Source organism: Pseudarthrobacter sp. alpha12b, from assembly GCF_054130495.1.
The window spans coordinates 2,055,205-2,110,800 of the sequence record NZ_CP196746.1; the positions used below are offsets into that span (position 1 = coordinate 2,055,205).

Consider the following 55,596-nt stretch of genomic DNA (forward strand, 5'->3'; position numbering starts at 1 on the left):
ACGCGCACACCTCTGCAGCGGATGCCCTGGCTACGCTCCGCGTGCTGGACGCCATGGCGGGCAAGTTTCCCAAGCTGATGATGCCGGCCAGCCAGCTGCACCAACTACAGGTGGACTGGGCGGTCAGCCAGGCTGCGGACTTCCAGGGGTATCTCCGGAAGACCAAGCCGGCCGCCGTGATCGAGGGAGACTGGCCGGTCCTGCCGCCCCAGGACGCCACCGCCGACGGCTTCTAGGGCGCTCCTGCGCATACTACTGCGAGGCATGTCACAGTCACGGCGCTTAACAAACCCACCGGTCATGGGATGGGCTTCGTTCGACCAGGCACCCTCCTGACCCGGCAGCCGGGCGCCCCAACCGCTTCAGAACGAAATCATATTCGACATATACGTATCGCCGTTCCGTCTTCTTCACTTCACCGCCTGGATTCGCCCAAGTGAGACAATAAAGTTTTGCGGCCACCCCTGCCCCGGACAGCTTGACCAGTGCCGGGCGGATGCCAGGCGCCACAGCGCTGCCTTGCGGCCCGGTCGACTTACGACTCAGATGAAAGTGACAACCTGATGAAAATCAAAGCGATGAAGTGGCTCACAACCGCTCCCGTGGCGCTTGCCCTCGCTGTCTCCCTCGCAGCCTGCGGCGGCGGGTCTTCCCAGCCCAGCGGCACCCCCACCGATGCCTTGAAGGGCAGCGACCAGCAGACGCTGGACAAGTACACCACTGCCAACGTCACCCCGATCGACAAGATCGACAAGAGTAAGCTCGGCCTCGTCACTGAGGGCACGCTGCGCGTGGGGACGTTGTCAGACGCACCGCCGAACATTTTCGTTGATTCGTCCGGCAAGTTCACCGGCTACGACAATGAGCTTCTGCGGGCGATGGCCGACAAGCTTGGCCTCAAGGTCGAGTTTGCCTCCACCAAGTTCCAGGCACTTCTCAGCCAGGTCAAGAACAAGCAGTTCGACGTCGGATCCTCCTCGATCTCCACCACGGACGCCCGCCGTGAAACTGTCGCATTCACCAATGGATACGACTTCGGTTACATGGCCCTCGTGACCAAAGAAAACGCCAAAGTCCAGACGTTCGCTGAGCTGAAGGGCGGCCTGCGCATCGGCGTCGTCAGCGGCAGCGTCCAGGAAGACTACGTCAAGAACACCCTGAACCTTGAGCCTGTTTCCTTCCCTGACTACAACACCGTTTTCGCCAGCCTGAAGAGTGGGCAGGTGGACGCGTGGGTGGCCCCGTCCCAGCAGGCCACCGGCCAGGTCAAGCCCGGCGACGGCACGAAAATCGCCGAGAAGAAGCTCAACACCCAGAACTTCACCGCCTACGCCGTTGCCAAGGACAACCCTGCCCTGCTGGAAGCGCTGAACTCTGCCCTTGATGCCATCGTTGCCGATGGCACCTGGACCAAGCTGACTGCCCAGTGGTACACGGACCGCCCGACCGCTGCCGAGCAGACCCCTGAGGGTTGGAAGCCGGGCAGCAAGGCCGTCAAGGTCCCCGCGAACTAGAACCGGCCACCCAGAAAAGATAGCGAAGCCATATGGATTTCCTGACACGACTCGGAGAGACCTTCCTTGACTGGAAGCAGATTGCCGAGGTTCTGCCAAGCATGTTCGCGGTGGGCCTGCCCAATACGCTGGTGCTGGCGATCACCTCGGGATTGATCGGGGCCTTCGTCGGCCTGATTCTGGCCCTCATGGGAATCTCACGGAATCCTGTGGCAAGGTGGGCCGCCCGGGTGTACACCGACGTGTTTCGTGGACTCCCGGCGGTCCTCACTATTCTTGTGATCGGCCTGGGATTCGGACCAATCTTCCGTGAAGTCACGGGCAGCAACAGCCCCTACCCCATGGGCATTGCGGCTCTGTCGCTCATGGCTGCCGCGTACACGGGTGAGATCTTCCGTTCCGGCATTCAGAGCGTGGACAAGGGGCAGCTTGAGGCTTCGCGCGCGCTGGGATTCGGCTACGGTCCCTCGATGCGTCTCGTAGTGGTGCCACAAGGTATCCGCAGGGTACTTCCCGCCCTCATGAACCAGTTCATTGCCCTGATCAAGGATTCCTCGTTGGTCTTCACCTTGGGCTTGCTGGCAACGGAACGCGAGCTGTTCCAGATCGGCCAGGATGCCGCCGCCCGCAGCGGTAACCTTTCCCCGTACGTGGCAGCAGCGATTTTCTACCTGGCCATGACCATTCCGCTCACTCACCTGGTCAACTACATCGATGCGCGGCTTCGCACCGGCCGGCCCGAAAAGAAAGAACCGGACGAGGCCGCGGCCGTCGTTGGAAAGGGAGCCCAGGCATGAGCGAATTCGCATCGGGAACACTGAGCGCCAAGAATATCCACCTCTCCTTCGGCAGCAACCACGTCCTGCGGGGCATTGACCTGCACGTTCCGCAAGGCACCACGGCGTCCGTCATTGGTCCGTCGGGTTCGGGAAAGTCCACCCTGCTCCGGGTCATGAACCGGCTGATCGAACCTGATCAGGGGGACATCCTGCTGGACGGCCGTTCGGTCCTGAAGGACAATCCTGACGAGCTCCGCCGCCGGATCGGCATGGTGTTCCAACAGTTCAACCTGTTCCCGCACAAGACGGTGGAGGAAAACGTCGCGCTGGCCCTGCGGAAGCTGCGCAAGCTCTCCAAGGAGGAGGCGCGCAGAGAGGCGCTGGAACAGTTGGATCTGGTGGGCCTGAAGCACAAAGCCAATTCCCGCCCGGCCAACCTTTCCGGCGGCCAGCAGCAGCGCGTGGCCATTGCCCGTGCGCTGGCCATGAAGCCGGAGGTGATGTTCTTCGACGAGGCCACCTCTGCCCTGGACCCCGAACTGGTCAAGGGCGTTCTGTCCCTTATGGCGGACCTGGCAAAGGGCGGCATGACCATGGTGGTGGTGACCCATGAGATGGGCTTCTCGCGCAACGTGTCGGACACCGTGACCTTCATGGACGCCGGCGTGGTGGTCGAGTCCGGACCTCCGGAACAGATCTTCACGGCGCCCCGCACCGACCGGCTCAAGGGTTTCCTCTCGGACGTCCTCTAACGCCTGAAGCAGAAAGAGATCCCCGGCTGCGGTCTGCAGCCGGGGATCTCTTTCTTAACGGACGACGGCGGTGCTAGCCCTGCGCGGCGGCAGCGGCCTTGGCTGCGGCCGGAAGTGCGTCGTAGATCCGGTTCATGGCGTCGTCATCGTGCGCGGCCGACAGGAACCAGGCCTCGAAGACCGACGGCGGCAGGTAGACCCCGGATTCCAGCATGGAGTGGAAGAACGGCGCGTAGCGGAATGCTTCCTGTGCCTGCGCGTCTGCGTAATTGTGGACCCCGTGGGCAGAGGTTCCGAAAGCCACGGAGAAGAGGTTTCCGGCGAACTGGATGGAGTGGTCCACGCCGGCGGCGTCCAGGGCACGGGAGACCGCGGAGGACAGTTCCAGGGACCGGACGTCGATGAAGGAATAGACGTCGCGGGTGGCGTGGGTCAGGGTGGCGACGCCGGCCGCCATGGCCACCGGGTTACCGGACAGCGTGCCGGCCTGGTACACCGGGCCGGTGGGTGCCAGGTAGTCCATGACGTCGGCACGCCCGCCGAGTGCCGCCGTCGGCATTCCCCCGCCGATCACCTTTCCGAAGGTGAGCAGGTCCGGGGTCCACGGATCCTGGGCATCCGGCGCACCGCCGGTCAGCCCCCAGTAGCCGGAATAGCCCGTGCGGAAGCCGGTCAGGACCTCATCGACAATGAGCAGCGCGCCATGCTCGCGGGTGATCTTCGAGAGCCCAAGGTTGAATCCTTCGGCAGGGGTGACCACGCCCATGTTGGCAGGCGCGGCCTCGGTGATCACGGCAGCGATGTTCGGGCCGTGCACGGCGAAGGCTTCCTTGACGGCGGCGAGGTCGTTATAGGGCAGCACCAGCGTCTCCGCGGCGGTTGCTTCGGTGACACCGGCGGACCCTGGCAGCGCGAGGGTTGCCAGGCCTGAGCCTGCCGCGGCCAGGAGTCCGTCGAGGTGGCCGTGGTAGCAGCCGGCGAACTTGATGATGAGGTTGCGGCCGGTGAACCCACGGGCCAGCCGGACCGCCGTCATGGTGGCCTCGGTGCCGGTGGAGACCATCCGGAGCCGTTCGACGGCGGGGACGCGCTCCTTCACGATTTCGGCCAGGTTCGCTTCGTCCGGCGTGGAAGCGCCAAAGGAGAGGCCGCGGTCGACGGCGGCATGGACGGCATCCAGCACGGCCGGGTGGGCGTGGCCCAGCAGGGCCGGACCCCAGGAGCAGACCAGGTCCACATATTCCTTGCCGTCGGCATCGGTCAAGTACGGTCCCTTGGCGGAGACCATGAAGCGCGGCGTCCCGCCGACGGAGCCGAAGGCCCGCACCGGCGAGTTGACGCCGCCGGGCATCAGCTGGCGGGCGCGGTCGAAGAGTGCCTCGTTGCGAGGATTGCTGGAAGTCATGGTTTCTATTCTCTCAGTTAGCCGGACGCCCAGTGGGCCGGACGCACAATTCGACGGGGACACAGTCAGCCGGCCAGCAGCTCCGCCACCCGGGGCGCCACCGCCGTGCCCATCAGTTCGATCGAGCGCATCATGGCGGCGTGCGGCAGCGGACCGTTGCTGTATTTCAGGTCGAAGCGGTCAACACCCAGGTTCCGCTTGAGCCGGACGATTTTCTGGGCCACCGTTTCCGGCGACCCGACGTACAGGGCCCCTTCCGTGGAACACAGCGCCTCGAACTCCCCCCGCCCGGCCGGACCCCAACCGCGCTCGGCCCCAAGCCTGTTCCGGAGCTGCAGCCAGTGCGGGAACAGCTCTTCCCGGGCTTGCTCATCCGTGTCGGCAACATGGCCGGGCGAGTGCGTGGCCATCTGCTGCATGGGGTGGCCGTACTTACCCATCGCCTCACGGTAGAGGTCGGCCAGGGGCCGGAAGCCCCGCGGCTGGCCGCCGATGATCGCAAAGATGATCGGGTACCCGTACTGGGCGCAGCGGAGGACGGATTCCGGCGTTCCACCAACGCCAATCCACGTGGGCAGCAGGTGGTGTTCAAGGGGTGGGTAGACGCTCAGCCCGTGCACGGCCGGCCTGGTGCGGCCCTCCCAGTGCACGGGCTTTTGTGCCCGGACCTTGTCGAACAGCTCGAGCTTCTCCTCGAACAGGACCTCGTAGTCCGCCAGGTCCAGCCCGAACAGCGGGAAGGACTCGATGAACGATCCGCGGCCCAGCATCACTTCCGCGCGGCCGTTGGAGATGGCATCCACCGTGGCAAAGCGCTGGAACACCCTGATGGGATCGTCCGAGCTCAGGACGGTCACGGCGGATCCCAGCCGGATGCGGGACGTGCGCGCCGCGGCGGCAGCCAGGAAGACTTCCGGTGCGGAGACGGCGTAGTCCTTGCGGTGGTGCTCCCCCACGCCAAAGGCATGGAGGCCGACGGCGTCCGCCAGTTCCGCCTGTTCCAGCAGCTGGCGGAGCACGTGGGCGTGCGGTTGCGGGCTGCCATCCGGATTCGCCCCGATGTCACCGAAGGTGTTCAGGCCAAGGAGGATGCGGTCCTCCCCCACAGGTGCGGTTGGAGAGGCGGAAGGATCGGTCACCGGGTTTCCTTCAGCCAGCCGGCCAGTTCGGCGGCCCAGTAGGTGAGGACCGTGTGCGCCCCGGCCCGGCGGATGCCCAGTACGGACTCAGTGATGGCGGCGCGGCGGTCGATCCAGCCGTTGGCGGCGGCGGCCTCGATCATCGCGTATTCGCCGGAGATCTGGTATGCGGAGACGGGCACGGGGCTCATCGCGGCAACGTCTGCCACGATGTCCAGGTAGCTCATGGCCGGCTTGACCATGATGATGTCGGCGCCCTCGGCCAGGTCCAGTTCCACTTCGCGCAGCGCCTCGGTGCGGTTGCCCGCGTCCATCTGGTAGGTCCGCCGGTCGCCCTTGAGTTGGGAGTCCACCGCTTCGCGGAAGGGACCGTAAAACGCAGAGGCGTACTTCGCGGAGTAGGCAATGACGGACGTGTTGACGTGGCCGGCCTCGTCCAGTGCCGAGCGGATGGCGGCGATCTGGCCGTCCATCATCCCGGACGGGCCCAGCATGTGTGCGCCGGCCTCAGCCTGTGCCACGGCCATCCTGGCGTAGATCTCCACGGTGCGGTCGTTGTCCACGTACCCGTCGTCGTCGAGCACTCCGCAGTGGCCGTGGTCGGTGAATTCGTCCAGGCAGACGTCGCTCATGATCACCAGGTCATCGCCCACTTCCGCGCGGACGTCCCGGATGGCTTTGTTCAGCACACCCTCGGGGTCCAGCGAGGCGGTGCCCTCGGCGTCGCGGGTTTCCGGGATGCCGAAGAGCATGATGCCGCCCAGGCCCAGCTCAACGGCCTCCGCGGCGGCCCGCTTCAGGGTGTCGGTGGTGTGCTGGAGCACGCCCGGCATGGAGGTGATGGGGTTGGGTTCGGTGAGTCCCTCCCGGATGAAGGCGGGAAGGATGAGTTCGGCCGGGGCAAGGCGGGTTTCGGCGGTCATCCGGCGCATGGCGGGGGTGGTGCGCAGGCGGCGGGGGCGTTGGGTGGGGAAAGTCATGGGTCCTGTCCTTCGCGTTGTCTTGAAGCTTGATGGAGGAAAACGTGCCGGCTGAGTCAGGGCGGGTTGAGGGCCTTCGCCACAGCTGCCACCAACCCGTCCGGTGTGGGCTCGGCCGCCACCGCAGCGACCTCAAGGCCCAAGGCAGCGGCCTGGTCCGCCGTCGAACGGCCAATGACCACCAGCCGGCAGCCGCCAAGCGGACCAAGGGAGGAGATCCGGCGCACTGCACTCGGCGAGGCGGCGATCACGGCGGCGATGCGCCCTTCGGCGATCTCGGCGGCGGCGGTTTCAGGCGTCAGGAGGGAGTACGACGGCGGCGGCTGGCTTGCGTCGCCGTCTTCCGCCTGCACGGCGAGCCGTCGTTCCGCTGCCGCCGGGTAGTCGACAGTGCGGTAGGCAGTAACGGCAGTAACAGTGCCGCCTGCCGTTGCCAGTCCCTCCCCCAGCGTGGCCGCCGCGATGTCCGCCTGCGGCAGCAGGATCCTGCCGCCTCCGGACCAGCCTGCGAGCAGGCCGGTGGCCGACTGCTCGCCGGAAGGCGTAAGGGCAACGTCCAGTCCGCCCGCCTCCAGCAGCCTGCGCGTTGCGGGACCGATGGCCGCGATCCGCGTCCCCGAAGGAACCAGCCGGTCCAGGGCAAGGCCCCGTTCGGCGGCCTTTTCCATCAGGACGTGCACGGTGGTGGCACTGCTGACCACCAGCCAGTCGAAGGCTCCGGCCGCCAGCGCGTCGCAGGCGACATCGAGCGCGTGCTGGTCCGGGGCCCGTTCGAAGTCGATGAGCGGAAGCAGTACCGGCAGGGCGCCTGCTCCTTCCAAAGCCTCCACCAGGGCGCCCGAACGCTCCGGGCTGCGGGTGACCAGGACCCGGGCCCCGCCGAGCGGCGTGTCGGATCCGGATCTGCTGGAGGGCTGCGTCATCGCCAGGTCAGGACGCCTGCAGGTCTGCGATGTCGGCGGCTCCGGCGGCAAGCAGGGCCTCAGCCAGGTCGATGCCCAGCAGGGTGGCTCCTACTTCCGTCAGCCCATCGGTGGCGCGCTTGTCCCGGACGGTGGCGGTGCCATCCACGGCGCACACCACGGCTTCCAGGTGCAGCATGCTGCCCTTCCGGTAGGCGTAGGCGCCCACCGGAGCTGCGCAGCCTGCTTCGAGGCGGGCCAACAGGGCACGTTCGGCCGTGACGGCGAGGCGGGTGTCGGGGTCGTCGAGTGCTGCCAGGGCCTGGGCCAGGACCTCCCGGGAGCCTTCGGCAGACCCGGGTTTTGGCGGTGCGTCAGCCGTCCGGCATTCGATGGCCAGCGATCCCTGGCCGGCGGCGGGAAGCATTACGTCGGTTTCCAGGTATTCGGTAACGGCGTCCAGTCTGCCGATCCGCTCCAAGCCCGCGGCGGCCAGCACCACGGCATCCAGGTCGCAGGACTTTCCGGGCACCACCTGGTCCGTGGAGTTTCCGGGCAACCCGGGAACGCGGCCCAGGCGGGTGTCCACGTTGCCGCGGATGTCCACGATGTCCAGGTCCGGGCGCGCTGCCCGCAGCTGTGCCGCGCGCCGGGGCGAGCCGGTGCCAATGCGGGCTGCGGCAGGCAGGTCGGCCAGCTTCAGTCCGTCCCGGGCGCACAGGACGTCGCGGACGTCCACGCGGCGCGGCGTGGCGGCAAGGCTTAGCCCTACCGCTGCCCCTGTGGGCAGGTCCTTGAGCGAGTGGACGGCTACATCGCACTCACTGCGCAGCAGCGCGTCGCGCAGGGCTGCGACAAAGACGCCCGTGCCGCCCATTTGGGACAGCGAGCCGGTGAGGACGTCGCCGTCGGTCCGGATGTGCACCAGCTCCACCGGGAAACCCCCGACGGCGGCCAGCTGGTCCGCGGTCTGCTGGGTCTGGGTGAGCGCGAGTTTGCTGGCACGGGTGCCAATGCGGACTGTCACAGCTGCGCCGTTTCCGCGTCAGCACCGGACGGATACGGGTCATGGCCGGTGCCCACGGTGGTGTCGGCCCCTGCAATGGTGGGCTTTTCACCGCGGAAGTTGGCGCAGCATCCCGGCCGGCAGACGTCGTACCAGGGACCAAGGTCCGTCAGGGCGGGGCGGTTGCTGATGTTGTTGGCCACCGTCCGCTCGCAGATGAGGTCCACAAGGCCGTCAACGAACTTCTTGTGCGTACCGGGGGTGGGGACGCGGGTGGCGGCCAGGCCCAGGTTGGCGCAGGTTTCCATCGCTTCGGTGTCCAGGTCCCAGACAACTTCCATGTGGTCGCTGACAAAGCCAAGCGGAACGATGACGATGCCCTTCACACCCTGCCCGGCCAGTTCCTCGATGGCGTCGTTGATGTCCGGCTCCAGCCACGGCACGTGCGGGGCGCCTGAACGGGACTGGTACACCAGGGACCACTCCGCGGTCAGCCCGGATTCGGCCTTGACCCGGTCGATGACGGCGGCGGCGTTGGCGAGGTGCTGGGCCACGTAGGCGGAGCCTTCCTCGAACTCGCGGGGCTCACCCTCGGACCGGCCCGCGGCCTCGGCGTCCCGCATGGGGATGGAGTGCGTGGCAAACAGGATGTGCACGGGGGCGTCCGGCGTGCCGGCTTCGGCGAGCTTGGCGCGGACGTCGGCGAGGCCGGCCGCGGTTCCCTCAACGAACGGCTCGACGAAACCGGGGTGGTCGAAGTACTGGCGGACCTTGTCCACTTCGAGTTTGCCGTCCAGGCCGGTCTCCGTCAGCGCCATGCCAATGTCCTCACGGTACTGGCGGCAGCTGGAGTAACAGGAGTAGGCACTCGTGGTGAGCATCAGCACCCGGCGGTGCCCGGCGTCGTACGCCTCCTGCAGGGTCTGCGGGATGTACGGTGCCCAGTTGCGGTTGCCCCACAGCACGGGCAGTTCGATGCCGCGGGCAGCGAGTTCGGCCTCCAGCGCCGCCTTGAGCTCGCGGTTCTGCTGGTTGATGGGGCTGACGCCGCCATTGGCGCGGTAGTGGTGCGAGACTTCCTCGAGCCGCTCGTCCGGGATCCCCCGGCCGCGGGTGACGTTGCGGAGGAACGGGATGACGTCCTCCTGCCCTTCCGGTCCGCCGAAGGAGGCCAGCAGGACGGCGTCATAGTTCTTGGGGGCCATGCGTCCGGCTTCAGTTACCGGGTTGGCGGCCGTCGCGGCCTGCTGTTCCGAGTTCATGCGAGCACCTCTGCAACTTCATCGGCGGTGATCCGGCGTCCGGTATAGAACGGGACTTCCTCACGGACGTGGTTGCGCGCCTCCGTGGCGCGCAGGTGGCGCATAAGGTCTACCAGGTCAACCAGCTCGGGTGCCTCCAGGCCGAGGATCCACTCCCAGTCCCCCAGGGCGAAGGAGGAGACAGTGTTGGAGATGACCTGGGGGAAATCCCGGCCCAGCAGGCCGTGGTCGCGAAGCATCTTGCCACGCTCGGCCTCCGGAAGGATGTACCACTCGTAGGAGCGCACGAACGGATACACGCACAGCCACTCCGCCGGAGCGACGCCTCGGGAGTACGCGGGTGTGTGGTTCTTGGCGAACTCTGCCTCGCGGTGGACACCCATGGCGGACCAGACGATCTCGGTGCCGGCGAACAGGCTGCTGCGGCGGATGTCGCGGATGGCCTGCTGCAGCGCTTCCGGCTTGGCTCCGTGGAGCCACACCATGACGTCGGCGTCGGCTCGCATGGCCGAGACGTCGTAGCTGCCCCGGTGCGTGACGCCGGCCGCAGCGAGCCGCTCCAGCAGCGCTTCGAAGTCGGCGGCGGCATTCGCACTGCGGACCACTGACTCTGACCGTTTGAATACCGTCCAGAGGGTAAAGAACTGCTCGGCTGATTCTTCGGTTTTAGTGACAGATTCGGCAGAAGTGTGGCTCATGGTTACAAGTTTGCCCCTTCGCTGCCCCCAAGGCGAAACCGAAGAGTTCTACAACTCGTAGAAGTGAGCAAAGTCACGTTCTCCAGTGCAGCAGGCCACTCCGCAGCGCTCCTTAGAGGCGGCGCATGCGCAGGAACACCAGCCCCGCGGCGGCACCTACGCCAACCAGGCCGGCGCCCAGCCACACCATGGCATCGGGCACGTCCGGAAGAGGTCCGATGGACGAGACTGCGCGGCCCGGACCTGCAGGCGGGCCGGCAGCCTGCGGCGTGCGGGCGGGCTGGGACCGGGTCTGATCACCCTGCGCCGCGGGGATCCCCGCCGCTGGGAATGAGGAAGCCTGCGCGGCACCGTTTGCTGCGGCGTGGCTGGCATCATTGCCGGCGGCACCCGCGCCTCCAAACGCGCCCGTACGGGGGGATCCTCCTGCCGTACCGGAAGCTCCCGCCGCGGCCGGAGCGCCGGTAGCGGGATCAGCCCCTCCCGGCGCTGCTTCCGTTGCCGCCCCAACGGCCGGAGTAACCATAACTGCGGACGGGGCCGTGGCGCCCGCCTCGGGAGAGGTGCCCGCCGCCGGGGCCGCGCCTGGCGCGGATGCCGTGGTGGGTCCGGATGCTGTTGTAGCCCGTGGCTGGGTCGGCGCAGGGGAAGATGCGGTGCCGGTTGGTGACGCGGGCGTTGCGGTCTGCCCGCCCGGCAGGAGGGGCGTGCCGGAGACGGTGGGCAGCGGGAGATCGGGAAGGGGCAGCGCTGATATCGAAGCTTCCGCGGCGGCTGATGCGGCCGCCGTCGGCGTGGTTGTGGGCAGGGAGGCCTTCACCGCCGGAAGCAGGGCGCCCGGCACGGCAAGGACAGACGGGGTCTTTGCCAGGGTGGCGCCGGCGGCAGGGTCCGTGGCGGCCCCTCCGTCTTCTCCATGCGAACCGCGCTGGAACTGGGGGGCATCCTGGCGGGCGGCGATATCACGCGCAGCAGCAGTTGCGTCCGCGGATACCTGTGCCGCGGGGTCTTGGGGAGGAGGTGCCGCGTCGTCAGCCAAGGACGCCTGGACGCCGGTGGAAAGAACCAGTACCGCTCCGACGGCCGCTGCTGCGGTACCGCGCCGGATTCCCCCATGGATACCGGTCCGGGACATTGAAAGCTCGGACCTGTGTTGAACCATAGTCATCGACCCTAACCAGAACGATTGACCGTTTGGAAACCGGGAGGGAGGCCGGGGCGGCCGCTGCGCTGGGGCCGCGGAGCCTCTTCGGCCGTCTGACCAGCAGCGATGCTCAGGCGGCAGTCAGTTGGCCCATTTGCTCACGCGTGTCGGACACCACAGCGGCCAACCCGTTTCCGGCTACCCATCCGCCCACGACGGCCAGGCCGCCCGCTGCACTGCAGGCCTGCCGGATCCCCGCTGCCCGTGCCCGGTGCCCGACGGCGGCGAAGGGCAGGGCGCCGCGCCACCGAACCACATCCCAGCCCCGCACGTCCTCCTCCGTGATCCGGATGCCCAACAGGGCGGAAGCGTCCCGCAGGGCGGCTGTGAACAGCTCATCACCGGTTTCAGGGCCGGCACCATGCTGGGCCGAAGCACCATCCACCCGGCCATAGGAAAGGCGCACCACATGGCGCCCCGGACCGGCAGCAGCTGTCAGCCAATCCCACTTGCCCGTGGCATGCGTCAGCGCCTTTGCCTCGATGTCCGGCGTTTGGGGGGCCACCAGAATTCCCGTACCTCGCGGACGCCGGTCCAGGTCCGGTTTGTCCAGGACCAGCGTGACCAGCTTGACGTCGGGCCCGGAGGCCGGTTTCTTTCCTGCGACCGCGGGTACCGCATGTTCCAGCAGTTCGACGGCGGCCGGGCCCTCCACCGCCATGACCAGCACTGTGGCGTCGTAGGCCGTTCCGGTGGCCTCGACGCGCCAGCCTTCCGGGGTGCGGGAAACCGAGGTGACGGCAGCGCCCAACAGAAGGGTTACCCGCCGGCGCTGGAGATCCGCCACGAGGGCATCCACCAGGAGGTGCATGCCGCCTTCGAGGCCAGCGACGGCGGACCCGGCTTTTGCGGGTTGGGGCGCCTGGTCCTTGGCGGGTGTGGCGGCGCCGCGCCGCTGGGCCGAAACTGCGGCAGCGAGGGAACCATGCTTCCGCAGTCCGGCGCGGAGGCCGGGAGCCACCATGTCGACGTCGAGCAGGCCGGGATCGGCGGAGTGGACGCCGCCCACCACGGGCGAGACCAGCCGTTCCAGCACCCGCGAACCCATTCGTGCCCGGACCAGGGCGGAGACGCTGGTGACGCTGCCACCGGCACCCACGGAAGCAGGCAGCAGCCGGTCCAGGGAAGCGCGCAGCGAACCCCAGGTGCCCAGGGTGCGGCGGACCTCAGGGTCCCAGGGGTTGGCGGGGATGCCCAGCACCCCGGTCCTCGGCAGTTCGCGGGGGCCGTCCGGAAGCTGCACCCACGCGCCGCCGGGACGGGGCTGGACAATCTTGCTGCCCAGGCCGAGTTCGGCACAGAGCCGGGCGACGGCGTCGGACCGCGTGGCGAAGGACTCGGCGCCGCTGTCCAGCGTCAGGCCTGCTACCGTATGGCTGCCCACGCAGCCACCCCACGCCGTCCCCGCTTCAAGGACGGTCACTTCGTGGCCGGCCGCGGCAAGTTCCCGCGCGGACAGCAGCCCGGAGATCCCGCCGCCCACCACCAAAGCTGTACGTGCCCTCGCCGCGGAGCTGCTGCCCATTGGTTACTCCGGTGAGATGGAGTGGATGAGCTCCACCACCCGGGTCAGGACGTCCGGGTCCGTTTCGGGTGGTACTCCGTGTCCCAGGTTCAGGACGTGGCCGGGGGCTGCGGAGCCGGCGGCGATGACCTCGCGGACGTGGGCCTCAAGGATTTCCCAGGGGGCTGCCAGCAGTGCGGGGTCGATGTTTCCCTGCAGCGGCACGGTTCCGCCCAGCCGGCGGTTCGCTTCGTCGAGCGGCAGCCGGTAGTCAACGCCCACTACGTCGACGCCGACGTCCCGCATGGCGACGAGGAGTTCGGACGTGCCGGTGCCGAAGTGGATGAGCGGGGCACCGAGGTGGCGGACATGGTCCAGGGCACGGGCCGACGCCGGTGCAACGTATTTGGTGTAGTCGGCCAGTCCCAGCGAGCCCGCCCAGGAGTCAAAGAGCTGGGCGGCGGAGGCGCCGGCCTCCAGCTGGGCCTGAAGGAACATTCCCGAGGCGTCGGCAGCCCAGTTTGCCAGCGCGTTCCAGGTCTCCGGGTCCGCGTGCATCATGGTCCGCGGGCCCAGGTGGTCGCGCGAGGGTTTCCCTTCCACCATGTAGGCAGCCAGGGTAAACGGCGCGCCGGCAAAACCGATCAGCGGCGTCTTGCCCAGTTCCGCCACCGTAAGGCGGACGGCCTCGCGGATGGGCTCCAGGGCTTCCCACGTAAGCGGCGGCAGGGCGGCGACATCGGCCGCGGTGCGCACGGGCTTGTCAAGGACGGGACCCACCCCGGGCACGATGTCCACGCCCACCCCGGCGAGCTTCAGCGGGATGACGATGTCTGAGAAGAAGATGCCGGCGTCCACGTCGTGGCGGCGGACGGGCTGGAGCGTAATCTCGGAGGCCAGCTCCGGACGGAGGCAGGAGTCCAGCATGGCAATGCCCTCGCGCACCTTGAGGTATTCCGGCAGCGACCGGCCCGCCTGCCGCATGAACCAGACGGGACGGCGGGACGGCTTGCCCCCGCGGTAGGCCGTGATCAGTGGTGAATCAGCTGTGCGGCCGTCCATCAGTGGATGGTCTGCGGCGAGGACACCGGCAGCGGAGACGGCAGGGCTAGGAGTCATGCTTTTGATTGTGCCCAAAAAGAGCTGCAAAAGATAACGACAACCTGTCGCTTACACCACGCAAGCCAGGCAGGTGGCGCGGATCACTGTGCAGTGTGGGGACTATCCTTTCCGAGGGTTGTTCTACCGGGCAACGAAAAAGCTATGATTGGTCTGCTGTGGTTCTTTTCTCATTGGTGGCTACACACGCCGACATCGATCTTGAAACCGTTGCTCAGTTGAGCAACGGTTCCTCCGGGATTGCCGCATCCGCGCTCACCGAGTCCCCCGCCGTAGCCGGCGCGGTGGTCCTGGCCACCTGCAACCGCTACGAGATCTACGGCGAAGCGCCCAACCCGAACGACGTCGAAGCGGCCCGGGCGGCCCTCGTATCCCGGATCAGCGAGGCCAGTGGCCTGGCCGAACCCCTCGTTTCGCGCTCCTTCAGCACCCGGACCGGACCCGAAGTGACCCAGCACCTGTTCGCCGTCAGCGCGGGACTGGACTCCGCCGTCGTCGGTGAACGGGAAATCGCCGGCCAGGTGCGCCGTGCCCTGATTACCGCCCAGCACGACGGCACTGCCAGCGCCGGCCTTGTCCGGCTTTTCCAGGCCGCCTCGAAGACTGCCAAGGATGTGGGCGCGCAGACCGCCCTCGGTTCGCGGGGATTGTCCATCGTGTCCGTGGCACTGGACCTGGCCACCGATCTTTCCGAAAACCCCGACTGGTCAACCAAGAAGGTTGTGCTGTTCGGAACCGGCGCCTACGCCGGCGCCACCATGGCACTGCTGCGTGAACGTGGCTGCACGGACATCTCCGTTTACTCCTCTTCCGGCCGGGCCGAAGGATTCGTGGCCTCGCGCGGCGGCATGGCCCTTGACGTTGAATCGCTGCGGCCCGCTGTGGCCGCTGCCGACGTCATGATCGGCTGCAGCGGCTCGGACACCCGGGTTGAAGCTGACGAGCTGGCCCAGGTCCGCTCGGATTCACCGCAGCCCCTGATCGCCATTGACCTGGCGCTCACGCACGACTTCGATCCCGCCGTCGGCGAGCTGGACGGCGTGGAGCTGCTGACCCTTGAATCAGTGCGCCTGGCAGCACCGCAGGAACAGGCGGAATCGCTGGCCCAGGCCAGCGGCATCGTCAAGGGTGCCGCCAGGGCCTTCGAGCAGGAGCGCGAAGCCCGGTCCGTGGATTCCGCCATCGTTGCCCTGCGGCGCCACACCATGAACGTGCTGGACGCGGAGATGGAAAAGGTCCGCGCCCGCCACGGCTGCACGGCTGCCGCCGAAGAAGTAGAGTTCGCACTCCGCCGCATGGTCAAGCAGTTGCTGCACGTCCCCACGGTCCGCGCCCGCGAGCTCGCCGCGAACGGCCAGCAGGACGACTACGTTGCCGCGCTCGAGGCGCTCTACGGCATCACCGTTGAGCAGCCCGGCACTGCCGCGCCTGCAGTGGTGGAGACCGAGTGCCCGGTGGACCACCAGGGCCGCGAAACCGCCTGACCCGCACGACGCCCCACCAGCACCTGCGCCCCATCCGGCAACGCCACACCAGCACCTGCGCCCCATCCGGCAACGCCCCATCAGCACCTGCGCCCCATCCGGCAACGCTCCATCACTTTCGCCAAGAAAGTGATGGGGCGTTCTCCAAAAAGCCGCAGGAAGTGATGGGGCGTTCGGTCAGTAGACGGGCTTGCCGGGCTCCACGTCGCGCACCCAGGCCAGGATCCCGCCGTCGAGATGGCTGACCCGCTGGTAGCCGGCCTGACGGGCCGCCGCCAGCACGTTGGCGGACCGTGTCCCGGCCTTGCAGTGGAACACGATGTCCCGGTCCTGCGGAAGTTCATCCCAGGCCTCGCCGGCCAGGATGCGTCCCTGCGGAATCAGTTTGGCCCCGTCGATCCGCACGATGTCGTACTCCCCCGCCTCACGGACATCCACCAGTTCAAAGTCCTTGAGCCCGGCTTTCCGCGAGGCCAGCATGGTGGCCAGCTGCGTGGCGGTGACGGTGTGTTCCGTGTCCGATTGGGAGACCGGGGCGATGCCGCAGAAGGCCTCGTAGTCAGTCAGTTCCGTGATGGGCGCGGCCGCTGGGTCCTTTGACACGCGGATCTCGCGCCAGCTGCCGCCCAGGGCGTCAAACAGGGCCACCCGGCCCAGCAGGGAACGTCCGACGCCGGTAATCAGCTTCACCGCTTCGGTCACCATGAGCGACCCAACGGCGGCGCACAGCATCCCGAAGACGCCCCCCTCGCCGCAGGAAGGGACAGAACCGGCGGGCGGAGCCTCGGGGTACAGGTCCCGGTAGGTGGGGCCGTGCTTCTCCCAAAACACGCTGACCTGGCCGTCGAAACGGAAGATGGAACCCCACACGTAGGGCTTGCCCAGGATGGCGGCGGCGTCGTTCACCAGGTACCGGGTGGCGAAGTTGTCGGCACCGTCAAGAATCAGGTCGTACCCGCTGAACAGCTCCAGGGCATTGGACGCGTCCAGGCGCACGTTGTGCAGCCTGACATCCACCAGCGGATTGAGCCCGGCAATGGCATCGCGCGCTGATTCGGTCTTCGGCCGGCCCACGTCGCCGACGCCGTGGATCACCTGGCGCTGCAGGTTACTCAGATCCACAACGTCGTCGTCGATGATTCCAATCGTTCCCACACCCGCCGCGGCAAGATACAGCAATGCGGGTGCGCCCAGTCCGCCGGCGCCGATGACCAGTACCCTGGCGTTCTTGAGCCGCCGCTGCCCCAGGGCACCGATCTCGGGAATGATCAGGTGGCGGGAGTACCGTTCCACCTCGGCGGGAGTGAGGTCAGCAGCCGGTTCCACCAGCGGATCCAGGGCGGGGGTCGAAACATTTGCGGTGAAAGACGAAGCCATACTTCAATGTATGCCCCGGGATACTGCCGGGTCATATTACCCCGCAGTAAAGTGAGGGTAACTGCAATGGAAAGAAGGACAACTGTGGTCCCTGAAGCACGGGCTGACCGCCCGCCCGCCGCCGAACCCCAGGCCCCCTCCCGCCCCGCAGGCCAGCGGTCCACCCGGATGCCGCGGGATGAGCGCCGCGCCCAGCTCCTTGCTGCGGCCCAGGAGGTGTTCGTAGCCAACGGCTACCACGGCGCGGCGATGGACGAGATCGCAGAGACCGCCCATGTGAGCAAACCGGTGCTGTACCAACACTTCCCCTCCAAGCGCGAACTGTACCTCGCCCTGTTGGAAAGCCACCTGACCTCCCTGACCGAACTGATGCTGGGCGCCCTGAACTCCACCACGGACAATGATGAACGCGTCCAGGCCGTCATGCGCGCCTACTTCCACTTCATCGCCAACGACGACCAGGCCCACCGCCTGGTGTTCGAGTCCGACCTGATCAACGACCCCGATGTCAGTTCCAGGCTGGAGACCTTCAACCGGACCTTCGCCGATGCCATTGCCCGGGTCATTGCTGAGGACACCAAGCTCCCCCAGCTGGAAGCGCAACTCCTGGGCCGCGGCCTGGCCGGAATGGCGCAGGTCAGCGCCCGGTACTGGCTGGAAACAGACGGCAACCTGGACCTCGATGTAGCCAGCGACCTCATCTACCGTTTAGCTTGGCGCGGAATCTCTCGCTTCCCCAAAGGGTCCTAGACTACAAATAAGACATCATCAACGAACGTGTTTGGCTGGGAGGCCCCCTTGGAAATTAAGATCGGCGTTCAAAACGTTGGCCGCGAAATCGTACTGGAATCCGCCCAGGACGCGGAGACAGTGGCCAAAGTTGTTGGCGAAGCCATTAACGAAGGCAGCGAACTGCGCCTGAAGGATGACAAAGGACGCCTCATCATTGTTCCGGGCAATGCCCTGGCCTACGTCGAGATCGGCGCCGAAGAGGTCCGGCGCGTAGGTTTCGGCCAGTTCTAGGCTCCGGCCAGTCCGTTTCCCAAGGAGATCCATGCTTTCGCTGACCATCGTGGTGCTGGCCACTGCCGCCGCCGGCTTCGTCGTCTGGGCCAATGACAAGCGGCACGCCAAGTACGGTGCGGCACTCCCCGCCGGCATCGCCGTGGGTGTTGCGGCGTTGACGTGGATCATCCTGATGGCGGCGGGCTTCGGCTACCTGCCCGGGACCACCTGGCTTCCATGGGTCCTGCCCACGGTCCTCGGCGCTGCCGCGGCCATTGGCGCCGTCGTCTACCTGGGCCGCGCCCGTGCCCGCCGTGACTCGGAGCGGCTGACCGTCATTCTGCGGCGCTGACTGACCCGCTGCCGGCTGAACATGCAGGTGTGGCCACCACCCATCCGGGTGGTGGCCACACGTGTATGACGGGTCAGAGGAACTCCGCGCGGCCCTCCATCGCCGACGACGCAAGGGCGTGCTCCCGCCGCGGGATGCGCCCCGCAGCCCTGGCCATCCTCCCGGCGATCACTGCATGCTTGAACGCCTCACCCATGAGAACGGGGTTCTGGGCGCGCGTCACGGCCGTTGCCAGCAGGACGGCGTCGCAGCCCAACTCCATGGCCAGGGCGGCATCCGACGCTGTGCCAATGCCCGCGTCCAAAACCACCGGCACCGAGGCCCGGGAGACGATGAGCTCGATGTTGTGCGGATTCAGGATCCCCAAGCCGGTGCCGATCGGGGCCCCAAGCGGCATGACGGCGGTGGCCCCGAGGTTTTCCAGCCGCAGCGCAAGCACGGGGTCGTCATTGGTATAAGCGAAGACCTTGAACCCGCGGTTAACCAATTGCTCGGTGGCTTCCACGAGTTCCACGGCGTCCGGCAGGAGGGTCTGCTCGTCGGCGATGACCTCCAGCTTCACCCAGTCGGTCTCCAGGGCTTCCCGGGCCAGTTCCGCCGTGAGGACAGCATCCCGGGCGGTGAAGCAGCCAGCCGTGTTGGGCAGTACCCGGATCCCGTGGTCCACCAGCAGCTGGAACAGCGAGCCGGTCTCCGCGGTGGAGTAGCGGCGCATGGCCACGGTGGTCAGCGCCGTGCCGGAGGCGACGAGCGCGGCGCCCAGGCCGTCCAGGCTGGGTGCACCCCCGGTTCCCATGATGAGCCGCGATCCCAGGGCGACGCCGTCGATCACCAGGGCGTCGTCGGGTCCGGAATGTCCGGCGGGTTTGATGGTGCTGGTTTCGGTCATGGCGTCAGCCTCCCTGTACTGCTGTGACAAGTTCGATGTCGTCGCCCTCGGCGAGCGCCGTGGCGAACCACTGGCTGCGCGGCACCACCTGGGCATTATGCGCGACGGCGACGCCCAGCTTCCCGCCGTCCGTCGCCTGTCCGCTGGGTGCCAGCGGGCGTCCGGTGACCTGGCTGACGAGCGTGGTGATGGAGGCGCCGTCGGCCACTGTGTGCGTCTTTCCGTTCAGGGTGATGTTCACGCTGTCTCCTTGATGTGGGGGATTGGGGCGGCCGCCGCCGGCCGCGAAAACCGTTCAGGGCTGAAGGGCGCCCAGCGGGGATCGGCTTTCCCGTCCAGCAGTACGGCGCAGATGGCTGCCGCAGCGGGAGTGAGCAGCACCCCGTGCCGGAAGAAGCCTGTGGCGATGATGAGACCCGGGACGTGCCCGGCCCCGGTGCCTTTTGACCCCAGGGCTGCGGGCACGCGGCCCAGCAGCGGCGCGTTGTCAGGGGTTCCGGGACGGGCCCGGGCGGTGCACTCCAGGAGTTCAAGTTCAGCCACAGCAGGCACCAGCGCTTGGGCGTCCCGCAGCAGCTGGTACACGCCTCCGGCGCTGACGGCGTCGGAGAGGGCATCCTCCCGCTGGGTGGCACCGATGACGACGGTCCCGTCCTGCCGGGGGACGATGTAGACCGGGATGCCGTGGACCAGGCCACGCACCGTGGAGGTTACCAGGGGCTGGAGGTGCGGGGGAACGGCAAGGCGCAGGATGTCCCCGTGCACCGGACGCAGGGGCAGTTCAAGGCCGTGGGGCAGGCCCCCAAGCGCCCCCGACTGAAGGCCGTTCGCTACCACGGTTTCCTTTGCCAATACTGTGCCGCCGCTGGCGAGGCTGGCACCGGCAACTGTTTCGCCTTCCCACAGCAGGGCGGCTGCCCGGTCCGGCACGGCATACCCGTCCAACGCCCCGGCAACCGCCAGTTCCGGCTTCTCCTGCGCGGCGCCGGCGAGGGCCAGCCGCAGGGCCGCCACCAGGCGCCTGGGATCCACCTGGTGGTCCGCGGGCGTATCCAGCGCGCAGGCGATGGCGGGGCTGAGGAGCGGCTCACGTTTACGGGCCTCCCGCACGGTCAGGGGTTCCACCGCCAGCCCGTTGGCCTGCTGTACCGCGCGAAGGTCCATCAGCGCCCGGCGGTCCGCCGCGTCGGCACCTACGGCGAGTGTCGGCGTCGTAAGATATCCGGAATCCGCACCCGTTGGACCGGCGATTCCGGCGGCGAACCCCGGCCAGCGGGATGATGCCTCAAGCATCAGTTCCAGGAGGTCCTCCTCCTGGTAGTGCAGTTCACTGACGGGGGCCAGCATGCCGGCGGCGGCCCAGCTGGCACCGCTTCCGGGTGCTTCATCGACCAGGACGACGGAGCGCCCCGAACGCTGCACCTCCCAGGCGATTCCGTGCCCAACCACTCCCCCGCCGATGACGGCGACGTCGGCCCGCACCGTGGCACCGGTGGCACCGGCGGACCCGGAGGACCCGGAGGACCCGGAGGACCCGGAGGACCCGGAGGACCCGGAGCGATTGTCGGATGGGGTACGCATATGGTTCCTTCCCTACGCCGGCATTAACCGGATCAGGTCAAGCGGTCGGCTCTGACGCCCTCTCAGCCCGGCGCTTTATGACAGCTGCCGCGGGCTCCCGCAGTACCAGCCCAGTTTAGAGGAACTAGGCTTGCAGGCATGAATGTGTCCGCCTCATCCTTGCCCGCCGGCCCCCACGCTTCAGCCGCCTCAGTTGCCAATCCCGAAGTTGCCAATGCAGGGCACAGCGACGCCCTCAAGGCCGCCCGCCTGTACCTCTGCACCGATGCGAGGAGTGAGCGCGGCGACTTCGCGGAGTTCGTGGACGCCGCGTTTGACGGCGGCGTGGACATCATCCAACTGCGCGACAAGACCATCGAAGCTGCCGAGGAACTGGACCTCCTGGCGGTGCTGAAGGAGACCGCGGTGCGGCACGGGAAGCTGTGGGCCGTCAATGACCGCGCCGACATCGCCGTGCTGTCCGGGGCACCGGTGTTCCACATTGGCCAGAAGGACCTTCCGCTGGCTGCGGCGCGGACCCTGGTCAACGGAAATGCGGCCATCGGGCTCTCCAGCCATACCACCGGACAGGTGGACGCCGCCCTGGCAGCAACTGCCGGGCCGTCCGGGCTGGACTACTTTTGCGTGGGTCCTGTCTGGGCCACGCCCACCAAACCCGGCAGGGCCGCCGTCGGCCCTGAACTGGTGAAGTACGCCGCCGAGGCCTCGGGGCAAGCGGCGGATCCCGTGCCGTGGTTTGCCATCGGCGGCATCGACCACGGAAACGTCCGCGAGGTGGCGGAGGCCGGTGCCCGCAGGATCGTGGTGGTCCGCGCCATCACGGAGGCATCCGACCCCGCGGCCGCTGCGGCCTCCCTCCTCGACGCGCTGGACGCCGCCGGCTCCTGATGCCATATCCGGGGACTTGGAGCTACGCTGACTTTTGTGTCACATCATCGGTTGGCCCCCAATGTCCACGACCACAGGAACGCCCTCGAAGAGGCGTTGGGACTGCTGCGGACGGAACTCGAACTGCCAGGCCCGTATCCTGCTGAAGCCGTGGCGGACGCCCGGGCGGCCGTGGCAGCACTGAAGCTGCCGTCCTACGACCTGACCGCCGTCGAATTCGTGACCATCGATCCGGCGTCCTCCACGGACCTGGACCAGGCAGTGTTCATCGAACCGGACGGGAAAGGCTACCGCGTGATGTACGCGATCGCCGACGTTCCGGCGTTTGTTGCACCCGGGGGTCCCCTGGACGCTGAGACCCGGCGCCGCGGGCAGACGTTCTACGCTCCCGACGGCCGGATCCCGCTGCACCCGGAAGTGATCAGCGAGGGGGCCGGGAGCCTGCTGCCGGGCCAGGAGTGTTCGGCCTTCGTCTGGGACTTCACGCTCGACGGCGACGCGTCGGTTGTGTCAGTGGGCGTAAGGCGGGCGCGGGTCCGCAGCCGCGACAAGCTCAGCTACAAGGGGGCGCAGGCGGACCTCAACGCCGGGACGGCTTCACCAGTGCTGCGGCTGCTCCGCGAGGTGGGCCTGAAACGGGTGGCGCTGGAACGGGAACGCGGAGGGGCCAGCCTGAACATGCCGGAGCAGGAGATCGTCCAGCTCCCCGACGGCGGCTACCGCATTGACGCGGTTCCGCAGCTTCCCGTGGAGGACTGGAACGCACAGATCTCGCTAATGACCGGGATGGCCGCGGCGCAGCTCATGCTGGAGGGCAAGGTGGGCATCCTGCGTACCATGCCCGCGCCGGACGAACGGTCCCTGCGGCATTTCCGGCTGCAGACCGAGGTGCTGGGCAGGCCGTGGGACGGGGAGGTCAGCTACGGCGAGTACCTGCGGTCACTCGATCCCACCGACCCGCGGCAGCTGGCCATCATGCATTCGGCCGGCATGCTGTTCCGCGGTGCGTCCTATACCGCCTTTGATGGGACTGTCCCCGGGGATGGCATGCAGTCCGCCATCGGTGCTGCCTACGCCCACACCACCGCGCCGCTGCGCCGCCTGGTGGACCGCTTCGTGCTGGTCATCTGCGAGGCCCTGAGCAATGGCGGCGATGTTCCCGGCTGGGCCCGGGAAGCCCTGCCCCTGCTGCCGGGCATCATGGCCGGATCGGACCAGCTGGCGTCCAGGATGGAACGCATGGCCCTGGACACCGTGGAGGCCGCGCTGCTGCTGAACCACATCGGGCAGGAGTTCGACGCGATCGTGATTTCCGGATCCAAGCCGCAGAACGGGAACGGCAACGGCAACGGGACCGGCAATGGGAACGGCAAAAACGGAAACGGGAAGAACGGAAACGGGAACGGAAGTTCGGGGATCATCCAGGTCGCCGAACCCGCGGTGACCGCACGCTGCGCCGGTGAGTTGGAATCCGGAACCAAGGTCCGCGTCCGGCTCGTGTCCTCGGACATCACCACCCGGCAGATCCACTTCGAACTCGTTTCCCAAGCCACCGGGGTGGCTTAGCGCTGCCCCGTTCGGGGACCGGGCCATCCGCTGGCTCTACTTGGCGTCGGCGACGATCGGTGCCATTCGAAGGTACTCATTGTTGCGAAGCACCCTAAGCATGAACTCAGCCGCGTTTGCGCGCGAGAGGAAATTGCCGGTAACACCGTCGCCGAGGTAGCCGGCCACCACCTGCCCCGTTCGGGGATCGTCTCGAAGGAGTGGGGGGCGCACGATGGTCCAATCCCGGTCGGATGCCCGAATGGCCTGCGCGGTGGCAATAACGTCGTCAAAGGCCGGGCGCATAAAGAGCTTGGCAAATCCGATGGCCGCCTTCGAACGCAGAGACGGGCGATCAGCGGGATCTGCTGCACTTGCCGTGGTCACCGCCACGATCCGCTGCACGCCGGACTTCTGCATGGCTGCGAGGATGTTGCGCGTGCCTGCGGCAATCGGGGTACCTTTCACCGGTACCCCTTGCCCCAGCAGGCTGACCACTCCGTCGGATCCCTGTACGGCCCTCTCAATGGCCGAGGCATCCGAAAGTTCCCCCTTGACCACGCTCAGTCTTTCGTTGGCGATTGCCAGCTTATTGGGGTGGCGGGCGTAGACAACCACGGTAATGCCCTCATCGAGAGCCCGGCGCACCAGCAATTGCCCCGTCGCGCCCGTGGCACCAAAGACAGTGATTTTGATGGTCCAGCCCCCATATCCTCTGCTGTTGCATCTGCAGCTGTATTCCAGCCACGCTGGACTCTTGGCGCCGGCGGCAAAAGGGCCGAAGGTCCTGCGGGGAAGCCACACCCACGAGTCCCCAAACGCAACGGGGCCCTCCGGCACTGGACCCCCGTCCCTGCAGACGCGAAGCTGGGCTCAAGCGGAAGAAAAAGTCCCAGGCAGGAGAAGGATTCAAATGAGTGAGCTACCTGCCCAACCACACGCACAAAGCACTGAACTTACGGTCAACCATGCAGCTGACTCTCAACTGCTCATGGACCAATTCCTGCCAAGATACGACTTCTCCATCGTGCATGCAGACGTTTTCCGGGCAGGTCCGGCCGAGTGTTACGCAGTGGCTTGTGGGATGGACCTTTTAAGGCCCCGATAGTGCGGATCCTGCTCGGCATCCGTGCACTGCCACAGGGATTGGCAGGCGCCATTAATCGACGTGGGAAGACTCCCGCACCAGAAGCAGCCCCGCGCGCGTTCAGGCTCAAGGATATGGTGGGTCTGGGTTGGATCATGCTCGGCGAGAACCCTGGCGTGCAGATGGTCCTGGGCCAGGTGGGCCGCCCCTGGAAATCGATCGCGGGCGCCACCGATGCACCCACCACGCCAGAGCAGTTCGCCAGTTTCGATGAGCCCGGCTTCGCCAAAATCGCCACCAGCCTCAAGATCGACCGCTACGGGAACGCCTCGTCAATCGTGACGGTGGAAACACGTGTCTCCCTCACCGACGACAGGAGCCGTCGCCGGTTCCGGCGCTACTGGCTCCTCATCGGCCCCTTCAGCTCCCTCATCCGGCGAACAGCGTTGCACATGCTTGCGGGAGAGCTTCGACGACGGGGCGGACCGTGGAAGGAGCAGGCCGAGTGAGCCCGGGAACGCCGCCCGTCCCGGACTTTCAGACGTTCGACTTCACCCACGAGGGGCGGACGCATGAGGTCTTCCGGGGCGGATCGGGACCGGCGGTTCTTGTGCTCCACGAGATCCCGGGAATGCATCCGGGCGTCATCGATTTCGCTCGCCGGCTCATAGCCGCCGGGTACACCGTGTACATGCCGTCCCTGTTCGGGCACCCCGCGGCCCCGGTAAGTGGCCCCGCGATCGTGCGGTCGATCCTGCGGATCTGCGTGGCACGGGAGTTCACCAAACTGGCCGACCGCACGAGCCCCGTCGTCGGGTGGCTGCGGGGACTTGCTGCATCGGCTTACCGTGAGTGCGGCGGGCCCGGGGTCGGAGTAGTGGGGATGTGCTTCACGGGAGGTTTTGCGCTGGCGACTGCGCTCGAACCGTCAGTCATTGCATCTGTTGCGAGCCAACCGGCCATGCCCGCACCAATCGGGAGACGTGGCCGTGCAGCCCTGGGCCTGGATGCCGATGATCTCGCCACGATCGCGGAACGGGCGCATGACGGCCTGCGCGTGCTCGCGCTCCGGTTCACCAACGACCGGGGTTGCCCGCACGAGCGATTCGAGAGCCTTCGGGCGGCGCTCGGGACATCCTTCGAGGGGATCGAGATCGACTCTTCACCGGGCAACGCGGCTGGGATCCCGCCATCGGCACACTCGGTGCTCACGGTCTCCCTGGTCGACGAACCGGGGCATCCAACCCGGGCTGCCCTCGACCGGGTACTTGCACTTCTGGCCAGGCAGCTGCTCCCTTAGATCCGCGGGCGGGCCTGCCACGGCGGGCCGAAACCGTGTTTCCGCGCTCGTACGGCTAGACTGGAGGGGTAGAACTGGATGCCCGGTCGTTGATTTCCTCGATTTGAAACCAACAAGCCCGCCCCTACGCGATCTTGAGATTTACCCGCTGGTCACCAGTGCCAGCATTAGATAGCCCGCGATCGGCTTCCACTGGAATCGCTTGCGCGCCTGAGCGTGCTCCGGAGCGGCCAGCTGTGGCCGGCCCGTTGAGCAGGCAGCGCCATTGCCCAAATGAATAAGGAAACTCCCCTGTGAGTGAATTGCATACCCACCAGCTTCTGAGCGATGTGTCCGGCACGGAAACCATCGAACCGGAAGAAACCATCATCTCGGACGAGACCCCGCATGAGATCGCGGAGAAGTCCTTTGCCGACTACAACGTCCGCGATGACATCGTTGAATCCCTGGCTGACGCCGGGATTACCCACCCCTTCCCCATCCAGGCCATGACCCTGCCGGTGGCACTCGCCGGACACGACATCATTGGCCAGGCCAAGACCGGCACCGGCAAGACCCTTGGCTTCGGCATCCCGGCGCTGCAGCGCGTCGTGGGCAGGGACGACCCCGGCTACACCACATTGGCCGTGCCGGGTGCACCCCAGGCCCTGGTCATTGTCCCCACCCGTGAACTGGCAGTGCAGGTTGCCAGCGACCTGGAAACCGCATCCCGCAAGCGCAACGCCAGGATCACCACCATCTACGGCGGCCGCGCCTACGAGCCGCAGGTCGAGGCGCTCCAGCAGGGCGTCGAGGTCGTCGTCGGCACCCCCGGGCGGCTGATCGACCTCTACAAGCAAAAGCACCTGGTCCTCAAGAACGTCAAGATGGTCATCCTCGACGAGGCCGACGAAATGCTGGACCTCGGGTTCCTGCCGGACGTTGAGACCCTCATCGCCGGCACCCCTGCAGTCCGCCAGACGCTCCTGTTCTCGGCCACCATGCCCGGCCCGGTCATCGCCATGGCCCGCCGCTACATGACCCAGCCCACCCACATCCGCGCAGCTGATCCGGAAGATGAGGGCCTGACCAAACGCGATATCCGCCAGCTGATCTACCGTGCACACAGCATGGACAAGGCCGAGGTGGTGGCCCGCATCCTGCAGGCCCGCGGCCGCGGCCGGACCATCATCTTCACCAAGACCAAGCGCACCGCTGCCAAGGTGGCCGAGGAACTGGTGGACCGCGGGTTCGCGGCCGCCGCCATCCACGGCGACCTGGGCCAGGGCGCCCGCGAGCAGGCGCTGCGCGCGTTCCGCAACAACAAGGTGGATGTCCTGGTGGCCACGGACGTCGCTGCACGCGGCATCGACGTCGATGACGTTACCCACGTGATCAACTACCAGTGTGTGGAAGACGAGAAGATCTACCTGCACCGGGTGGGCCGCACCGGCCGCGCCGGCAACAAGGGCACCGCCGTCACGTTCGTTGACTGGGACGACATGCCGCGCTGGGCGCTGATCAACAAGGCCCTGGGCCTGAGCGTCCCAGAGCCCGTGGAAACGTACTCATCCTCGCCGCACCTGTACACCGATCTTGACATCCCCGAGGGCACCAAGGGCCGCCTTCCCCGCGACAAGCGGACCCTTGCCGGCGTCGACGCCGAGGTGCTCGAGGACCTCGGCGAAACCGGAAAGAAGAACAGCCGCGGCGGCCGCGATTCTGACCGGTCACGTGACCGGGACGGGCGGGGCCGTGCCAAGGGCGGCAGCCGCGAAGGTGGCCGCAGCAGTGACTCCGCGGCCCGCTCTGGCGAGCGCCGCCGTCGTACGCCGGACTCCACAGCCGCTCCTGCCGGCGAGGCTGCCGCCCCCGCAACCGACGGCGAAAAGCCCTCGCGCGCCCGCCGGACCCGCACCCGCACCCGGCGCCGCAACGGCGAAGTGGTTGCCGGCGCGGACAACGGCACCCAGCCCGGCAACTCCGAGGCCTAACTGCCCTGATGACTGACACTGTTTGGGCGCCGGACGGCGGCAGCCTGGTGGTGCACGCGGACAACGCGGCGTACCTCCCCACGCTGCCGGACGGCGCCTTCACACTGATTTACGTGGACCCGCCCTTCAACACGGGCAGGCCGCAGCAGCGCCAGCAAACCCGGATGGTGGTCAACGCCGGCGGCAGCGGGGACCGGGTAGGTTTCAAGGGCCGTTCGTACGACACCATCAAGGGCGCCCTGCACCGCTACGATGACGCGTTCAGCGACTACTGGTCCTTCCTGGAGCCCCGGCTTGTGGAGGCGTGGCGCCTGCTGGCCGATGACGGGACCCTGTACCTGCACCTGGACTACCGCGAGGTGCACTACGCCAAGGTGATGCTGGACGCCATCTTTGGCCGGGAATGCTTCCTGAACGAGATCATCTGGGCGTACGACTACGGCGCCCGCGCCAAGAACCGCTGGCCCACCAAGCACGACAACATCCTGGTGTATGTGAAGAACCCCGCGAAATACCACTTCGACAGCGCCGAGGTGGACCGCGAACCGTACATGGCACCGGGCCTGGTGACTCCCGCCAAGCGCGAACTGGGCAAGCTTCCCACCGACGTCTGGTGGCACACCATCGTCTCGCCCACCGGCAAGGAAAAGACCGGCTACCCCACCCAGAAGCCCGAAGGCCTCATCCGCCGGGTGGTGGCGGCGTCCAGCCGCCCCGGCGACTGGTGCCTGGACTTCTTCGCCGGTTCCGGCACCCTGGGGGCAGTTGCCGCCAAGCTTGGCCGCAAGTTCGTGTGCGTGGACCAGAACCAGCCCGCCATCGACATCATGGCCAAGCGGCTGGGCGCGCACGCCACCATGACGTCATTTCGGCCAAACTAGGGACGGACGACGGCGGCTCCCGTACCCATTTCCTCGATCCGCGCAAGCATGTCCGGGGCCGTGAGGTTTTCGCCCAGCAGGTTGGGCTTGCCGGTGCCGTGGTAGTCGGAGGAGCCGGTGATCAGCAGGTCGTGCCTGGCGGCCAGTTTGCGCAGGAAGTCGCGGCCCTCTTCCGGATTGTCCCTGTGGTCGATCTCCAGGCCAGCCAGTCCGGCGTCGATCATCTCCCGGTAGGTCCGCTCCCCTACGATCCGCCCCCGGGCGGAGGCTACCGGATGGGCAAACACGGGCACGCCGCCAGCGGCACGGACAAGTTCGACGGCGGTGGCCGGGTCCGGAGCGTAGTGCGGGATGAAGTACCTGGACCGGGAGGTGAGGATAGAGGCAAAGGCCTCTGAACGGTCCTCCACGACGCCGGCCGCAACGAGGGCGTCAGCGATGTGGGGCCGGCCAAGAGTGGCCCCGGGTGCCACATGGTGGATCACGTCGTCCCACGTGAGCGGATAGTCCTCGGCCAGGATGGTGACCATCCGTTCGGCCCTGGTGAGGCGGGAGTCCTTGGCCTTGGTGATTTCCTCCAGGAGCCCGGGATGGGTGGGGTCGTGCAGGTAGCTCAGGAGATGGACGCTGACGCCCTCCTCGGTCCGGCATGAGACCTCCATGCCAGGCACCAGGGCCACCCCGTACGCAGCAGCGGCTGCGGCAGCCTCCGCCCAGCCTGCCGTTGAATCATGGTCGGTCAAAGCCACCACGTCCAGTCCCGCGCGGGCGGCAGACGCCATGACATCGGCAGGGGTCTCGGTGCCGTCGGAGACGTTGGAGTGGGCATGCAGGTCAATCCTCACTTATCCAGCGTAGTGGACCAGCAGCCACGGGACCGGGCTGCCCTGTTCGCTTAGCCGGGAAGCTGGTGAGACGATGGTGCCGTGAACGATGCCGAAAACACCCAAAACTCTGCTTCCCAGCCGCTGGAGGAGCGCGTCAACAACCGCTCGCAGCGGCCCAGTTCCAACGCCTTCAAGGCTTTCATGGCCAGCAACTGGGCGCCGTCCACCGGGGAACTTCCCCGCCGGGACGCCGTCGCCGGTTACGCCGCAGCCCGGCGCAAGGCGATCTCCGCCCAGTTCAAAGGCGAACGCCTGGTCATCCCCGCGGGGCCACTGAAGGTCCGCTCCAACGACTGCGACTACCGCTTCCGCCCGCACTCCGGCTTCGCTCACCTGACCGGGCTTGGCCTGGACCACGAGCCGGACGCCGTCCTGATCCTGGAACCGGTCGAAGAAGGAACGGGCGACGACGGCGCGAACCACAGCGCCACGCTGTACTTCCGGCCGCTGGCCGGCAGGGATACGGAACAGTTCTACGCAGATTCCCGCTCCGGCGAGTTCTGGATTGGGGCCCGCCCCACCCTGGAAGAGTTCGAAGCCCGCCTGGGACTGGCCACCGCGCACATTGACCAACTGGAAACGGCCATCACCAAAGACGTGGGCGCCCCGGAAATCGGCGGCATCTCCATCCGCCTGGTCCGTAAGGTTGACGACAACATTGACGCCCTGGTGGACACTGCCCGGTACAACACCGCCAAGGACCCCGAGAACCTGGATTTGGGTGTGCTCGACGCCTTGGACGAGAAACTCAGTGAAGCCCTCTCCGAACTGCGCCTGCTCAAGGATGAGTGGGAAATCGAGCAGATGAAGATCGCGGTCTCCGCCACCGTCGAAGGATTTGAAGAAGTTGTCAAGGCCCTGCCGCGGGCCCTCACGCATGCCCGCGGCGAGCGGGTGGTGGAGGGAGCCTTCTTCGCCCGTGCACGCGAGGTAGGCAATGAGCTGGGCTACGACACCATCGCAGCTTCCGGCAACAACGCCACCGTGCTGCACTGGACGCGCAACACGGGCCGCATCCACGCCGGCGAGCTCCTGCTCCTTGATGCCGGCGTCGAGGCGGACTCCCTTTACACCGCCGACATCACCCGGACCCTTCCGGCCAGCGGCACCTTCAGCGGGATCCAGCGCAAGGTCTACCAGGCAGTCCTGGACGCTGCCGATGCCGGTTTCGCCGCTGCCCAGCCGGGAACCAAGTTCCGTGACATCCATACCGCGGCAACCACAGTCCTGGCAGAGCGCCTGGCCGAGTGGGGCATCCTGCCCGTCAGCGTTGAGGAAGCAATCAGCCCCGAGGGCCAGCAGCACCGACGCTGGATGCCGCACGGCACCAGCCACCACCTTGGCCTGGACGTCCATGACTGCGCGCAGGCCAAACGGGAACTCTACCTCGACGGCGTCCTTAGCGAAGGCATGGTGTTCACCATCGAGCCGGGCCTTTACTTCAAGAAGGAAGACCTGGCGATCCCCGAGGAATACCGCGGCATCGGAGTCAGGATCGAGGACGACATCCTTATGACCGCTGACGGCCCCGTAAACCTCAGTGCCGCCCTGCCGCGCAACGCGGAGGATGTGGAGGACTGGATGGCTGGCATCTACCGGACCGAAGAAGCCTGATACGGGCACAGACAACAAGGAGCGGGACCGCTGGATTCATTCCAGCGGTCCCGCTCTTTGTTGTGGCAACGTTTCTTCGTGGTGCTGCCAGGATCCCTGAGCCCGGGCGGCAGCTGCGCTGTTACTGGCGGTGTTCGCCCCGGTGCTGGTCCCCGTCCGGACCATACTGTTGTTCAACCGGGTGTTCCGCGCCATCCTGTGCCCGGTCCTCTGCGCTGGTTTCTGCACGGTGTTCTGCGCTTTGTCCGATGCCGGGCTGCCCCGCATCCGCGGCAGGACCCTGGGGCAGACGGACGCCGTACTGCGGGCGGCCGTCGGGCAGGTCGGGGTAGCGGACCGGACGGACCGGCTGGGCCGGCTGCTGGCCGGCGTCGTACTGCTGGGCCGGCTGCTGGCCGGGGTGCTGCTGGCCACCGTCGTCCGGGTGCCCATGGCCCTCCTGGGCCGGTCCACTTTGGGCGGAGGAACCGGAGGACCGCTGGCCGTAGGGGTCGTTCCAGCCGGCGGGACGGGCAGGGCCCTGCCCCTGCTGCTGCCCGGGCTGTTGGTGGTGCTGCTGCTGGTACGGCTGGTTGTAGTAGTCGTGCTGCGTGTACGGGCCGTGGCCGGATGCTGCGTCCGAACGGGACATAGGCAACTGCTGCAGCAGGCGCCGGGCCTCGTGCGCTGCCTCGGGTGCCACAATTACGTCGTAGCTCGTGGCCACCACCTGGCTCGTGGAGGTGAAGTCCCGCTTGCCCCGCTGCATGGCGTAGGTGACGATGCCGAAGAGCATGAAGAACGCCGCACCCATCAGCACCGACGTCATGATGGAGAAGTATCCCGGTGACGGAGCGAAGAAGGACAACATGACGCCTACGAACAGGCCGAACCACATGCCGCTCAACGCCCCCGACAGCGCCACCCGCGGGTAGCTAAGTCGCCCCGTAACCCGCTCCACCATCTTCAGTTCGTTGCCCACAATGGAGACCATCTGGACCGGGAACTGCTGGTCCGCCAGGTAATCAACCGCTTTTTGGGCGTCGAGGTAGGAGGTGTAGGAGCCAACGGTGTCGCCGGTGGGAACAGCCCGGGCATCGTCCGGTCCGTTCGCGGCGCCGGCCTTGGGAGCACCAAAAATGTTCGACATAAACCCATTCTTGCCCATCAAGGTGGGTGCCGCCTGTAAATTCAGCTAAAAGAGAGCAGACTCGGTAGCCTGTAGTGGTGAGTACAACACCTACACGCGTCTTCGTGGCACGCCTCCTGGGCCTCGACGTCTTCGACCCCCTGGGCGACCGCCTGGGCCGGCTGCGCGATGTTGTTGTGCTGTCCCGGGGAACCCAGGGAGCCCCCCACGTGGTGGGCATCGTGGTGGAAGTTCCGGGAAAGAAGCGTGTCTTCGTGCCCATGACCCGCATTACCTCGATCGACCAGACCCAGATTATCTGCACGGGCCTGGTCAACCTTCGCCGCTTTGAACAGCGCGGAGCGGAAACGCTGGTGGTGGCCGAGATGTTCGACCGCCGGGTCACCCTCCGCGACGGCAGCGGCGACGCCACCATCGAGGACATCGCCATCGACCAGCACAGGTCCCGCGACTGGTTCGTCAGCAAGCTCTTCGTCCGGCGCGGCCATTCCCTGTCCCCCCTGAGCCGGCTGCGCCGCAACGAGACCCTGATCATTGACTGGGCGGACGCCCAGCAGGGACCGCGCACCGAGCCGCAGGCCGCCACCCAGTTCGTGGCCAACCACGAGGACCTCAAACCCGCCGACTTCGCCGAGGCCCTGCAGGAGATGAGCGACAAGCGCCGTTTCGAAGTGGCCAGCGAACTGCAGGACGAACGGCTGGCAGACGTCCTCCAGGAACTGCCGGAGGACGACCAGGTGGAAATCCTCTCCGCCCTGGATGTCCAGCGCGCCGCCGACGTCCTCGAGGAGATGGATCCCGACGACGCCGCCGACCTCCTCGGTGAACTCCCCTCTGCCCAGGCCGAGGAACTGCTCCAGCTGATGGAGCCCGAAGGCGCCGAGGATGTCCGCCGCCTGCTTGAATACGACGAAGATACCGCCGGCGGCCTGATGACCCCGGTGCCGGTCATCCTGCCCCCTGAGGCCACCGTCGCCGAGGCCCTGGCACACGTGCGCCGGGAGGAGCTCTCCCCCGCCCTGGCGTCGTCGATCTTCATCGCCCGTCCGCCGCTCGAAACACCCACGGGCCGATTCCTGGGGGTAGTGCACATCCAGCAGCTGCTGCGTTTCCCGCCGTTCGAGGCACTCGGAAACCTCGTGGACAAGAACCTTGAACCGCTGTCAGACCAAGCCCACATCAGCGAAGTGGCGCGGACCTTGGCTACCTACAACCTGAACTCCCTCCCCGTGGTCAATGACACCGGCCGGCTTGTGGGGGCGGTGACTGTTGATGACGTATTGGATCACTTGTTGCCGGACGACTGGCGCGCCCATGACGGCGAAGCCCCGATAAGAAAGCTCGGTGGCCGCATTGGCTGACAACAGCGCTCCCAAGAACACCAACCAGCGGAACCTGGCCAATGCGGAATCAAAAGGCAGCCTCGACACACCTTTGAGCGCCCGTCAACGGATCCTCCCTAAATTCTCGCCGGATCCGGACGCCTTCGGCCATGCCACCGAGGGCTTTGCCCGGTTTATGGGTACGCCGCAGTTCCTGGTTTACATGACGGTGTTCTGCATCTTCTGGCTGGGCTGGAACACCTGGGCGCCAGTGGAGTGGCAGTTCGATTCAAGGGATCTTGGCTTCACCCTGCTGACCCTGATGCTGTCGCTGCAGGCGTCCTACGCAGCGCCCCTGCTGCTGCTGGCGCAGAACCGGCAGGATGACCGTGACCGCGTCTCGCTGCAGCAGGACCGCCAGCGCGCCGAGCGCAACCTGTCCGATACCGAGTACCTGACCCGGGAGCTGGCCTCCCTGCGGATCGCGCTGCGCGAGGTGGCCACCCGTGACTACGTCCGGGCAGAGCTGCGCTCGCTCCTTGAAGACCTCCTGGACGCCCAGGAGGAGCTGCGGACCCATGACAGTTCGGGTCCGGGTTCGCACGAGTCCCCACGGGATAAGGTCAAGGACAAACTGCGCGAACAGCGGGACCGGCAGCGCAACCCGCGCACCCAGCAGATCCCCCGGGTCAAGCCCGGCCACTCCACACAGGACCGTTAATGAGCACACCCATTGCCAGCACCGCATTGGTCGAGGCAGTCAACAATGCCCTGGCCACGGTCATCGATCCGGAGCTTCGCCGCCCCATCACTGAGCTGGGCATGGTGGACTCCGTTCAGGTTTCCGACGACGGCAAGGTCACCGTGGCAGTCCTGCTTACCATCGCGGGCTGCCCGTTGCGGGACACCATTACCGCCGATTCCCGGAAGGCCCTTTCCGCGGTACCCGGCGTCACCGCCGTCGACGTCGAGCTCAAGGTGATGGACCAGGCCCAGCGCGACACCCTCAAGGAGAAGCTGCGGGGCCCCGGCGGCCAGCGGAAGATCCCTTTCAACGAACCGGATTCCCTGACCAGGGTCTACGCGGTGGCCAGCGGCAAGGGCGGGGTGGGAAAGTCCTCGGTAACGGTCAACCTGGCCACCGCCCTGGCCGCCCAGGGCCTCCGGGTGGGCATCGTGGACGCGGACGTCTACGGCTTCTCCGTTCCTGCCCTGCTGGGCATCACCCAGGCTCCCACGCAGGTAGACGACATGATCCTTCCGCCGGTCGCCTACGGCGTGAAGGTCATCTCCATCGGCATGTTCGTGACCGGCAACCAGCCTGTTGCCTGGCGGGGACCCATGCTGCACCGGGCGCTGGAACAGTTCCTCACCGACGTCTACTTCGGCGACCTCGATGCCCTGTTCCTGGACCTCCCGCCGGGTACCGGTGACATCGCCATCTCCGTTGCGCAGCTACTGCCCAAGGCCGAAATCCTGGTGGTCACCACGCCCCAGGCGGCCGCGGCCGACGTCGCCGAACGGGCAGGCGCCATCGCCACCCAGACGGGGCAGAAGATCGCCGGCGTCATCGAGAACATGTCCTATTTGGACATGCCCGACGGCGGCCGCATGGAGCTCTTCGGAAGCGGCGGCGGGACGGTGCTTACGGAACGGCTCAGCGCCGCAGTGGGAGCGGACGTACCATTGCTGGGCCAGATTCCGCTGGACATCCAACTTCGCGAAGGCGGAGATGCAGGCGTTCCGATCGTCCTTGGAAGGCCCGAGGCCGCAGCGGCTGCCGCGCTGGAAGGCATCGCCGGGCGGCTTGCCGCCAAACCACGCGGCCTTGCCGGGATGAAGCTGGGCCTGCAGCCGCGCTGACTGGGCGTGCCGGAAGCGGAGGCCCAAGGGTTGATCCGGGCCGCTCCCGGAAACGGACTTGCCTAGGTGGCTTCAGTGTCGAACGGGGCGGTCTCCCCCGGTGCCAGCCTTTGCACAACTCTTTCGGGCCGCTTGGGCGCCGCCTCTGCTACGGCCGCTGCTCCAGAAACTGCCGCCACCGCGGCGGGGGCGCCTGCGCTGACGGGTTTGGTGTCGTCGTCGAGCAGTGCTTCCTTGATGATGCGCCGGGGATCGTACTGGCGTGGGTCGTACTTCTTCCAGTCGACATCGTCGATGTCGATGCCCACTTCTTCCTTGATCTGTTCACGCGCACCGTTGGCCATCCGGCGGACTTCCTTGACCAGGTTTGCCAGCTTCTGGGTATATTCAGGCAGCCGCTGGGGGCCGATCACCAGCACACCAATGATCAGCAGAAGGATGAACTCCGGGCCGTTGATTCCAAACACTTTAGGAAGATTACCCTCTCCGGGCTGCGAGTGACGATTCCCGTCCGGCGGACGGGTGAACAGTCCGTGTCACTGGGTGAACAGGGCCGCGATCTTGGTGATTCCGCGCTCCAGCCGGGCATCCAGCGGCTCCGCAGCCTGCCCTTCCGGCTGCTCCGGGACGGCTGCGGCGACCCCCTCCGCGGCGGTATCGGCAAGCCGCTTGAGGATGGGCATGGCATCATCGGCCTGCTCGGGGGGCAGGTCGGAGCGGTAAGTGATGGTGAGGCCGGCGGCCCGGTAGGTGGCGGACCACGGAGAAGTCCCGCCTGCCTGCCCGGCGGCCCAGTCAGCGGCGGTCTCCGGCGCCGCATTCCCCGGAACCGGGGGCGCCTGGCCTGCCGCCTCCCTGGGGACGAGGTGCTGTTCCGTGACAGTGGCGTGATGGGCACCGTCGGTGAGGCGCAGCTCCACTGCAGGCTCCCCGTCAACCACCAGCGCCTTGGCCGTTTCCACATGGAATCCCATGGCCTGCAGTTCCGGACAGGCCCACCCTTCTGAGCGCAGGGTGGCCAGTTGCGCGGCGCTCAGGGTCCTGCCGTCCGCGGGGGTTTGGGACGAGACGTGCGAAAAGGCCGCTTCGGTCCCTGCCGGTTCACCGGCCGCAGGGTCTCCCGCTGCCGTGAACGCCCCCACGGCCAGCACCCCGGCCGCTGCCATGGTTCCGCCGGCGGTGAGTGCAAGCGCCCGGGCGGCCATGCGGGTAGTGACGCCCTGGTGCGCCTCCACCGGGGCGGGCGGCTGGGCAGCCAGTTCGTGGGTGCGGGCCAGCAGCCGTGCCGTCAGGTCCTGGCTGGCCGGCGGAATTGGAGCATCCCGAAGACGCTCAAGATACTGCCGTTCACGGCGTACGGTGGCAGCACACTCCTGGCAGGCCTCAAGGTGGCTGCCGGTGCGCTGATGCCTGCCGCCGAAAGGAAACTGGGACCTCATGTGCCGTTCAGAGGATGCCGGCGATGCGCGGCATCGAAAGCTTGCGGCGGGACTGCTGCGGGCGCGGATCGCGGTGGGCCAGCTTTTCACGCAGCATGGTCCTGCCCCGGTGGATGCGCGAACGGACGGTGCCCAGCTTCACGCCCAGGGCCTCGGCAACTTCGTCGTAGGACAGTCCCTCGAGGTCGCACAGGACAACGGCGGCACGGAAGTCCGGCGGCAGTTCCTCCAGCGCGGCCTGCACGTCCAGGTCCAGGTTGTTCAGCTCGAAGCTTTGCTCCGGGCCCGGCTCGCGGCCGGGCAGCCGGGACTCTGCATCCTCCGCCAAGGCGTCGAAACGGATGCGGGTCTTCCGCCGGGCCTGGTCTAGGAACAGGTTGGTGGTAATCCGGTGAAGCCAGCCATCGAGAGTTCCGGGCTTGAAGTTCTCCAGCGAACGGAACACACGGACAAAGACCTCCTGGGTGAGGTCCTCGGCGTCGAACTTGTTACCGGTCAGGCGGTAGGCCAGCCGGTAAACCTTCGCGGAGTGGTTGGTGACCACTTCTTCCCAGGTGGGACGGACCCACTCATCATCGGGATTGTTTACTGCAGGGACAGGTGCCACAACTGAAGATGACATCGTCCACTCCCCTCGTGGAATGCTAACGCCCGGATACTGTTGACATCTCTGATTCGGCGCCGGTCACCTTTTGGATGAGCGGATACCAATCATGTCAAACTTGGCTGGGAATTTCCTGACTGCCGGCGAACTTCAGCCTTGGGCGCAACGCCTGCGTCCCAGGCCAGCCGGGCCGGACACAGTAGGCTGGAAGAGACATTCCCCCTTTACGCCCAGAAAGCGATTATCCATGAGCGCCGACAAGTCCAGCAGCTGGTCCTATGCAGAAGATCTGCCCGCTGAGGATGAGGTAATGCTTCGGGCCCGGGAACGCTCTTTTGAACTGGGGGTAAGCGCCATCAGCCCTGGCGTGGGCGCCGTCCTCACGGTACTGGCTGCTGCTTCCAAGGCCCAGACCGCCGTCGAGATTGGCACCGGCGCCGGCGTCTCCGGCGTCTGTCTGCTGCGCGGCCTTGGCCCGCACGCCGTCCTGACCACCATCGACGTGGACGTGGAACACCTGCGCGCTGCCCGCGAGGCGTTCGCGGAGGCAGGCAGTCCCGCCAACCGGACCCGCACCATTTCCGGGCGCGCGGGCGACGTCCTGCCGCGGCTCACGGATGGCGCCTATGATTTGGTCTTCATCGACGCGGACAAGCCCGGTCTGCCCGGCTACGTGGAACAGGCCATCCGGCTTCTCAAGCGTGCGGGGTTGCTGATCATTAATGACGCCCTGGACAAGGACAAGGTGGCCAACCCTGCGGGGCGCGAGCCCAACACGGTGACCCTGCGGCAGGTGGGCAGGGCAATCCGCGACGACGACAGGCTGGCTTCCGCGATGCTCCCCACCGGGGACGGCCTGTTGGTGGCCGTCAAGAAATAGGCGCTGCAAAAGGACAGGGTGCGCAGCCGGCGGGCTGCGCACCCTGTCCGGCACGACTATTCGGTAACGCCTACCAGGCATTCCTTGAGGTTGGCTGCTTCGGCAGCGTTCAGTTCGACCACCAGGCGCCCGCCGCCTTCGAGCGGGACCCGCATGATCAGGCTGCGGCCCTCCTTGGTGACTTCCATTGGGCCGTCGCCGGTGCGTGGTTTCATAGCCGCCATGAGGAATTCCCCTCCATTTTGTCCCAGGACTAATCAGCCCGGGCGGGCTGTGTCCGCATGTCGATCAGGCCGCTATGGCGGGGTGGTTGGACCATCGCCAAGGCTGCGCGTTTTCTGAATGCTTTTGTCCTTGCTTACCTATCATTATCGCGGAATTACCCGCACGTAGCTAATCGATGGACATTTCCCTGACCGTGTCATTCCCGGCCTGACCTGCGCGAAAGCCCGTTTTGCTACGGCGGATAATCCCCTCCGCCGGGCAGCTGCGCCCACGCCCACAGCCACACGATCCAGACGATCTGGAGCAGCACGAACATGGCCACCACCGTCCCCCGGTACGCCCTGGACCGGGAGAGGAACACCGCACCCAAGGCCAGGGGAAACAGCGGCAGCAGCATCCTGAAGGTGCTGGTCTGGGGGTGCAGGAACGCCAGCAGGTACCCCATGTAGCAGGCGCACCAGAGCCGCAGTTCGACGCCGAGCCGCACCACCGGGGGCAGGAACAGCATCGCGCCGAACAGCGCCACGAAAACCAGGGGCGCGAGGACGCCCGGCACAGGGCCGAAGAGTTCGACGCCGGTGTCGAACCACGGTTTGAAAGGAACCAGGTCCCGGCCCCGCCACACTGTTTCGGTTTTGGTATACGCCTGCAGGTCCCCCGTCGCTGCCCACGCCGCGGCAGGCCACGCCAGGGCGGCTACGCCCGCGACGACGGTGAGTCCGGTCAGTGCGGCCAGGTCCTTTGCGGAGTGGGCTCCCTCAGCCGGACCGCGCTGCCGCCCGTTGCGGACGTACGCAACGGCGCGGAAGGCCAGCAGCAGCCCCAGCGTGGCGGCGAAGGGAACGCCGACGGGCCGGGACAGGCACAACAGGACCACCACGGGGACGGCCCACAGGTACTGCCGGCGCACCACCAGCAGCAGGGCCCCTGCGAGCAGCAGGAGTGACAGCGGCTCGGCGTAAGGCACCTGCAGCACGGCGGAGACGGGAAAGCTCGAAAAGAACGCCGTGCCCCACATGGCTGCGGCGTGCGGAGCCTTCTGCCGGAAGAGCGCGTACACCACAAGGGCGGCGGCCCAGCCCGCCAGCATGGCGACCAGTGCGAGCGAGGCGGCAGGGTTCAGGCCGGTGAGGCGGCTGAGGCCGCCGGCCAGCGCCGGAAACAACGGGTAGAAAGCCCAGGTGTTCTCCTGGACGTTGCCGGCGGTGTCCGTGGGAAGGACTGACGGGTAGCCGTTGGCGATGACCTGGGCGTACCAGCGGGCATCCCAGATATTGATGAAGTTCCAGTAGTCCGGCTTTGGCGGGAACCACGGGTTGGGGCCCTGGTGGAGCGCCGCGGCCATGAAGATGCAGGCTGAGACCAGCCGGGCACCGGCGTACAGAGCGGTGACCTGGAGCCACCATGGCCAGCCGCCGACGGCGGAAGCCGCCCGGTGGGCCATGCTGCCGGCAGAGGCCAGCGGGTTGCGGCGGGCCACCGTGCTCACAGGCCGCCCTTCCCCGGGGCAGCATCCTCATGCACGGCCCGGTTCCCGCCCTCTCCCGCGCCCGGCTCTTCCAGAGCCGTACCGGGGGCCGGGAGTCCGTCGTCGGAAGACTGCTCCTTGGGCCCTTCCACGGCAGCCAGCCGGCTCTGCAGCTCTGCCAGTTCCGCATCCCGTGCGGCCAACTGGTCACGCAGTTCGTCCAGGACCTGGTCCACCTGGTCCATCCTGTAGCCGCGCAGGCCCAGCGAGAAGCGCAGACGGGTCACGTCCTCCGGAACGGCATGCTCGGGCAGGAGGACGGGCGGGAGGTTGGCGGGCGGCTCTTCGAATCCCCCGTTCAGCAGGGCGGGCAGCGCAGCCCCGCCGGTCTTGCGGGAGCGCCGGCCCAGGCCGGCCCAAAGGACCGCCGCTACCAGCACGACGGCGAGGAAAACCAGAAAGAAGCTCACTGTTCCATCGTGCCAGACCATCGGCCCGGACTTTGGCCTGCGGCTACTCCGGCCGCTGCTCCCCGTTCATGGACGGCGTCACTCCGCCATGCAGGACCCGGTGAACGGCTTCCGCGGGATCATCCACGAGTTGGATGAGGTCCAGGTCCTTCTCTGAAACCATGCCTTCGGCCACCAGGGTGCCCCTGATCCAGTCGATCATCGGTCCCCAGAATTCGACGCCGAGGAGCACGATGGGGAAGGATGTCACCTTCCGGGTCTGGACCAGGACCATGGCTTCGAACAGCTCATCCAAGGTGCCCAGGCCGCCAGGCAGCACGATGAAGCCCTGTGCATATTTGACGAACATGGTCTTGCGGGCGAAGAAGTAACGGAAGTTGATCCCCAGGTCCACCCACTGGTTCAAGCCCTGCTCAAACGGCAACTCAATGCCAAGGCCCACCGATACGCCGTTGCCTTCCACCGTTCCCCGGTTGGCCGCCTCCATGGAGCCCGGGCCGCCGCCGGTGATCACGGCGACTCCGGCTTCGGCGAGCTTGCGGCCCACTTCCACGCCCATCTCGTAGTAGATGCTGCCGGGCTTGGTCCGGGCGGAGCCGAAGACGCTCACCGCTTTGCCGATGTCCGCCAGTGCCCCGAAGCCTTCGACGAATTCGCTCTGGATCCGCAGGACCCGCCAGGGGTCGGTATGGACGAACTGGCCCGGGCCCTTGGTATCAAGCAGATGTTGGTCCGACATATCCACGGCCGCCTGTTTGCGGCGCAGCTCAAGAGGGCCTTTACGGCGCGGCTGCGAATTCTTGGCCGGATCTGCATTGATGCTCATTCCCCTAGGCTAACCTCCAACTCCAGGTATCTCTTGAATCACGATCAGCAGGAACTTGGGGTGATTGGCGTCATAACGGACTGTTGTTCGCTAGATTCGTCTCTATGACTACTCATGTGCCCGGCGATACTCTCGTCTCCCTGAACGCCGTTAACAAGCATTACGGCCAGCTGCACGTTTTGAAGGACATCAACCTCCAGGTCCGCAAGGGCGAGGTTGTTGTGGTCATCGGGCCCTCCGGCTCCGGTAAGTCCACCCTCTGCCGGGCCATCAACCGCCTGGAGACCATCGAGGGCGGAACCATCAGCATCGACGGGAAAGTCCTCCCCGAGGAAGGCAAGGAACTCGCACAGCTCCGCGCCGACGTCGGAATGGTTTTCCAGTCGTTCAACCTGTTCGCGCACAAAACCATCCTTGAAAACGTGACCCTGGGACCCATCAAGGTCAAAGGCGTTTCCAAGGCGGCAGCGGAAAAGGACGCCATGGCGCTCCTTGAACGGGTGGGCGTGGGCCACCAGGCCCCCAAGCTGCCGGCCCAGCTCTCGGGCGGCCAGCAGCAGCGCGTTGCGATCGCCCGTGCCTTGGCAATGAAGCCGAAGGTCATGCTGTTCGACGAGCCCACGTCCGCACTGGACCCCGAAATGATCAACGAGGTCCTGGACGTCATGGTCCAGCTCGCCAAGGAAGGCATGACCATGATCGTGGTCACCCACGAGATGGGCTTTGCCCGGAAGGCCGCCGACCGCGTGGTCTTCATGGCGGACGGCCAGATCGTGGAGGACGCCACTCCGGAGGAATTCTTCACCAACCCGAAGAGTGACCGGGCCAAGGACTTCCTGTCCAAGCTCCTCACCCACTGACTTATTCGAACAACCACACTTCAGTTCGCATCCAGGCCGGAATACCCGCGGCCATCAATGAAAGGAATGTCATGAAGGCATTTATGTCCCGGCGAAAGTCCTTCGTCGTGGCGGCTACCGCTGCCCTCGCACTGTCACTCAGCGCCTGTGGCGGCGGAGACTCCGGCGGCTCCAGCAACCCCAGCCCGGTTGAGAAGCCGTCGTTCGCTGCCGGAACCACCATGGCCAAGCTGTCTTCCGCCGGCACCATCAAGATCGGCACCAAGTTCGACCAGCCGCTGTTCGGCCAGGTCGGCCTTGACGGCAAGCCCGTAGGTTTCGACGTTGAAATGGGCAAGCTGATCGCCGCCAAGCTGGGCATCGCCGCTGACAAGATCGAATGGTCCGAGACCGTTTCGGCCAACCGCGAGCCTTTCATCGAGCAGGGCAAGGTGGACCTGGTCATCGCCACGTACACCATCAGCGACAAGCGCAAGCAGGTTGTCGACTTCGCCGGCCCGTACTACGAAGCCGGCCAGGCCCTCATGGTTAACAAGGACAACGACTCCATCAAGAAGCCCGAGGACGTCAAGGGCAAGAAGGTCTGCTCCGTCACCGGATCCACCCCGGCCGCCACGATCGTGGACAAGTACGGCGCGGAACTGGTCCCGGCCGCCACCTACTCCGCCTGCCTGGAGCCGCTGCGCAACAAGCAGGTGGAAGCCGTGACCACTGACAACGTGATCCTCGCCGGCTTCGTCGACAAGGAGCCGGACGCCTTCAAACTTGCCTCCGACGAAACCTTCACCAAGGAGCCCTACGGCATCGGCCTGAAGAAGGGCGACACCGAGTTCCGCAACTGGATCAACGACCAGTTGGAGACCTTCGAAAAGGACGGTTCCTACAAGAAGGCCTGGGAAGCCACTGCAGGATCGGTCATTAAGACCGCACCCAGCCTCCCGGCCATCAACCGTTACTAAGTAGCGTCCGCCACGCTGCCGGGGCCGCACAACGGTCCCGGCAGCGCAGCCTTCAATCCGTCCACGCTTACAGCCGAAGGATCTAATGGACGTCATCTTTGCAAACCTGCCCCTGTACTGGGAAGGTTTTCTCCGCACTCTCTTTCTCTCCGTCGTCTCCGGTATCTTCGCGTTGATCCTCGGCACCTTGCTTGCCGCGGCACGCGTCTCCCCGGTTGCGGCGCTCCGCGGTTTCAGCACCGTGTACGTGGAAGTCCTCCGCAACACCCCGCTGACCATCGCGTTCTTCTTCGCAGCAGTCGTCCTCCCCCGCATCGGGGTCAAGTTCGAGCAGTTCGAGATTGCCGCCATCATCGCCCTCAGCACCTACACCGCCGCGTTCATCGCCGAAGCTGTCCGCTCGGGTGTCAACAGCGTGCCTGTGGGCCAGGCCGAGGCAGCACGCAGCATCGGCATGAAGTTCGGCCAGGTGCTCTCGCTCATCATCCTCCCCCAGGCACTGCGGACGGTGATCCCGCCGCTGATCAACATCCTGATCGCGCTCGTCAAGAACTCCTCCGTGGCCGGCGCCTTCTTCGTCCTGGAGCTGTTCGGCTACGGCCGGCAGCTGGCCAACGCCAACGGCGACGCCGTCATCACCGTCCTGCTCGGCACGGCGTTCTTCTATCTGCTCCTCACCGTCCCGCTGGGAATCCTCGCCAACACGGTTGAACGAAAGGTGGCGATTGCCCGATGAGCTCGGTTCTTTACGACGTTCCCGGTCCCAAAGCACGCCGGGTCTCCCTCATTGCCTCCATTATCGGCGGCCTGCTGATTCTCGGCCTGCTGGCCTGGGTGGTCTTGATTCTTGCCCAACAGGGCATCTTCGAGGCCCGCCGCTGGCAGATCTTTACCCGCGCCGACGTGTGGCAGCTGCTCGGTAAAGGGCTGGGATCCACGCTCTCCGCGGCCGCACTCGCGGCAGTCATCGCGTTCCCCCTGGGCCTGCTGCTGTGCCTGCTGCGCATCTCGGACGCCGCAGCTATCCGGGTTCCCATCCGGGTCATCCTGGAATTCCTGCGCGGCATGCCCGTGGTCCTGATGATGCTCTTCATCCTGCTGGGCTTCGGCACCTCCGCCTTCATCGCCGTCGTAGCCGGCCTGGTGCTGTACAACGCCGCGGTGTTCGCTGAGATCATCCGCGCCGGCATCCAGTCCCTGCCCAAGGGGCAGCGGGAAGCGGGCCTGGCCATCGGCCTGACCAGCTACAAGTCCCGCATGCTGATCGAGCTGCCGCAGGCGATCCGGCGCATGATGCCTTCGCTCGTGGCGCAAATGGTGGTGCTGCTGAAGGACACCTCGCTTGGCTACATCGTGGCCTACGGTGAGCTCCTGCGGGCGGTCCAGGTCATGGCTGACTTCCTGGGCACGCAGTACCTGTTCCCGATCTTCTTCGTGGCGGCGGCCATCTACATCGCCATCAACATCTCGGTCTCACGGCTCGCCGTGTGGATCGAGCGCCGCGGGTCCAAGAAGGCTGCAGGCGGTATGGCGAAAGCCGAACCCGACGTCCTGGAAGCTGCGGCTCCGTAGCTTCCTAAGGCTTACAACAGCAAAGGTCCGGAACTCCCGCGGGAGTTCCGGACCTTTTTGTGCCTTGTGGGCGGCGGCCGCGGTTACGCTGCCAGCCAGCTCTCCAAGGCGGCAAGGCACTTGCGGATGGCGTCGGCGTGGACGTGCTCGTTGTCCTTGTGCGCCAGCAGCGCATCCCCGGGCCCGAAGTTCACCGCCGGGATGCCCAGCTCACTGAAGCGGGCGACGTCGGTCCAGCCGTATTTGGGCTTGGGCTCGGCTCCCACGGCGGCAACGAAGGAGGCAGCAGCCGGGTGCTGCAGCCCAGGCCGGGCGCCGGCAGCGGCATCGGTGCGAATAACGTCGAAGCCCGCCAGCAGGTCCCGTACGTGGGCTTCAGCCTGGTCCGGCGTCTTGTCCGGAGCGAACCGGTAGTTGATCTCCACCACGCAGCGGTCCGGAATGACGTTGCCCGCCGTGCCGCCGTTGATCTTCACCGCGTTGAGGCTTTCCCGGTAGTCGAGTCCGTCAACGTTGATGGTCCGGGGTTCGTAGGCTGCCAGGCGGGCCAGGATGGGCGCTGCGGCGTGGATGGCGTTGCTGCCCATCCATGCGCGGGCCGAGTGTGCGGCTTCCCCCACCGTGCTGGCCTCGAACCGGCTGGTGCCGTTGCAGCCGCCCTCCACCGTTCCGTCCGTCGGTTCCAGCAGGATGGCGAAGTCCCCCTGCAGCAGGTCTCCATGGTTGCGGACCAGGCGGCCCAGGCCGCTCTTCACCGCTTCCACCTCTTCGTGGTCGTAAAAGACAAAGGTGACGTCCCGCTGGGGCTGCGTTCCGCCGTCGAACATTCCTGCTGCCAGGGCGAGCTGGACCGCCACCCCGCCCTTCATGTCCGTGGCACCGCGGCCGTAGAGGACACCCTCCCCCGGAATGCCGGACTCCCAGCTTGAAGGAACAGTGCCCCTGGAGCCTTCAGTCAGCGGAAGGGGCACCGTGTCCAGATGGCCTGCCAGGATGACGCGTTCACTGCGGCCGAGTTCGGTCCGGGCGATGATGGCGTCGCAGTCGCGCACCACGGTCAGCTGGGGAACCTCCAGCAAAGCGGCTTCGACAGCGTCGGCGAGCTGCTTCTCATTGCCGGACACGCTGTTGATGTCCATCAGCGCTGCGGTCAGCAGCGCCACGTCCTGGCGGAGGTCGAGGGTTGACACGGACGGGTCAGGGGCGGTTTCAGCAGTCACGAAGCCAGTCTAGTTCGAACCCCATGCCCGGCCCTCGATAGACTGGGGCACATGACTGAGACCGCTTCCTCCGCCGTGCCCGAAACCCTGACCTCCAACGCTGACGACCGCTCCGCCCACGGCTTTGGCGTGGCCACCATCGCCACGGGGGATGCCACCGTCCTGGACGTCTGGTTCCCGGCACCGGCCCTGGGAGTTGCAGCGGAGAACCTCCGCTCGGTGGACAACGCGGACCAAACACTGCTGCAGATCGCCGAGAACGGCGCTGACCATGACCGCGGCACGGAACAGAAGGTTGTCTTTGTCCAGATCAACCTCGATGAAGCCCCGGCTGACACCGCCGACGCCTACCTCCGGCTGCACCTCCTTTCGCACCGCCTGGTCCAGCCCAACACCATCAACCTGGACGGCATTTTCGGCAAGCTCCCCAACGTGGTGTGGACCAACTTCGGTCCGGCCGCCGTCGAAGGTTTCGAACTGACGCGCGCCAGGCTGCGCCGCCGTGGTGCTGTCACGGTCTACGGCATCGACAAGTTCCCCCGCATGGTGGACTACGTGGTGCCCAGCGGGGTCAGGATTGCCGACGCCGACCGCGTCCGCCTGGGTGCCCACCTCGCCCCGGGCACCACCGTCATGCACGAAGGCTTCGTGAACTTCAACGCCGGCACCCTGGGTACGTCCATGGTTGAGGGCCGCATTTCCGCAGGTGTGGTGACCGGTGACGGCAGCGACGTGGGTGGCGGCGCCTCCATCATGGGCACCCTGTCGGGCGGCGGCAAGGAGAAGATCACCATCGGTGAGCGCGTCCTGCTTGGGGCCAACTCCGGCGTGGGCATCAGCATCGGTGACGATTCCGTGGTGGAAGCCGGGCTTTACGTCACGGCAGGCACGCGCGTCCGCGTTCCGGGCCCCAAGGACGAGGTTGGTGAGGACACCACCAGGATCGTCAAGGCCGCCGAGCTCTCCGGCGTACCCAACCTGCTGTTCCGCCGCAACTCCACCACGGGCGCCGTGGAGGCCCTGCCCCGCAAGGGCCAGACCGTGGAACTGAACGACGCCCTGCACGCCAACTAATCCCTTCGTGGCACGCAGACGCGGCCTGCGCCGCCTGGCGGTGCTGCTCCTCACCCTGGCACTGGCAGCGGGAGGCATCTACACGGCGGTGTACTTTGTGCAGCGTTCGGAGACCCTTGTTTCGGAACGCTGCACAGCCACCGCCGGTGACCGGACCGGGGAGCTGGCGCCGGACCAGGCTGCCAACGCAGCCTTGATCACCGCGGCGGCCGTCCGGCGCGGCCTGCCGCCCCGGGCCGCCACCATAGCCCTGGCCACCGCCATGCAGGAGTCCAAGCTGCGCAACATTGGGCACGGCGACCAGGCCGGACCAGACTCGCGGGGGCTCTTCCAGCAGCGGCCCTCCCAGGGCTGGGGCACGGAGGCCCAGATCATGGATCCCTACTACGCCGTCAACGCCTTCTATGACGCCCTGGTAAAGATCCCGGGGTACGAGGCACTGGATATCACTGACGCGGCCCAGCAGGTCCAGAAATCCGCTTACCCCAAGGCCTATGCGCAGCACGAGGAGATGGGACGGGCCTTCGCCTCAGGGCTCACCGGACAGACCCCGGCGGGCGTCCAGTGCACGCTGCGCTCCCCGGCGGCGGGCGGGACTTCAGCAGCTGTGGTCACCGAACTTGACCAGGCATATGGCGGGGTTGATGCGCAGGTGGATGGCGCCACCCTGGTGGTAAACGCAGACGGAGCGCTGGCGTGGTCTGTCGCCCAGTGGGCGGTTGCGAACGCCAAGGACCTGGCCGTGACCAAGGTGGAAGTGGGCGGCCGCAGCTGGGACCGCCCCGGTGGGGACGGATGGCAGGCCTCGGGGGCCCAGGACGGGCAGGTGCGCATCACCGTACGGCAGGACGACGGCGGCACTTGACGGCCGCCGTCGTCCTGCCTGGAAAGCTAGACCAGGATCTCCAGCACCGGCTGGACGTAGCTGCGGAACAGTTCGGGCTGCCCCATCAGCTGCCGGCTCATGATGATCTTGTCCGGCTCCAGGTACCAGGCCCGCTGCTCGTCGAGCGGCAACTCAATGATGGTCAGCGTGAAATCCCGAGAGTCCCGGCCCACTTCCATCAGCCTGTCGTCCACCATGTCCTCCAGCAGCTGGTCAGTTCCGCTGGCGACGCGTTCGGCTTCAAGCCCCGCATATTCACTCCTGCGCTCCCTGGCCCAGGTGAGGGCGGAGCCGAAATGGGCCTGCAGGACCCGCTGGAGCGCCGGAGAGTTGCCAAACGCTTCAAAACTGGGCGGGGAGAGTTCAGGGGATGTGTGCGGATGGGCCTTGAGCAGCTGCTCCCACCAGGCCTCCCATTCGGTTTTCAGCGCGCCGAGGCCGCCAACGTCCGCCGTCAGGTGGGTGTGGTCAGCGGAACGGACCTTGGGTGCCGCATGAGACAGCATGGGACGCCCCACTCCGTTCAGGCCGGCCGCGTCCCGGACGTAAAGAGCAATCATCATCGGCCCGGACGTGTCGGTGGTGATCTGCCACCCTGAACCGCTTGCGTGATGCATCCAAAGTCCTTCCCTGGCCTACCCATGCCGGGCGTCATGATCCCATCCGGCGTACCCGGCTATCAGTCTATTCCCGCAGCCAGTTCACGGAAGTGCAGGACAGGGTTTTGATCGCTTACCGCCCCAGCCCGTCCAGGTGCCGTTCAAGCACGTCGCGGCACATGGCGGCCGTCATCCAGCCCGGCTGCAGCAGGGCATGCATGCATAGTCCGTCCAGCGTGGCCAGGAGACGTTCCGCTTCCACCACCAGGTTTTCCTGCGCTTCGCTATCCGGGAGCAGGGAAGCGACGAGTCCGCCCATAATGGCCGCGACTTCACGGTGGCTGCGGTCCGCTTCGGCGGCCAGAAACGGCCTGATCCGCGCAGCGTTCTTGAAGGCCAGCCAGGCGCAGGCCTCAACAGCCGATTCCTCATCCAGTGGAAGCAAGCCACCCAAAAGGGTTAAAACCGCCTCCCGCTGTTCGGTACTGGCTCTGGCAGTCCTCTGCACGGCCGGCAACAGGACCTTGAGACGGTTGACCACCCGGTCCACCACCGTACCGAAAGTAAACGCCAGGAGCTCCTCGCTGCCCTGGAAATAGTGCCGGACAGAACCCACTGCCAATCCGGCTTCATCCGCCACTTCGCGCAGCGATGCACGCTCGAGCCCATCCACGGCAATGATGCGGAGGACCGCCTGAACTACGTCCTGGCGCCGGGCATCGGCGTCTACTATTTTGGGCACCATTCTTACTAGCACACTTGTGCTTCCATTACTCAGTCACACGGCGCCCGCCATCCGGAACACGGCGGCGGCCAACACTCCGCGTGGGATAGCGTTGAGGCATGAAAATCTTGGTCACAGGGGGCACCGGCTACATCGGATCCCACACTGTTCTTTCCCTGCAGGAAGCCGGCCACGACGTGGTCGTCATCGACAACCTGGTCAACTCCAGCGAGGAGTCGCTGCGCCGCGTGGCTGAACTTACCGGCAAGACCGCGGAGTTCCACAACGTGGACCTGGTGGACGAGGCCGCCGTCGAGGAAGTCTTCGCCGGGAATGCCATCGACGCCGTCATCCACTTCGCCGGACTCAAGGCCGTGGGGGAATCGGTGCAGGAGCCGCTGAAGTACTACTACAACAACCTGGTAGGCACACTGAACCTGGTCCGGGTCATGGACAGGCACGACGTCCGGTCCATCGTCTTCAGCTCGTCGGCCACCGTCTACGGGGAGCACAACCCCATCCCCTACGTGGAAAAGATGGAGATCGGCGCCAACAACCCTTACGGGCGCACCAAGGAACAGATCGAGGACATCCTCTCCGACCTCGGCGCCGCCGACTCGCGCTGGCACATAGCACTGCTGCGCTACTTCAACCCGGTGGGCGCGCACCCCTCAGGCCGTATTGGTGAAGACCCGCAGGGCATCCCCAACAACCTCGTCCCGTTCATCGCCCAAGTGGCCGTGGGCCGCCGCGAGAAGCTCATGGTCTTCGGCGGTGACTACGACACACCGGACGGCACGTGCCTGCGCGACTACATCCACGTGGTGGACCTGGCCGACGGACATGTGGCCGCGCTGAACCACATCGCCGCGCGGACCGGCGTGTTCCGCTGGAACCTGGGCTCCGGCAAGGGCTCCTCCGTCCTGGAAGTCCTGCGCTCCTTCGAGAAGGCCGTGGGCAAGCCCATCCCCTACGAGATCACCGGGCGCCGGGCAGGAGACCTCCCGGCATTCTGGGCCGATGCCACGTCTGCGCTGGCGGACCTGAGCTGGTCCACCACCAAGACCGTGGACCAGATGTGCGAGGACCACTGGCGCTGGCAAAAGAACAACCCGCAGGGCTACGCCTCCTGACCGCGTCGATTGCTCCGTACTTGTCGTTCTGGCCCGTCAGAACGACCAGTACGGAGCACTCGATTGAAACAAATGCGGCCGCCCACCTGGAAAAGGTGGGCGGCCGCATTTGTAATGCCTGGTTTCAGCGTGCGGGGTAGTCGCGCTCCGGCTCACCGATGTACAGCTGGCGCGGGCGGCCGATCTTGGTGTTCGGGTCGCTGATCATTTCGCGCCACTGGGCAATCCAGCCCGGAAGGCGGCCGATGGCGAACAGGACGGTGAACATCTTCTCGGGGAAGCCCATGGCCTTGTAGATCAGGCCGGTGTAGAAGTCCACGTTGGGGTAGAGCTTGCGCTGGATGAAGTAGTCATCGCTGAGCGCCTTCTCTTCCAGGCGCATGGCGATGTCCAGCAGTTCGTCGTTGCCGCCGAGCTTGCTGAGGATTTCGTGGGCCGTGGCCTTGACGATCTTGGCGCGCGGATCGTAGTTCTTGTAGACCCGGTGCCCGAAGCCCATGAGGCGGACGCCGTCTTCCTTGTTCTTGACCTTCTCCATGTAGTCCTCGGGCTTGAGGCCCTCGGCCTGGATCTGGCGAAGCATCTTCAGCACGGCCTCGTTGGCGCCACCGTGGGCAGGGCCGAAGAGGGCGTTGATGCCGGCCGAAACGGAGGCGAAGAGGTTGGCGTTGGAGGAGCCCACCAGGCGCACGGTGGAGGTGGAGCAGTTCTGCTCGTGGTCCGCGTGCAGGATGAGGAGCAGGTCCAGGGCCTTGACGATGACCGGATCCAGCTCGTACTGCTCGGCCGGCAGGCCGAAGCTGAGGCGCAGGAAGTTCTCCACCAGGTTCATGGAGTTGTCCGGGTACAGCATGGGCTGGCCGATGGACTTCTTGTGCGCGTAGGCGGCAATGACCGGCAGCTTGGCCATGAGGCGGATGGTGGAAACCTCCACCTGCTCGGCGTTGAACGGGTCCAGCGAGTCCTGGTAGAACGTGGACAGCGCGGACACCGCCGAGGACAGCACCGGCATGGGGTGTGCGTCGCGGGGGAAGCCGCCGAAGAAGCCCTTGAGCTCTTCATGCAGCAGGGTGTGGCGCCGGATCTTCTGGTCGAACTCGTCCAGTTCGGTGGGCGTGGGCAGGTTGCCGTAGATCAGCAGGTAGGACACCTCGAGGAAGCTGGAGTGCTGCGCCAGCTGCTCGATGGGGTATCCGCGGTAGCGCAGGATGCCCGCATCGCCATCGATGTAGGTGATTGCCGAGGTGGTTGCTGCGGTATTCATGAAGCCGGGGTCGAACGTGACGGCACCGGTCTGCTTCAGCAGCTTGGAGACGTCGTAACCTTCGTTCCCTTCAACAACCTGGATGCGCGGGAGCTTCAGCTCGCCACCTGCGTGGAGCAGGGTCGCAGCATTGTTGGTCTCAGTCATGGAGTCCCCTTCATGAGGCGTCTTCGGCCTCTGTCGAAAGCTTGATCCAACATCAGGTGAGCCGCGCACTTGAGCCTGAGAAGACAGGTTCCAACACCCGGGCTGCCTTCTTGTAGAAAGCCACCATTGATCGTCAGCTTAAAGAGTACCGCTCCTTGGCGGGTGTCACTAATCCGCAGGCTTCCCTTGGGGCCTAAAATGCGCCGGATGTGGTACGAGTCACAAGAATATTACGCGCCCTTAGGCACCGGATCCGGCCAGCCGTGCAACCGCCGCGTCGATCCGCTCGTCGGATCCCGTCAGGGCCACGCGCACATAGCCATTGCCCGCGTCTCCGTAGAAAACGCCCGGACCCACCACGATGCCCCGCTCAGCCAGGCGGGCCACCGTGGCCCACGTGTCCTCCCCGGCTGTCGACCACAGGTACAGGCCGGCGTCGGACTCCTTGATCTCCAGGCCGAAGTCCAGCAGGGCGGGCACCAGGCGTTCCCGCCGGCCGCGGTACAGGTCCTTCTGGGCCTCGACGTGGTTATCATCACCCAGCGCCACCCGCATGGCCTCCTGGACCGGGTAGGGGACGATCATGCCTGCATGCTTGCGGCTGTTGACCAGGTTGGGCATCAGGTCCGGATCACCGGCAACGAAGGCTGCCCGGTAGCCCGCCAGGTTGGACTGCTTGCTCAGCGAATACACGGCGAGCAGGCCCTGGTGCGAGCCGCCGGCCACGTGCGGATCGAGGATACTGGGGACGCGCCGGCCGCCGCGCTGGACGTCCCAGTCACCCCAGCCGAGTTCCGCGTAGCATTCGTCCGAGGCCACCACGGCGCCCAGTTCACGCGCCTGGACTACCAGGGCCTTCAGTGACTCCGCGTCCCGGACGCTGCCTGTGGGGTTGCCCGGCGAGTTCACCCAGATGAGGCGCACGCGCGAACGGGTGGCGTCATCGAGTTCGTCCAGGTTGTCTGTGGCAACGGAAGTAACGCCGGCGAGAGTCGCGCCGATATCGTAGGTGGGGTAGGCCACCTTGGGGCGTACGACGACGTCTCCGGGCTTGATGCCCAGCAGCAGCGGGAGCCACGCAACGAGCTCCTTGGAGCCCACCGTGGGCATGATGTTACGGGGATCGAGGCCGGATACGCCGCGCCGGCGTTCGAACCAACCGGCGATGGCCTCCCTAAGCGCAGGAGTGCCATGGACCGTGGGATAGCCGGGGGCGTTGGCGGCCGCTTTCAGGGCGTCCTGGACCAGCTGCGGCGTGGGATCCACGGGTGTCCCGATGGAAAGATTGACTGCCCCGCCCGGGTGCTCCGAGGCCTTGGCCACATACGGCGCCATGGCCTCCCATGGGTAGTCGGGCAGGTCCAGGCCAAACGAATTAACTGCTGCGGTCACGTTTTTTATCCGCGTCAGTGGTCTTGGTTCTGCGGCGGCAGGGCGGCGATCATCGGGTGGTCCTTGCCCGTGTTGCCGATCTTGGCCGCGCCACCGGGGGAACCAAGGTCATCGAAGAATTCGACGTTGGCCTTGTAGTAGTCAGCCCACTCCTCCGGGGTGTCATCCTCGTAGTAGATGGCCTCCACCGGGCATACCGGTTCGCAGGCGCCGCAGTCGACGCATTCGTCCGGATGGATGTACAGCGAACGCTCGCCCTCATAGATGCAGTCGACCGGGCATTCCTCAATGCATGCCTTGTCCTTAACATCCACACACGGCTGCGCGATTACGTACGTCACGTCCCTGGCCTCTCCACGTTGGGTTCCGGCTTCCCCGCCGGCTCTTGCATCCGGCAGCTCGGCCGGACTATTGACATCTGAGCCTATTATCTCCCAGCCCGTTACCGCGAACCTAGCCGGCGGCCTAGTATGAACTGGTGAGTCTGCCAGTGCCTGCGCCCGCCCAATTCCTTGCAGCGGCTGAGCCCGGTACCAGGGTGGTTGTGCGATACCGGATCGAAGGCGGCCTCACGGACGCCCTGGGCCACCTGCTGGCGTGCGCCGCCGGTTCCTGCACGGTCCGCACCCGCCAGTCCGACGTCGTCATTCCCCTGGAGCTGGTCGTGGCGGCCAAGGAAGTGCCGCCCGCTCCCCCGCGCCGCTCGGCTGCTCGCTGACGAGCCCTCTCACCGTGCAGGGACTGCCCGTGCGCCTCGAACCTTGCCGTCACCGCGCAGTGCGGTACGTGGCCAAGGCCTGCTGCACCATCCGCACGAACTCGTTTGGCTGGCTGAGCAGGATCTCGAACGTCACCCGAAGGGTTGGAACACCCCGGACAACGGTGACGTTCCACCGCCGCCGGTCCTCCCGGTAGGCTTCCCGGCTGCTGTGGTGCGTGTAGCCGTCGGTTTCAATACCGAGCAGGCCATCAACCAGGAGATCCAGATGCCCCATCCCGGGGATCCTGACCTGAAGCTCGACCGTCAGCCCGGCTTCCTCCAGCAGGTACCGGGCCATCGTTTCGATGATGGATCCGGATTGGGGGCGAATACGTGCCACCAGCCGCCGAAGGCTCTTCTCCCGCGCAGCCGGAAACCGCTCCCGCAGGGCCGGAAGTTGGACGAATCCAGTCTTGACCGCGGATTCAGCAATGGTCAGACCCTCCAGGGGCGGCAGGCATCGCAACGACTGGCAAACGACGTCCAGGGATGTGAGGGGAATTTTGCTGCGGTGAACGACGCAGCCGGAAATTTCCCTCCCGTGCGGCGCGGCCAGGTGCGGCCTGTCTGGATTCCTGACCACCCACAGGCCCGCGGCGCGGGCAGCCGACACACACCCCAGCACGGCGTGGTGGCGCCCAGCGTGGACGAGTACTGGATCTGCCTCTCGGAGTGCATAGACGCCGCGGGCAATTCTCTGTACGGAGCCACCGGCCAATCCCGTTTCAAGATCGCGGCGCGAAACTCCGACCAGTAATAATGCACGGGTGCCGGCAATGCCGCCCAGGGCAGCCAGCGCTTCAGACAAAGTTGGCATGTCTTTATGCTGGTCGTGTGGGGTGGCTGGGGCAGCCACGGAAACTACTATGTGAACAACTCCCGGGCGCGGTGACGGTGCAGTATGCTCCACAGGAACCGTCCCTGCACAACGAGCCTCGGCTTCATTTCGCAGCCATCAACTTAAATGCAGAATGCCACCGGCTTGGTAGCCGGTGGCATTCTTCGGTACTGCGGAGTTGCTACGCCTTGGCGCGGGCGCGGTTGGCCTTGGCACGCTCGTTGGTGTCCAGGATGACCTTGCGGATGCGGATGGCCTCCGGGGTCACCTCGACGCACTCGTCCTCGCGGGCGAATTCGAGCGATTCTTCGAGGGTGAGGTCGCGCGGCGGCGTCAGGTTCTCGAAGGTGTCGGAGGAAGCGGCACGCATGTTGGTGAGCTTCTTTTCCTTGGTGATGTTGACGTCCATGTCGTCGGCGCGGGAGTTCTCGCCGACAATCATGCCTTCGTACACCTCGGACGTGGGCTTCACGAAGAAGGAGCCACGTTCCTGCAGGTTGATCATGGCGAACGGGGTCACAACACCGGCGCGGTCGGCAACCATGGAACCGTTGGTGCGGTACTCGATGGGGCCGGCCCACGGTTCGTAGCCTTCGGAGATGGAAGCGGCAATGCCGGCGCCACGGGTGTCCGTGAGGAACCGCGTGCGGAAACCGATCAGGCCACGGGCCGGAACGATGAACTCCATGCGGCACCAGCCGGTGCCGTGGTTGGCCATGTTGGTCATGCGGCCCTTGCGGGCAGCCATGAGCTGGGTGACGGCGCCCAGGTATTCCTCGGGCACGTCGATGGTCATGTGTTCCATGGGCTCATGG

59 protein-coding genes and 1 riboswitch (2 of these 60 cut by a window edge) are annotated in these 55,596 nt (G+C 66.3%); of the genes, 27 read left to right on the top strand and 32 right to left on the bottom strand.

Translation table 11 applies throughout. The features are described 5' to 3' along the window. From ACTAQI_RS09335 to ACTAQI_RS09350, 4 genes are all read left to right on the top strand, one after another. On the top strand, positions 1-236 hold the 3' end of the coding sequence (locus ACTAQI_RS09335) for an exonuclease domain-containing protein (protein WP_457950729.1). The gene continues 475 nt to the left of window position 1, outside the view; the window shows 236 of its 711 coding nt (coding positions 476-711); its start codon lies beyond the left edge, outside the window; the stop codon is at positions 234-236. Positions 237-563: 327 nt separating this feature from the next. Beyond that, a complete protein-coding gene (locus tag ACTAQI_RS09340) occupies positions 564-1,514 on the top strand; it encodes a substrate-binding periplasmic protein (protein ID WP_457950730.1) in 951 nt (316 codons plus the stop codon). Positions 1,515-1,546: 32 nt separating this feature from the next. Beyond that, positions 1,547-2,311: an amino acid ABC transporter permease gene (locus ACTAQI_RS09345; RefSeq protein WP_457950731.1), complete on the top strand. Its 765-nt coding sequence runs from the start codon at positions 1,547-1,549 to the stop codon at positions 2,309-2,311. Further along, positions 2,308-3,045, top strand: a complete 738-nt coding sequence (locus ACTAQI_RS09350) for an amino acid ABC transporter ATP-binding protein (RefSeq protein WP_457950732.1) — start codon at positions 2,308-2,310, stop codon at positions 3,043-3,045. The genes ACTAQI_RS09345 and ACTAQI_RS09350 overlap by 4 nt, the downstream gene beginning before the upstream one ends. Before the next feature lie 73 nt (positions 3,046-3,118). On the opposite strand, the gene hemL is transcribed toward ACTAQI_RS09350, so the two are convergent. The 10 genes from hemL to hemE form a co-directional block, all read right to left on the bottom strand. Then, the gene (hemL, locus tag ACTAQI_RS09355) at positions 3,119-4,450 is read right to left on the bottom strand and encodes a glutamate-1-semialdehyde 2,1-aminomutase (protein WP_457950733.1); all 1,332 of its coding nucleotides are present in this window, start codon (positions 4,448-4,450) and stop codon (positions 3,119-3,121) included. Between the two features lie 65 nt (positions 4,451-4,515). Beyond that, complete coding sequence (locus tag ACTAQI_RS09360) at positions 4,516-5,589, bottom strand: LLM class flavin-dependent oxidoreductase (protein WP_457950734.1); 1,074 nt, start codon at positions 5,587-5,589, stop codon at positions 4,516-4,518. Continuing rightward, a complete protein-coding gene (hemB, locus tag ACTAQI_RS09365; RefSeq protein ID WP_457950735.1) occupies positions 5,586-6,569 on the bottom strand; it encodes a porphobilinogen synthase in 984 nt (327 codons plus the stop codon). The genes ACTAQI_RS09360 and hemB overlap by 4 nt, the downstream gene beginning before the upstream one ends. Before the next feature lie 56 nt (positions 6,570-6,625). Beyond that, on the bottom strand, positions 6,626-7,492 hold the full coding sequence (locus ACTAQI_RS09370; protein ID WP_457950736.1) for a uroporphyrinogen-III synthase: 867 nt from the start codon (positions 7,490-7,492) through the stop codon (positions 6,626-6,628). A 7-nt stretch (positions 7,493-7,499) separates the two neighbouring features. Continuing rightward, complete coding sequence (gene hemC / locus ACTAQI_RS09375; protein WP_457950737.1) at positions 7,500-8,498, bottom strand: hydroxymethylbilane synthase; 999 nt, start codon at positions 8,496-8,498, stop codon at positions 7,500-7,502. Then, complete coding sequence (locus ACTAQI_RS09380) at positions 8,495-9,739, bottom strand: ferrochelatase (RefSeq protein ID WP_457950738.1); 1,245 nt, start codon at positions 9,737-9,739, stop codon at positions 8,495-8,497. The genes hemC and ACTAQI_RS09380 overlap by 4 nt, the downstream gene beginning before the upstream one ends. Further along, on the bottom strand, positions 9,736-10,437 hold the full coding sequence (gene hemQ / locus ACTAQI_RS09385; protein WP_457950739.1) for a hydrogen peroxide-dependent heme synthase: 702 nt from the start codon (positions 10,435-10,437) through the stop codon (positions 9,736-9,738). The genes ACTAQI_RS09380 and hemQ overlap by 4 nt, the downstream gene beginning before the upstream one ends. A gap of 112 nt (positions 10,438-10,549) precedes the next feature. After that, entirely contained in the window at positions 10,550-11,599 is a 1,050-nt protein-coding gene (locus tag ACTAQI_RS09390) for a hypothetical protein (protein ID WP_457950740.1), read from the bottom strand. Positions 11,600-11,711: 112 nt separating this feature from the next. Beyond that, positions 11,712-13,166: a protoporphyrinogen oxidase gene (gene hemG, locus ACTAQI_RS09395; protein WP_457950741.1), complete on the bottom strand. Its 1,455-nt coding sequence runs from the start codon at positions 13,164-13,166 to the stop codon at positions 11,712-11,714. 3 nt (positions 13,167-13,169) lie between these two features. Continuing rightward, positions 13,170-14,264: a uroporphyrinogen decarboxylase gene (gene hemE / locus ACTAQI_RS09400; protein ID WP_457950742.1), complete on the bottom strand. Its 1,095-nt coding sequence runs from the start codon at positions 14,262-14,264 to the stop codon at positions 13,170-13,172. A gap of 158 nt (positions 14,265-14,422) precedes the next feature. Here hemE and ACTAQI_RS09405 point away from each other — a divergent pair, with 158 nt between their 5' ends. Next, positions 14,423-15,748 carry a glutamyl-tRNA reductase gene (locus tag ACTAQI_RS09405; RefSeq protein WP_457950743.1) on the top strand — a complete coding sequence of 442 codons (1,326 nt, stop codon included), beginning with the start codon at positions 14,423-14,425 and terminating at the stop codon, positions 15,746-15,748. A 177-nt stretch (positions 15,749-15,925) separates the two neighbouring features. Here ACTAQI_RS09405 and moeB read toward each other — a convergent pair whose 3' ends face one another. Further along, positions 15,926-17,125 (bottom strand): molybdopterin-synthase adenylyltransferase MoeB, encoded by a 1,200-nt coding sequence (gene moeB / locus ACTAQI_RS09410; protein ID WP_457950744.1) that lies wholly within the window; start codon positions 17,123-17,125, stop codon positions 15,926-15,928. Positions 17,126-17,209: 84 nt separating this feature from the next. Here moeB and ACTAQI_RS09415 point away from each other — a divergent pair, with 84 nt between their 5' ends. The 3 genes from ACTAQI_RS09415 to ACTAQI_RS09425 are packed head-to-tail and all read left to right on the top strand — an operon-like array spanning position 17,210 to position 18,482. Next, entirely contained in the window at positions 17,210-17,875 is a 666-nt protein-coding gene (locus tag ACTAQI_RS09415) for a TetR/AcrR family transcriptional regulator (protein WP_457950745.1), read from the top strand. A 48-nt stretch (positions 17,876-17,923) separates the two neighbouring features. Then, positions 17,924-18,148 (top strand): DUF3107 domain-containing protein, encoded by a 225-nt coding sequence (locus tag ACTAQI_RS09420; RefSeq protein WP_188570977.1) that lies wholly within the window; start codon positions 17,924-17,926, stop codon positions 18,146-18,148. A gap of 31 nt (positions 18,149-18,179) precedes the next feature. Next, positions 18,180-18,482 (top strand): hypothetical protein, encoded by a 303-nt coding sequence (locus ACTAQI_RS09425; protein ID WP_457950746.1) that lies wholly within the window; start codon positions 18,180-18,182, stop codon positions 18,480-18,482. Positions 18,483-18,555: 73 nt separating this feature from the next. On the opposite strand, the gene ACTAQI_RS09430 is transcribed toward ACTAQI_RS09425, so the two are convergent. The 3 genes from ACTAQI_RS09430 to thiO all read right to left on the bottom strand — a co-directional run bounded on the left by ACTAQI_RS09430 (position 18,556) and on the right by thiO (position 20,952). Continuing rightward, on the bottom strand, positions 18,556-19,371 hold the full coding sequence (locus ACTAQI_RS09430; protein WP_457950747.1) for a thiazole synthase: 816 nt from the start codon (positions 19,369-19,371) through the stop codon (positions 18,556-18,558). Positions 19,372-19,375: 4 nt separating this feature from the next. Further along, positions 19,376-19,612, bottom strand: a complete 237-nt coding sequence (gene thiS / locus ACTAQI_RS09435) for a sulfur carrier protein ThiS (protein ID WP_457950748.1) — start codon at positions 19,610-19,612, stop codon at positions 19,376-19,378. Further along, on the bottom strand, positions 19,609-20,952 hold the full coding sequence (gene thiO, locus ACTAQI_RS09440) for a glycine oxidase ThiO (protein WP_457950749.1): 1,344 nt from the start codon (positions 20,950-20,952) through the stop codon (positions 19,609-19,611). Before thiO ends, thiS begins: the two co-directional genes overlap by 4 nt. Next, a riboswitch (TPP riboswitch) is annotated at positions 20,945-21,063 on the bottom strand. Its footprint overlaps the gene before it by 8 nt. 27 nt (positions 21,064-21,090) lie before the next feature. Here thiO and thiE point away from each other — a divergent pair. Both thiE and ACTAQI_RS09450 read left to right on the top strand, forming a co-directional pair. Then, positions 21,091-21,840 (top strand): thiamine phosphate synthase, encoded by a 750-nt coding sequence (gene thiE, locus ACTAQI_RS09445; RefSeq protein WP_457950750.1) that lies wholly within the window; start codon positions 21,091-21,093, stop codon positions 21,838-21,840. Positions 21,841-21,876: 36 nt separating this feature from the next. After that, entirely contained in the window at positions 21,877-23,406 is a 1,530-nt protein-coding gene (locus ACTAQI_RS09450) for an RNB domain-containing ribonuclease (protein ID WP_457950751.1), read from the top strand. A 36-nt stretch (positions 23,407-23,442) separates the two neighbouring features. Here ACTAQI_RS09450 and ACTAQI_RS09455 read toward each other — a convergent pair whose 3' ends face one another. Beyond that, positions 23,443-24,189: an NAD(P)-dependent oxidoreductase gene (locus ACTAQI_RS09455; protein WP_457950752.1), complete on the bottom strand. Its 747-nt coding sequence runs from the start codon at positions 24,187-24,189 to the stop codon at positions 23,443-23,445. Between the two features lie 417 nt (positions 24,190-24,606). On the opposite strand from ACTAQI_RS09455, the gene ACTAQI_RS09460 reads away from it, so the two are divergent. The 4 genes from ACTAQI_RS09460 to ACTAQI_RS09475 all read left to right on the top strand — a co-directional run bounded on the left by ACTAQI_RS09460 (position 24,607) and on the right by ACTAQI_RS09475 (position 28,626). Beyond that, positions 24,607-24,981: a hypothetical protein gene (locus tag ACTAQI_RS09460; RefSeq protein ID WP_457950753.1), complete on the top strand. Its 375-nt coding sequence runs from the start codon at positions 24,607-24,609 to the stop codon at positions 24,979-24,981. Next, positions 24,978-25,772: a dienelactone hydrolase family protein gene (locus ACTAQI_RS09465; RefSeq protein ID WP_457950754.1), complete on the top strand. Its 795-nt coding sequence runs from the start codon at positions 24,978-24,980 to the stop codon at positions 25,770-25,772. Before ACTAQI_RS09460 ends, ACTAQI_RS09465 begins: the two co-directional genes overlap by 4 nt. 293 nt (positions 25,773-26,065) lie before the next feature. Beyond that, the gene (locus ACTAQI_RS09470) at positions 26,066-27,745 is read left to right on the top strand and encodes a DEAD/DEAH box helicase (RefSeq protein ID WP_457950755.1); all 1,680 of its coding nucleotides are present in this window, start codon (positions 26,066-26,068) and stop codon (positions 27,743-27,745) included. Between the two features lie 8 nt (positions 27,746-27,753). Next, positions 27,754-28,626 carry a DNA-methyltransferase gene (locus tag ACTAQI_RS09475; RefSeq protein ID WP_457950756.1) on the top strand — a complete coding sequence of 291 codons (873 nt, stop codon included), beginning with the start codon at positions 27,754-27,756 and terminating at the stop codon, positions 28,624-28,626. On the opposite strand, the gene ACTAQI_RS09480 is transcribed toward ACTAQI_RS09475, so the two are convergent. Further along, positions 28,623-29,471, bottom strand: a complete 849-nt coding sequence (locus tag ACTAQI_RS09480; protein ID WP_457950757.1) for a PHP domain-containing protein — start codon at positions 29,469-29,471, stop codon at positions 28,623-28,625. The two genes, ACTAQI_RS09475 and ACTAQI_RS09480, sit on opposite strands and share 4 nt — an antisense overlap. An 81-nt stretch (positions 29,472-29,552) precedes the next feature. Here ACTAQI_RS09480 and ACTAQI_RS09485 point away from each other — a divergent pair, with 81 nt between their 5' ends. Continuing rightward, a complete protein-coding gene (locus ACTAQI_RS09485; RefSeq protein ID WP_457950758.1) occupies positions 29,553-31,127 on the top strand; it encodes an aminopeptidase P family protein in 1,575 nt (524 codons plus the stop codon). A gap of 121 nt (positions 31,128-31,248) precedes the next feature. On the opposite strand, the gene ACTAQI_RS09490 is transcribed toward ACTAQI_RS09485, so the two are convergent. Then, complete coding sequence (locus ACTAQI_RS09490) at positions 31,249-32,256, bottom strand: general stress protein (RefSeq protein ID WP_457950759.1); 1,008 nt, start codon at positions 32,254-32,256, stop codon at positions 31,249-31,251. Between the two features lie 77 nt (positions 32,257-32,333). Between ACTAQI_RS09490 and ACTAQI_RS09495 the strand changes: the two genes are divergently transcribed. The 3 genes from ACTAQI_RS09495 to ACTAQI_RS09505 are packed head-to-tail and all read left to right on the top strand — an operon-like array spanning position 32,334 to position 35,441. Next, positions 32,334-33,617 carry a magnesium transporter MgtE N-terminal domain-containing protein gene (locus tag ACTAQI_RS09495; protein WP_457950760.1) on the top strand — a complete coding sequence of 428 codons (1,284 nt, stop codon included), beginning with the start codon at positions 32,334-32,336 and terminating at the stop codon, positions 33,615-33,617. After that, on the top strand, positions 33,601-34,299 hold the full coding sequence (locus ACTAQI_RS09500) for a DUF1003 domain-containing protein (protein WP_457950761.1): 699 nt from the start codon (positions 33,601-33,603) through the stop codon (positions 34,297-34,299). Before ACTAQI_RS09495 ends, ACTAQI_RS09500 begins: the two co-directional genes overlap by 17 nt. Beyond that, positions 34,299-35,441 (top strand): Mrp/NBP35 family ATP-binding protein, encoded by a 1,143-nt coding sequence (locus tag ACTAQI_RS09505; protein WP_457950762.1) that lies wholly within the window; start codon positions 34,299-34,301, stop codon positions 35,439-35,441. Before ACTAQI_RS09500 ends, ACTAQI_RS09505 begins: the two co-directional genes overlap by 1 nt. 62 nt (positions 35,442-35,503) lie before the next feature. Here the strand turns inward: ACTAQI_RS09505 and ACTAQI_RS09510 are convergent, their stop codons facing one another. The 3 genes from ACTAQI_RS09510 to sigE all read right to left on the bottom strand — a co-directional run bounded on the left by ACTAQI_RS09510 (position 35,504) and on the right by sigE (position 37,502). Further along, positions 35,504-35,908 carry a Sec-independent protein translocase TatB gene (locus tag ACTAQI_RS09510; protein WP_457950763.1) on the bottom strand — a complete coding sequence of 135 codons (405 nt, stop codon included), beginning with the start codon at positions 35,906-35,908 and terminating at the stop codon, positions 35,504-35,506. Between the two features lie 69 nt (positions 35,909-35,977). After that, entirely contained in the window at positions 35,978-36,880 is a 903-nt protein-coding gene (locus tag ACTAQI_RS09515; RefSeq protein WP_457950764.1) for an anti-sigma factor, read from the bottom strand. 7 nt (positions 36,881-36,887) lie between these two features. Further along, positions 36,888-37,502, bottom strand: a complete 615-nt coding sequence (sigE, locus tag ACTAQI_RS09520; protein ID WP_159631489.1) for an RNA polymerase sigma factor SigE — start codon at positions 37,500-37,502, stop codon at positions 36,888-36,890. Positions 37,503-37,731: 229 nt separating this feature from the next. Here sigE and ACTAQI_RS09525 point away from each other — a divergent pair, with 229 nt between their 5' ends. Then, positions 37,732-38,364, top strand: coding sequence for an O-methyltransferase (locus ACTAQI_RS09525; protein ID WP_457950765.1), 633 nt, complete (start codon positions 37,732-37,734; stop codon positions 38,362-38,364). A 56-nt stretch (positions 38,365-38,420) separates the two neighbouring features. On the opposite strand, the gene ACTAQI_RS09530 is transcribed toward ACTAQI_RS09525, so the two are convergent. The 4 genes from ACTAQI_RS09530 to ACTAQI_RS09545 form a co-directional block, all read right to left on the bottom strand. Beyond that, on the bottom strand, positions 38,421-38,588 hold the full coding sequence (locus ACTAQI_RS09530; protein WP_009357720.1) for a DUF3117 domain-containing protein: 168 nt from the start codon (positions 38,586-38,588) through the stop codon (positions 38,421-38,423). Positions 38,589-38,821: 233 nt separating this feature from the next. Beyond that, positions 38,822-40,078, bottom strand: a complete 1,257-nt coding sequence (locus tag ACTAQI_RS09535) for a hypothetical protein (RefSeq protein WP_457950766.1) — start codon at positions 40,076-40,078, stop codon at positions 38,822-38,824. Then, complete coding sequence (locus ACTAQI_RS09540; RefSeq protein WP_457950767.1) at positions 40,075-40,527, bottom strand: DivIVA domain-containing protein; 453 nt, start codon at positions 40,525-40,527, stop codon at positions 40,075-40,077. The genes ACTAQI_RS09535 and ACTAQI_RS09540 overlap by 4 nt, the downstream gene beginning before the upstream one ends. Before the next feature lie 43 nt (positions 40,528-40,570). Beyond that, on the bottom strand, positions 40,571-41,353 hold the full coding sequence (locus ACTAQI_RS09545) for an LOG family protein (protein ID WP_457950768.1): 783 nt from the start codon (positions 41,351-41,353) through the stop codon (positions 40,571-40,573). Positions 41,354-41,457: 104 nt separating this feature from the next. Between ACTAQI_RS09545 and ACTAQI_RS09550 the strand changes: the two genes are divergently transcribed. The 4 genes from ACTAQI_RS09550 to ACTAQI_RS09565 all read left to right on the top strand — a co-directional run bounded on the left by ACTAQI_RS09550 (position 41,458) and on the right by ACTAQI_RS09565 (position 44,744). Then, positions 41,458-42,213, top strand: a complete 756-nt coding sequence (locus ACTAQI_RS09550) for an amino acid ABC transporter ATP-binding protein (protein ID WP_214946026.1) — start codon at positions 41,458-41,460, stop codon at positions 42,211-42,213. A gap of 71 nt (positions 42,214-42,284) precedes the next feature. Continuing rightward, a complete protein-coding gene (locus ACTAQI_RS09555) occupies positions 42,285-43,172 on the top strand; it encodes a glutamate ABC transporter substrate-binding protein (RefSeq protein ID WP_457950769.1) in 888 nt (295 codons plus the stop codon). An 85-nt stretch (positions 43,173-43,257) separates the two neighbouring features. Beyond that, positions 43,258-43,908 carry an amino acid ABC transporter permease gene (locus tag ACTAQI_RS09560; RefSeq protein ID WP_457950770.1) on the top strand — a complete coding sequence of 217 codons (651 nt, stop codon included), beginning with the start codon at positions 43,258-43,260 and terminating at the stop codon, positions 43,906-43,908. After that, a complete protein-coding gene (locus tag ACTAQI_RS09565; RefSeq protein ID WP_457950771.1) occupies positions 43,905-44,744 on the top strand; it encodes an amino acid ABC transporter permease in 840 nt (279 codons plus the stop codon). Before ACTAQI_RS09560 ends, ACTAQI_RS09565 begins: the two co-directional genes overlap by 4 nt. An 83-nt stretch (positions 44,745-44,827) precedes the next feature. Here the strand turns inward: ACTAQI_RS09565 and dapE are convergent, their stop codons facing one another. Beyond that, positions 44,828-45,964, bottom strand: a complete 1,137-nt coding sequence (gene dapE / locus ACTAQI_RS09570) for a succinyl-diaminopimelate desuccinylase (protein ID WP_457950772.1) — start codon at positions 45,962-45,964, stop codon at positions 44,828-44,830. A 51-nt stretch (positions 45,965-46,015) separates the two neighbouring features. On the opposite strand from dapE, the gene dapD reads away from it, so the two are divergent. After that, a complete protein-coding gene (dapD, locus tag ACTAQI_RS09575) occupies positions 46,016-47,038 on the top strand; it encodes a 2,3,4,5-tetrahydropyridine-2,6-dicarboxylate N-succinyltransferase (protein ID WP_457950773.1) in 1,023 nt (340 codons plus the stop codon). A 7-nt stretch (positions 47,039-47,045) separates the two neighbouring features. After that, positions 47,046-47,903 carry a hypothetical protein gene (locus tag ACTAQI_RS09580; RefSeq protein ID WP_457950774.1) on the top strand — a complete coding sequence of 286 codons (858 nt, stop codon included), beginning with the start codon at positions 47,046-47,048 and terminating at the stop codon, positions 47,901-47,903. Between the two features lie 26 nt (positions 47,904-47,929). On the opposite strand, the gene ACTAQI_RS09585 is transcribed toward ACTAQI_RS09580, so the two are convergent. Together ACTAQI_RS09585 and ACTAQI_RS09590 are read right to left on the bottom strand one after the other, a co-directional pair. Continuing rightward, complete coding sequence (locus ACTAQI_RS09585; RefSeq protein WP_457950775.1) at positions 47,930-48,541, bottom strand: hypothetical protein; 612 nt, start codon at positions 48,539-48,541, stop codon at positions 47,930-47,932. Between the two features lie 115 nt (positions 48,542-48,656). Beyond that, positions 48,657-49,265: a TetR/AcrR family transcriptional regulator gene (locus tag ACTAQI_RS09590; RefSeq protein WP_457951029.1), complete on the bottom strand. Its 609-nt coding sequence runs from the start codon at positions 49,263-49,265 to the stop codon at positions 48,657-48,659. Positions 49,266-49,366: 101 nt separating this feature from the next. On the opposite strand from ACTAQI_RS09590, the gene galE reads away from it, so the two are divergent. Beyond that, positions 49,367-50,380, top strand: a complete 1,014-nt coding sequence (gene galE / locus ACTAQI_RS09595; RefSeq protein WP_457950776.1) for a UDP-glucose 4-epimerase GalE — start codon at positions 49,367-49,369, stop codon at positions 50,378-50,380. A 124-nt stretch (positions 50,381-50,504) separates the two neighbouring features. Here the strand turns inward: galE and ACTAQI_RS09600 are convergent, their stop codons facing one another. From ACTAQI_RS09600 to fdxA, 3 genes are all read right to left on the bottom strand, one after another. Further along, on the bottom strand, positions 50,505-51,791 hold the full coding sequence (locus tag ACTAQI_RS09600) for a citrate synthase (protein ID WP_056334606.1): 1,287 nt from the start codon (positions 51,789-51,791) through the stop codon (positions 50,505-50,507). A 240-nt stretch (positions 51,792-52,031) separates the two neighbouring features. Further along, the gene (dapC, locus tag ACTAQI_RS09605; RefSeq protein ID WP_457950777.1) at positions 52,032-53,183 is read right to left on the bottom strand and encodes a succinyldiaminopimelate transaminase; all 1,152 of its coding nucleotides are present in this window, start codon (positions 53,181-53,183) and stop codon (positions 52,032-52,034) included. A 14-nt stretch (positions 53,184-53,197) separates the two neighbouring features. Beyond that, positions 53,198-53,524 carry a ferredoxin gene (gene fdxA / locus ACTAQI_RS09610; protein WP_013601705.1) on the bottom strand — a complete coding sequence of 109 codons (327 nt, stop codon included), beginning with the start codon at positions 53,522-53,524 and terminating at the stop codon, positions 53,198-53,200. Between the two features lie 137 nt (positions 53,525-53,661). Between fdxA and ACTAQI_RS09615 the strand changes: the two genes are divergently transcribed. Continuing rightward, entirely contained in the window at positions 53,662-53,901 is a 240-nt protein-coding gene (locus ACTAQI_RS09615) for a putative acetyltransferase (RefSeq protein ID WP_457950778.1), read from the top strand. 49 nt (positions 53,902-53,950) lie between these two features. Here the strand turns inward: ACTAQI_RS09615 and ACTAQI_RS09620 are convergent, their stop codons facing one another. Together ACTAQI_RS09620 and typA are read right to left on the bottom strand one after the other, a co-directional pair. Further along, on the bottom strand, positions 53,951-54,760 hold the full coding sequence (locus ACTAQI_RS09620) for a hypothetical protein (RefSeq protein WP_457950779.1): 810 nt from the start codon (positions 54,758-54,760) through the stop codon (positions 53,951-53,953). Positions 54,761-54,962: 202 nt separating this feature from the next. Continuing rightward, a protein-coding gene (gene typA, locus ACTAQI_RS09625) for a translational GTPase TypA (RefSeq protein ID WP_457950780.1) crosses the window boundary here: on the bottom strand, positions 54,963-55,596 show its final stretch. Its footprint extends 1,295 nt past the window's final position; only the last 634 of its 1,929 coding nucleotides appear in the window; its start codon lies off the right edge, out of view; the stop codon is at positions 54,963-54,965.

Bases quoted from the DNA above. Each gene is read 5' to 3' on its own strand.
- hemQ (WP_457950739.1), bottom strand. From the start codon at position 10,437: ATGAGCCACACTTCTGCCGAATCTGTCACTAAAACCGAAGAATCAGCC.
- ACTAQI_RS09600 (WP_056334606.1), bottom strand. From the start codon at position 51,791: ATGACTGAGACCAACAATGCTGCGACCCTGCTCCACGCAGGTGGCGAG.
- ACTAQI_RS09565 (WP_457950771.1), top strand. From the start codon at position 43,905: ATGAGCTCGGTTCTTTACGACGTTCCCGGTCCCAAAGCACGCCGGGTC.
- ACTAQI_RS09350 (WP_457950732.1), top strand. From the start codon at position 2,308: ATGAGCGAATTCGCATCGGGAACACTGAGCGCCAAGAATATCCACCTC.
- ACTAQI_RS09545 (WP_457950768.1), bottom strand. From the start codon at position 41,353: ATGAGCATCAATGCAGATCCGGCCAAGAATTCGCAGCCGCGCCGTAAA.
- ACTAQI_RS09475 (WP_457950756.1), top strand. From the start codon at position 27,754: ATGACTGACACTGTTTGGGCGCCGGACGGCGGCAGCCTGGTGGTGCAC.
- ACTAQI_RS09390 (WP_457950740.1), bottom strand. From the start codon at position 11,599: ATGGTTCAACACAGGTCCGAGCTTTCAATGTCCCGGACCGGTATCCAT.
- ACTAQI_RS09515 (WP_457950764.1), bottom strand. From the start codon at position 36,880: ATGAGGTCCCAGTTTCCTTTCGGCGGCAGGCATCAGCGCACCGGCAGC.
- ACTAQI_RS09620 (WP_457950779.1), bottom strand. From the start codon at position 54,760: ATGCCAACTTTGTCTGAAGCGCTGGCTGCCCTGGGCGGCATTGCCGGC.
- hemB (WP_457950735.1), bottom strand. From the start codon at position 6,569: ATGACTTTCCCCACCCAACGCCCCCGCCGCCTGCGCACCACCCCCGCC.
- ACTAQI_RS09550 (WP_214946026.1), top strand. From the start codon at position 41,458: ATGACTACTCATGTGCCCGGCGATACTCTCGTCTCCCTGAACGCCGTT.
- ACTAQI_RS09525 (WP_457950765.1), top strand. From the start codon at position 37,732: ATGAGCGCCGACAAGTCCAGCAGCTGGTCCTATGCAGAAGATCTGCCC.
- ACTAQI_RS09425 (WP_457950746.1), top strand. From the start codon at position 18,180: ATGCTTTCGCTGACCATCGTGGTGCTGGCCACTGCCGCCGCCGGCTTC.
- ACTAQI_RS09585 (WP_457950775.1), bottom strand. From the start codon at position 48,541: ATGCATCACGCAAGCGGTTCAGGGTGGCAGATCACCACCGACACGTCC.
- ACTAQI_RS09345 (WP_457950731.1), top strand. From the start codon at position 1,547: ATGGATTTCCTGACACGACTCGGAGAGACCTTCCTTGACTGGAAGCAG.
- ACTAQI_RS09530 (WP_009357720.1), bottom strand. From the start codon at position 38,588: ATGGCGGCTATGAAACCACGCACCGGCGACGGCCCAATGGAAGTCACC.
- thiO (WP_457950749.1), bottom strand. From the start codon at position 20,952: ATGCGTACCCCATCCGACAATCGCTCCGGGTCCTCCGGGTCCTCCGGG.
- ACTAQI_RS09370 (WP_457950736.1), bottom strand. From the start codon at position 7,492: ATGACGCAGCCCTCCAGCAGATCCGGATCCGACACGCCGCTCGGCGGG.
- hemG (WP_457950741.1), bottom strand. From the start codon at position 13,166: ATGGGCAGCAGCTCCGCGGCGAGGGCACGTACAGCTTTGGTGGTGGGC.
- ACTAQI_RS09340 (WP_457950730.1), top strand. From the start codon at position 564: ATGAAAATCAAAGCGATGAAGTGGCTCACAACCGCTCCCGTGGCGCTT.
- hemL (WP_457950733.1), bottom strand. From the start codon at position 4,450: ATGACTTCCAGCAATCCTCGCAACGAGGCACTCTTCGACCGCGCCCGC.
- sigE (WP_159631489.1), bottom strand. From the start codon at position 37,502: ATGTCATCTTCAGTTGTGGCACCTGTCCCTGCAGTAAACAATCCCGAT.
- ACTAQI_RS09460 (WP_457950753.1), top strand. From the start codon at position 24,607: ATGGTGGGTCTGGGTTGGATCATGCTCGGCGAGAACCCTGGCGTGCAG.
- ACTAQI_RS09505 (WP_457950762.1), top strand. From the start codon at position 34,299: ATGAGCACACCCATTGCCAGCACCGCATTGGTCGAGGCAGTCAACAAT.
- hemE (WP_457950742.1), bottom strand. From the start codon at position 14,264: ATGACTCCTAGCCCTGCCGTCTCCGCTGCCGGTGTCCTCGCCGCAGAC.
- ACTAQI_RS09555 (WP_457950769.1), top strand. From the start codon at position 42,285: ATGAAGGCATTTATGTCCCGGCGAAAGTCCTTCGTCGTGGCGGCTACC.
- galE (WP_457950776.1), top strand. From the start codon at position 49,367: ATGAAAATCTTGGTCACAGGGGGCACCGGCTACATCGGATCCCACACT.
- moeB (WP_457950744.1), bottom strand. From the start codon at position 17,125: ATGGCTTCGTCTTTCACCGCAAATGTTTCGACCCCCGCCCTGGATCCG.
- ACTAQI_RS09430 (WP_457950747.1), bottom strand. From the start codon at position 19,371: ATGACCGAAACCAGCACCATCAAACCCGCCGGACATTCCGGACCCGAC.
- ACTAQI_RS09560 (WP_457950770.1), top strand. From the start codon at position 43,258: ATGGACGTCATCTTTGCAAACCTGCCCCTGTACTGGGAAGGTTTTCTC.
- dapD (WP_457950773.1), top strand. From the start codon at position 46,016: ATGACTGAGACCGCTTCCTCCGCCGTGCCCGAAACCCTGACCTCCAAC.
- ACTAQI_RS09380 (WP_457950738.1), bottom strand. From the start codon at position 9,739: ATGAACTCGGAACAGCAGGCCGCGACGGCCGCCAACCCGGTAACTGAA.
- ACTAQI_RS09490 (WP_457950759.1), bottom strand. From the start codon at position 32,256: ATGTCGAACATTTTTGGTGCTCCCAAGGCCGGCGCCGCGAACGGACCG.
- thiE (WP_457950750.1), top strand. From the start codon at position 21,091: ATGAATGTGTCCGCCTCATCCTTGCCCGCCGGCCCCCACGCTTCAGCC.